Annotated in this window: 57 protein-coding genes (1 of these 57 running past the window's edge); 43 read left to right on the forward strand and 14 right to left on the reverse strand. The window is 35.0% G+C overall.

The genetic code is table 11. The features are described 5' to 3' along the window. Positions 1–208 precede the first annotated feature (208 nt). The 40 genes from OH814_RS16890 (at position 209) to OH814_RS17080 (ending at position 34,403) form a co-directional block, all read left to right on the forward strand. On the forward strand, positions 209–751 hold the full coding sequence (locus tag OH814_RS16890) for a peptidoglycan-binding protein LysM (protein WP_115619918.1): 543 nt from the start codon (positions 209–211) through the stop codon (positions 749–751). Positions 752–1,106: 355 nt separating this feature from the next. Beyond that, a complete protein-coding gene (locus OH814_RS16895; protein ID WP_308828962.1) occupies positions 1,107–1,652 on the forward strand; it encodes a peptidoglycan-binding protein LysM in 546 nt (181 codons plus the stop codon). A gap of 98 nt (positions 1,653–1,750) precedes the next feature. Next, positions 1,751–2,050 (forward strand): hypothetical protein, encoded by a 300-nt coding sequence (locus OH814_RS16900; protein ID WP_076561716.1) that lies wholly within the window; start codon positions 1,751–1,753, stop codon positions 2,048–2,050. A gap of 362 nt (positions 2,051–2,412) precedes the next feature. After that, positions 2,413–2,958, forward strand: a complete 546-nt coding sequence (locus OH814_RS16905) for a peptidoglycan-binding protein LysM (protein WP_308828963.1) — start codon at positions 2,413–2,415, stop codon at positions 2,956–2,958. 353 nt (positions 2,959–3,311) lie between these two features. After that, positions 3,312–3,857, forward strand: coding sequence for a peptidoglycan-binding protein LysM (locus OH814_RS16910; protein WP_123885159.1), 546 nt, complete (start codon positions 3,312–3,314; stop codon positions 3,855–3,857). Positions 3,858–4,257: 400 nt separating this feature from the next. After that, entirely contained in the window at positions 4,258–4,803 is a 546-nt protein-coding gene (locus OH814_RS16915; protein ID WP_308828964.1) for a peptidoglycan-binding protein LysM, read from the forward strand. Between the two features lie 399 nt (positions 4,804–5,202). After that, entirely contained in the window at positions 5,203–5,748 is a 546-nt protein-coding gene (locus OH814_RS16920) for a peptidoglycan-binding protein LysM (protein WP_308828965.1), read from the forward strand. Positions 5,749–5,896: 148 nt separating this feature from the next. Further along, complete coding sequence (locus OH814_RS16925) at positions 5,897–6,196, forward strand: hypothetical protein (protein WP_308828966.1); 300 nt, start codon at positions 5,897–5,899, stop codon at positions 6,194–6,196. Between the two features lie 360 nt (positions 6,197–6,556). After that, on the forward strand, positions 6,557–7,102 hold the full coding sequence (locus OH814_RS16930; protein ID WP_308828967.1) for a peptidoglycan-binding protein LysM: 546 nt from the start codon (positions 6,557–6,559) through the stop codon (positions 7,100–7,102). A gap of 147 nt (positions 7,103–7,249) precedes the next feature. Then, positions 7,250–7,549, forward strand: coding sequence for a hypothetical protein (locus OH814_RS16935; RefSeq protein WP_308828968.1), 300 nt, complete (start codon positions 7,250–7,252; stop codon positions 7,547–7,549). A gap of 362 nt (positions 7,550–7,911) precedes the next feature. Continuing rightward, entirely contained in the window at positions 7,912–8,457 is a 546-nt protein-coding gene (locus tag OH814_RS16940) for a peptidoglycan-binding protein LysM (RefSeq protein WP_308828967.1), read from the forward strand. Positions 8,458–8,537: 80 nt separating this feature from the next. Further along, positions 8,538–9,338, forward strand: coding sequence for an Fn3-like domain-containing protein (locus OH814_RS16945; RefSeq protein ID WP_308828969.1), 801 nt, complete (start codon positions 8,538–8,540; stop codon positions 9,336–9,338). 9 nt (positions 9,339–9,347) lie between these two features. Beyond that, on the forward strand, positions 9,348–12,152 hold the full coding sequence (locus OH814_RS16950) for a hypothetical protein (protein ID WP_308828970.1): 2,805 nt from the start codon (positions 9,348–9,350) through the stop codon (positions 12,150–12,152). 10 nt (positions 12,153–12,162) lie between these two features. Then, a complete protein-coding gene (locus OH814_RS16955; RefSeq protein ID WP_308828971.1) occupies positions 12,163–13,590 on the forward strand; it encodes a hypothetical protein in 1,428 nt (475 codons plus the stop codon). Between the two features lie 27 nt (positions 13,591–13,617). Continuing rightward, entirely contained in the window at positions 13,618–15,663 is a 2,046-nt protein-coding gene (locus tag OH814_RS16960) for a response regulator (protein WP_308828972.1), read from the forward strand. A gap of 62 nt (positions 15,664–15,725) precedes the next feature. Next, complete coding sequence (locus OH814_RS16965) at positions 15,726–16,460, forward strand: sensor histidine kinase KdpD (protein WP_279195009.1); 735 nt, start codon at positions 15,726–15,728, stop codon at positions 16,458–16,460. A 56-nt stretch (positions 16,461–16,516) separates the two neighbouring features. Next, positions 16,517–17,104: a response regulator transcription factor gene (locus tag OH814_RS16970; RefSeq protein ID WP_262696634.1), complete on the forward strand. Its 588-nt coding sequence runs from the start codon at positions 16,517–16,519 to the stop codon at positions 17,102–17,104. Between the two features lie 1,118 nt (positions 17,105–18,222). Continuing rightward, positions 18,223–19,176 carry an aldo/keto reductase gene (locus tag OH814_RS16975; protein WP_308828973.1) on the forward strand — a complete coding sequence of 318 codons (954 nt, stop codon included), beginning with the start codon at positions 18,223–18,225 and terminating at the stop codon, positions 19,174–19,176. Between the two features lie 22 nt (positions 19,177–19,198). Next, positions 19,199–19,861 (forward strand): peptide-methionine (S)-S-oxide reductase, encoded by a 663-nt coding sequence (locus tag OH814_RS16980; protein ID WP_308828974.1) that lies wholly within the window; start codon positions 19,199–19,201, stop codon positions 19,859–19,861. Between the two features lie 156 nt (positions 19,862–20,017). Next, a complete protein-coding gene (locus OH814_RS16985) occupies positions 20,018–20,395 on the forward strand; it encodes a GxxExxY protein (protein WP_308828975.1) in 378 nt (125 codons plus the stop codon). Positions 20,396–20,470: 75 nt separating this feature from the next. Continuing rightward, a complete protein-coding gene (locus OH814_RS16990; RefSeq protein WP_308828976.1) occupies positions 20,471–21,694 on the forward strand; it encodes an alpha/beta fold hydrolase in 1,224 nt (407 codons plus the stop codon). Between the two features lie 26 nt (positions 21,695–21,720). Continuing rightward, positions 21,721–22,119 carry a heme-binding protein gene (locus OH814_RS16995; RefSeq protein WP_308829067.1) on the forward strand — a complete coding sequence of 133 codons (399 nt, stop codon included), beginning with the start codon at positions 21,721–21,723 and terminating at the stop codon, positions 22,117–22,119. Positions 22,120–22,224: 105 nt separating this feature from the next. Continuing rightward, positions 22,225–23,034, forward strand: coding sequence for an SDR family oxidoreductase (locus OH814_RS17000; protein WP_308828977.1), 810 nt, complete (start codon positions 22,225–22,227; stop codon positions 23,032–23,034). Between the two features lie 54 nt (positions 23,035–23,088). Continuing rightward, positions 23,089–23,568: a hypothetical protein gene (locus OH814_RS17005; protein ID WP_279195001.1), complete on the forward strand. Its 480-nt coding sequence runs from the start codon at positions 23,089–23,091 to the stop codon at positions 23,566–23,568. A 237-nt stretch (positions 23,569–23,805) separates the two neighbouring features. Next, a complete protein-coding gene (locus OH814_RS17010) occupies positions 23,806–24,168 on the forward strand; it encodes a DUF417 family protein (RefSeq protein WP_308828978.1) in 363 nt (120 codons plus the stop codon). A gap of 116 nt (positions 24,169–24,284) precedes the next feature. Continuing rightward, positions 24,285–24,620 carry a cupin domain-containing protein gene (locus OH814_RS17015; protein ID WP_308828979.1) on the forward strand — a complete coding sequence of 112 codons (336 nt, stop codon included), beginning with the start codon at positions 24,285–24,287 and terminating at the stop codon, positions 24,618–24,620. 17 nt (positions 24,621–24,637) lie between these two features. Then, positions 24,638–25,225, forward strand: a complete 588-nt coding sequence (locus OH814_RS17020) for a carboxymuconolactone decarboxylase family protein (protein ID WP_308828980.1) — start codon at positions 24,638–24,640, stop codon at positions 25,223–25,225. A 10-nt stretch (positions 25,226–25,235) separates the two neighbouring features. Beyond that, entirely contained in the window at positions 25,236–25,736 is a 501-nt protein-coding gene (locus tag OH814_RS17025) for a redoxin domain-containing protein (protein ID WP_308828981.1), read from the forward strand. 44 nt (positions 25,737–25,780) lie between these two features. Then, complete coding sequence (locus tag OH814_RS17030; RefSeq protein ID WP_308828982.1) at positions 25,781–26,305, forward strand: peptide-methionine (S)-S-oxide reductase; 525 nt, start codon at positions 25,781–25,783, stop codon at positions 26,303–26,305. Positions 26,306–26,325: 20 nt separating this feature from the next. Beyond that, the gene (locus OH814_RS17035) at positions 26,326–26,865 is read left to right on the forward strand and encodes a hypothetical protein (RefSeq protein WP_308828983.1); all 540 of its coding nucleotides are present in this window, start codon (positions 26,326–26,328) and stop codon (positions 26,863–26,865) included. A gap of 64 nt (positions 26,866–26,929) precedes the next feature. Continuing rightward, the gene (locus OH814_RS17040) at positions 26,930–27,211 is read left to right on the forward strand and encodes a DUF427 domain-containing protein (RefSeq protein WP_308828984.1); all 282 of its coding nucleotides are present in this window, start codon (positions 26,930–26,932) and stop codon (positions 27,209–27,211) included. A 94-nt stretch (positions 27,212–27,305) separates the two neighbouring features. After that, entirely contained in the window at positions 27,306–28,673 is a 1,368-nt protein-coding gene (locus tag OH814_RS17045; protein ID WP_308828985.1) for a mercuric reductase, read from the forward strand. A 16-nt stretch (positions 28,674–28,689) separates the two neighbouring features. Further along, a complete protein-coding gene (locus OH814_RS17050) occupies positions 28,690–30,183 on the forward strand; it encodes a BCCT family transporter (protein WP_308828986.1) in 1,494 nt (497 codons plus the stop codon). 46 nt (positions 30,184–30,229) lie between these two features. After that, positions 30,230–30,847 carry a hypothetical protein gene (locus OH814_RS17055; protein ID WP_308828987.1) on the forward strand — a complete coding sequence of 206 codons (618 nt, stop codon included), beginning with the start codon at positions 30,230–30,232 and terminating at the stop codon, positions 30,845–30,847. After that, positions 30,792–31,061 carry a helix-turn-helix domain-containing protein gene (locus OH814_RS20685; protein WP_374990585.1) on the forward strand — a complete coding sequence of 90 codons (270 nt, stop codon included), beginning with the start codon at positions 30,792–30,794 and terminating at the stop codon, positions 31,059–31,061. The genes OH814_RS17055 and OH814_RS20685 overlap by 56 nt, the downstream gene beginning before the upstream one ends. Before the next feature lie 273 nt (positions 31,062–31,334). Next, positions 31,335–31,559: a hypothetical protein gene (locus tag OH814_RS17060; protein ID WP_308828988.1), complete on the forward strand. Its 225-nt coding sequence runs from the start codon at positions 31,335–31,337 to the stop codon at positions 31,557–31,559. 108 nt (positions 31,560–31,667) lie between these two features. After that, positions 31,668–32,126: a peptide-methionine (R)-S-oxide reductase MsrB gene (gene msrB, locus OH814_RS17065; protein ID WP_308828989.1), complete on the forward strand. Its 459-nt coding sequence runs from the start codon at positions 31,668–31,670 to the stop codon at positions 32,124–32,126. An 86-nt stretch (positions 32,127–32,212) separates the two neighbouring features. Next, on the forward strand, positions 32,213–32,695 hold the full coding sequence (locus OH814_RS17070) for a TlpA disulfide reductase family protein (protein ID WP_308828990.1): 483 nt from the start codon (positions 32,213–32,215) through the stop codon (positions 32,693–32,695). 67 nt (positions 32,696–32,762) lie between these two features. Continuing rightward, a complete protein-coding gene (gene msrA, locus OH814_RS17075) occupies positions 32,763–33,260 on the forward strand; it encodes a peptide-methionine (S)-S-oxide reductase MsrA (protein ID WP_308828991.1) in 498 nt (165 codons plus the stop codon). A 183-nt stretch (positions 33,261–33,443) separates the two neighbouring features. After that, positions 33,444–34,403: a CorA family divalent cation transporter gene (locus OH814_RS17080; RefSeq protein ID WP_308828992.1), complete on the forward strand. Its 960-nt coding sequence runs from the start codon at positions 33,444–33,446 to the stop codon at positions 34,401–34,403. A gap of 524 nt (positions 34,404–34,927) precedes the next feature. Here the strand turns inward: OH814_RS17080 and OH814_RS17085 are convergent. The 9 genes from OH814_RS17085 to OH814_RS17125 all read right to left on the reverse strand — a co-directional run bounded on the left by OH814_RS17085 (position 34,928) and on the right by OH814_RS17125 (position 51,834). Next, positions 34,928–35,269: a hypothetical protein gene (locus OH814_RS17085; protein WP_308828993.1), complete on the reverse strand. Its 342-nt coding sequence runs from the start codon at positions 35,267–35,269 to the stop codon at positions 34,928–34,930. A gap of 354 nt (positions 35,270–35,623) precedes the next feature. Further along, positions 35,624–36,295 carry a hypothetical protein gene (locus OH814_RS17090; RefSeq protein ID WP_308828994.1) on the reverse strand — a complete coding sequence of 224 codons (672 nt, stop codon included), beginning with the start codon at positions 36,293–36,295 and terminating at the stop codon, positions 35,624–35,626. Continuing rightward, a complete protein-coding gene (locus tag OH814_RS17095) occupies positions 36,262–42,945 on the reverse strand; it encodes an RHS repeat-associated core domain-containing protein (RefSeq protein WP_308828995.1) in 6,684 nt (2,227 codons plus the stop codon). The genes OH814_RS17090 and OH814_RS17095 overlap by 34 nt, the downstream gene beginning before the upstream one ends. Before the next feature lie 34 nt (positions 42,946–42,979). Beyond that, positions 42,980–43,465 (reverse strand): hypothetical protein, encoded by a 486-nt coding sequence (locus OH814_RS17100; RefSeq protein ID WP_308828996.1) that lies wholly within the window; start codon positions 43,463–43,465, stop codon positions 42,980–42,982. 7 nt (positions 43,466–43,472) lie between these two features. Further along, complete coding sequence (locus OH814_RS17105; RefSeq protein WP_308828997.1) at positions 43,473–44,420, reverse strand: cell wall anchor protein; 948 nt, start codon at positions 44,418–44,420, stop codon at positions 43,473–43,475. A 718-nt stretch (positions 44,421–45,138) separates the two neighbouring features. After that, the gene (locus OH814_RS17110) at positions 45,139–46,035 is read right to left on the reverse strand and encodes a leucine-rich repeat domain-containing protein (protein ID WP_308828998.1); all 897 of its coding nucleotides are present in this window, start codon (positions 46,033–46,035) and stop codon (positions 45,139–45,141) included. A 54-nt stretch (positions 46,036–46,089) separates the two neighbouring features. Then, positions 46,090–48,237 carry an alkaline phosphatase PhoX gene (locus OH814_RS17115; protein WP_308828999.1) on the reverse strand — a complete coding sequence of 716 codons (2,148 nt, stop codon included), beginning with the start codon at positions 48,235–48,237 and terminating at the stop codon, positions 46,090–46,092. A 160-nt stretch (positions 48,238–48,397) separates the two neighbouring features. Further along, entirely contained in the window at positions 48,398–50,188 is a 1,791-nt protein-coding gene (locus OH814_RS17120) for a cytochrome c peroxidase (RefSeq protein WP_308829000.1), read from the reverse strand. Between the two features lie 206 nt (positions 50,189–50,394). Further along, on the reverse strand, positions 50,395–51,834 hold the full coding sequence (locus OH814_RS17125; protein ID WP_308829001.1) for a PLP-dependent aminotransferase family protein: 1,440 nt from the start codon (positions 51,832–51,834) through the stop codon (positions 50,395–50,397). Positions 51,835–51,948: 114 nt separating this feature from the next. On the opposite strand from OH814_RS17125, the gene OH814_RS17130 reads away from it, so the two are divergent. Then, positions 51,949–52,467 carry a hypothetical protein gene (locus tag OH814_RS17130; protein WP_308829002.1) on the forward strand — a complete coding sequence of 173 codons (519 nt, stop codon included), beginning with the start codon at positions 51,949–51,951 and terminating at the stop codon, positions 52,465–52,467. A gap of 180 nt (positions 52,468–52,647) precedes the next feature. On the opposite strand, the gene OH814_RS17135 is transcribed toward OH814_RS17130, so the two are convergent. From OH814_RS17135 to queG, 3 genes are all read right to left on the reverse strand, one after another. Further along, on the reverse strand, positions 52,648–53,304 hold the full coding sequence (locus OH814_RS17135) for a murein L,D-transpeptidase catalytic domain-containing protein (RefSeq protein WP_308829003.1): 657 nt from the start codon (positions 53,302–53,304) through the stop codon (positions 52,648–52,650). Between the two features lie 5 nt (positions 53,305–53,309). Continuing rightward, positions 53,310–53,993, reverse strand: coding sequence for a TIGR02117 family protein (locus tag OH814_RS17140; RefSeq protein ID WP_308829004.1), 684 nt, complete (start codon positions 53,991–53,993; stop codon positions 53,310–53,312). A 365-nt stretch (positions 53,994–54,358) separates the two neighbouring features. Next, on the reverse strand, positions 54,359–55,303 hold the full coding sequence (queG, locus tag OH814_RS17145; RefSeq protein WP_308829005.1) for a tRNA epoxyqueuosine(34) reductase QueG: 945 nt from the start codon (positions 55,301–55,303) through the stop codon (positions 54,359–54,361). A gap of 109 nt (positions 55,304–55,412) precedes the next feature. Between queG and OH814_RS17150 the strand changes: the two genes are divergently transcribed. Continuing rightward, a complete protein-coding gene (locus tag OH814_RS17150) occupies positions 55,413–55,691 on the forward strand; it encodes a rhodanese-like domain-containing protein (RefSeq protein WP_076561751.1) in 279 nt (92 codons plus the stop codon). A gap of 56 nt (positions 55,692–55,747) precedes the next feature. After that, positions 55,748–56,365 carry a hypothetical protein gene (locus OH814_RS17155; protein WP_308829006.1) on the forward strand — a complete coding sequence of 206 codons (618 nt, stop codon included), beginning with the start codon at positions 55,748–55,750 and terminating at the stop codon, positions 56,363–56,365. A gap of 81 nt (positions 56,366–56,446) precedes the next feature. Here the strand turns inward: OH814_RS17155 and OH814_RS17160 are convergent, their stop codons facing one another. Both OH814_RS17160 and OH814_RS17165 read right to left on the reverse strand, forming a co-directional pair. Then, positions 56,447–57,220, reverse strand: coding sequence for an alpha/beta hydrolase (locus OH814_RS17160; protein ID WP_308829007.1), 774 nt, complete (start codon positions 57,218–57,220; stop codon positions 56,447–56,449). Positions 57,221–57,223: 3 nt separating this feature from the next. Further along, positions 57,224–57,671, reverse strand: the 3' end of a protein-coding gene (locus tag OH814_RS17165; protein ID WP_308829008.1) for a nitronate monooxygenase. Its footprint extends 497 nt past the window's final position; only the last 448 of its 945 coding nucleotides appear in the window; the start codon falls outside the window, past its right edge; it ends in the stop codon at positions 57,224–57,226.

The following is a 57,671-nucleotide window of genomic DNA, read 5'->3' on the forward strand; positions in this document are numbered from 1 at the left end:
AATCCATGCTTTTGCAGAAAAATTTACATCTATCCCATTTGTGAATGAAAGATCATAGTAAAATAACTTACAATTATTTAATCAATAACAATAAAGGTTTTTGGTCATGTCAGATAATGTTATTAGATTTGATTTGTGAAAACATTTGTTAGTATAATTAATTTTAATTAACAATATTTATTACAGCACCATTAATTTATCCAAAATCATGAAAAAACAAATCGCAATCGCAGCATTGACTATTGGAGCAGTCGTTTTAGGAACCGATCAGGTTCTGGCACAAAATTCTGAGCAGGCTAGTACATCAGTAAATATTATTTTAGCAGATGTTATTGCAATGGACATAGGAACTGTTGCTTCAGAAGGCACTGTAGATTTTAATTATGGGACTACGAAAGATTATAATTCCTCCAAAAATGTGACGGTTCCAAATAGTTTAGTCATTATTTCCTCCAAAAATTTTGATGTAAAGGTAAAATCTGAAGGTGCAAACTTTGTAAGCGGAGCAAACGCAATTCCAGTGGATATATTACAAGTAAAAGCAGTACCTGGCGGAAGTTTAGTAGGAACTATGAATGAGGTCACTTTATCAACAAATGATCAGGTTTTGGTAAGTAATGCAAGTTTGGGTTCCAAACAATCTTTGAATATCGCCTACTCTATTTCGGCGGAAAAAGCATCGAAAGTACTCCTGGGAAAACCAAGGGGAACTTACACGCAAAAAATAACTTATACTGCGACTGCTTTATAATAAGGTAAGCAACAATTTTTATAAAAAGCCCTCAACACTTTCTAAGTGTTGGGGGCTTTTTTATTATGATTATCCATAATCTGTTATTATTGAAAATACTTTGTATTTCGTTGCTAAGTTTACGCCTTTGTATAACCTAAAAACAATTAGTATTTAAAATTCTTTGTTTGTCATTGCGTTAATGGAGGACAGCAGACATTCAATTTCTATTTTAAACCAAATGAATAATCCGTGTAGTTATTTTACTACATCAACTTCCATTTTCAACTACAAAGAAAATTTTAGCGCCGCCGTAGATTTGTAGTGTTCAAAAGAGAACAATTAAACAAAGAATAAAAATAAAATACTTACTATCATGACAAAACTAATCGTAATCACAGCATTAACTATCGGAGCAACTATATTAGGAACTAACAATCTTCAGGCTCAAAATACAACTGCAACAACAACAGTAAACATAACCCTGAACGATGTGATCTCAATCGACGCCGGAAGTACTGCAATCGGTAATACCGTTGACTTCAACTATGCTACTGCAGCAGACTATAACTCTGATCAGACGATTACTAAAGCAAACTCTTTAAAGGTTACTTCAACCAAGAACTTTAACGTTAAAGTAAAAGCAGGAGGTGCGAATTTCATGAATGGAACCAACTTAATCCCTGTAAATGTTTTGACAATCAAAGCTGCTGCATCTGCCGGAACAATGGGTGGTACAAAAAACGCTGTCGTTTTATCTGCAACTGATCAAAACTTAGTGACAAATGCACCACTTGGAAGCGCATTAACACTGAATTTGGATTACACAATTCCTGCAGCGAAATCATCTTCTGCTGATATTTTAGGTAAACCGGCGGGAACTTACACGCAAACAGTAACTTATACTGCAACAGCTTTATAATAAGACATTAGTTATATCATTAAGAAATTAATGTTAAAATGGTCTATTTTAATATGATAAGTAAAATTAAGGTAATAATTAAATAATTACAAAATAATATGCCGAATCTAATAAAAAAGCTATTGTTTTTACTTGAAATTGGTAATCATCAATTTGATAGTATCCTTTGGAAAACCCGTCCAGAAAAAAGAAAAACTCTTGTTAATGATATTTTCAAATTTAAAATTCCTATTGGGAAAAGCAAAAAAGAAATACGTGAACTTTTTGGACATGAACCACATATTTATACTTCCATGACATGGTCTTATCCTGTAGAATCAGATCAATTTGGAAACACCCTTTTATCATTATCACTATATTTTAAAGACGAAATTGTAACAAGCATAATGTTGAAATAAGTGAGTAATATAAAAAAACAGCAATTATATATATACCCTCAAAACTTTCTAAGTGTTGGGGGCTTTTTTTATTATGATTATCCGTAATCTGTTATCATTGAAAATACTTTGTATTTCGTTGCTAAGTTTACGCCTTTGTATAACCTAAAAACAATTTAGTATTTAAAATTCTTTGTTTCTCCTTGCGTTAATGGAAGACAGAAGACATTCAATTTCTATTTACACCAAATGAATAACTCATGTAGTTATTTTACTACATCAACTTCCATTTTCAACTACAAAGAAAATTTTAGCGCCGCCGTAGATTTGTAGTGTTCAAAAGAGAACAATTAAACAAGAATAAAAATAAAATACTTACTATCATGACAAAACTAATCGTAATCACAGCATTAACTATCGGAGCAACTATATTAGGAACTAACAATGTTCAGGCTCAAAATACAACCGCAACAACTACAGTAAACATTACCCTGAACGATGTGATCTCAATCGACGCCGGAAGTACTGCAATCGGAAATACGGTTGACTTCAACTATGCTACTGCAGCAGATTATAACTCTGATCAAACGATTACTAAAGCAAACTCTTTAAAGGTTACTTCAACCAAGAACTTTAACGTTAAAGTAAAAGCTGGAGGTGCGAATTTCATGAATGGAACCAACTTAATCCCTGTAAATGTTTTGACAATCAAAGCTGCTGCAGCTGCCGGAACAATGGGTGGTACAAAAAACGCTGTCGTTCTATCTGCTACTGATCAAAATTTAGTGTCAAACGCTCCGCTTGGAAGTGCATTAACACTGAACTTGGATTACACAATTCCTGCAGCGAAATCATCTTCTGCTGACATCTTAGGTAAACCAGCGGGAACTTACACGCAAACAGTAACTTATACTGCTACTGCTTTATAATAAGGTAAGCAACAATTTTTATAAAAAGCCCTCAACACTTTCTAAGTGTTGGGGGCTTTTTTATTATGATTATCCATAATCTGTTATTATTGAATACTTTGTATTTCGTTGCTAAGTTTACGCCTTTGTATAACCTAAAAACAATTTAGTATTTAAAATTCTTTGTTTCTCCTTGCGTTAATGGAAGACAGCAGACATTCAATTTCTATTTACCCAAAATGAATAACTCGTGTAGTTATTTTACTACATCAACTTCCATTTTCAACTACAAAGAAAATTTTAGCGACGTCGTAGATTTGTAGTGTTCAAAAGAGAACAATTAAACAAAGAATAAAAATAAAATACTTACTATCATGACAAAACTAATCGTAATCGCAGCATTAACTATCGGAGCAACTATATTAGGGACTAACAATGTTCAGGCTCAAAATACAACTGCAACAACTACAGTAAACATTACCCTGAACGATGTGATCTCAATCGACGCCGGAAGTACTGCAATCGGAAATACAGTTGACTTCAACTATGCTACTGCAGCAGACTATAACTCTGATCAGACGATTACTAAAGCAAACTCTTTAAAGGTTACTTCAACCAAGAACTTTAACGTTAAGGTAAAAGCAGGAGGTGCGAATTTCATGAATGGAACCAACTTAATCCCTGTAAATGTCTTGACAATCAAAGCTGCAGCAGCTGCCGGAACAATGGGCGGAACAAAAAATGCTGTCGTTTTATCTGCAACTGATCAAAATTTAGTGACAAATGCTCCACTTGGAAGCGCATTAACACTGAATTTGGATTACACGATTCCTGCAGCGAAATCATCTTCTGCTGATATTTTAGGTAAACCAGCGGGAACTTATACGCAAACAGTAACTTATACTGCAACTGCTTTATAAGTAAATTTTTTTCATATTAATATTTTGTGATTTGGTGTTCGAAGGCTTCCTACAGGAGGCCTTTGATTTTGTATGTATTGATACCGATATAGAGAAATTGGCTTTTTATTATGATTAGCCATAATCTGTTATCATTGAAAATACTTTGTATTTCATTGTTAAGTTTACGCCTTTGTATAACCTAAAAACAATTTAGTATTTAAAATTCTTTGTTTCTCCTTGCGTTAATGGAAGACAGCAGACATTCAATTTCTATTTACCCCAAATGAATAACTCGTGTAGTTATTTTACTACATCAACTTCCATTTTCAACTACAAAGAAAATTTTAGCGCCGTCGTAGATTTGTAGTGTTCAAAAGAGAACAATTAAACAAAGAATAAAAATAAAATACTTACTATCATGACAAAACTAATCGTAATCGCAGCATTAACTATCGGAGCAACTATATTAGGGACTAACAATGTTCAGGCTCAAAATACAACTGCAACAACTACAGTAAACATTACCCTGAACGATGTGATCTCAATCGACGCCGGAAGTACTGCAATCGGAAATACAGTTGACTTCAACTATGCTACTGCAGCAGACTATAACTCTGATCAGACGATTACTAAAGCAAACTCTTTAAAGGTTACTTCAACCAAGAACTTTAACGTTAAGGTAAAAGCAGGAGGTGCAAATTTCATGAATGGAACCAACTTAATTCCTGTAAATGTTTTGACAATCAAAGCTGCTGCAGCTGCCGGAACAATGGGCGGAACAAAAAATGCTGTCCTTTTATCTGCAACTGATCAAAATTTAGTGACAAATGCACCATTAGGAAGCGCATTAACACTGAATTTGGATTACACAATTCCTGCAGCAAAATCATCTTCTGCTGATATTTTAGGTAAACCGGCGGGAACTTACACGCAAACAGTAACTTATACTGCAACTGCTTTATAAGTAAATTTTTTTCATATTAATATTTTGTGATTTGGTGTTCGAAGGCTTCCTACAGGAGGCCTTTGATTTTGTATTTATTGATACCGATATAGAGAAATTGGCTTTTATATTATGATTATTCGTAATCTGTTATCATTGAATACTTTGTATTTCATTGTTAAGTTTACGCCTTTGTATAACCTAAAAACCAGTTAGTATTTTAAATTCTTTGTTTCTCCTAGCGTTAATGAAAGACAGCGGAAATTCAATTTCTATTTACCCCAAATGAATAACTCATGTAGTTATTTTACTACATCAACTTCCATTTTCAACTACAAAGAAAATTTTAGCGCCGCCGTAGATTTGTAGTGTTCAAAAGAGAACAATTAAACAAAGAATAAAAATAAAATACTTACTATCATGACAAAACTAATCGTAATCGCAGCATTAACTATCGGAGCAACTATATTAGGAACTAACAATCTTCAGGCTCAAAATACAACTGCAACAACTACAGTAAACATTACCCTGAACGATGTGATCTCAATCGACGCCGGAAGTACTGCAATCGGTAATACGGTTGACTTCAACTATGCTACTGCGGCAGACTATAACTCTGATCAAACGATTACTAAAGCAAACTCTTTAAAGGTTACTTCAACCAAGAACTTTAACGTTAAGGTAAAAGCAGGAGGTGCAAATTTCATGAATGGAACCAACTTAATTCCTGTAAATGTTTTGACAATCAAAGCTGCCGCATCTGCCGGAACAATGGGTGGTACAAAAAACGCTGTCATTTTATCTGCAACTGATCAAAACTTAGTTACAAATGCACCACTTGGAAGCGCTTTGACACTGAATCTGGATTACACGATTCCTGCAGCGAAATCATCTTCTGCTGATATCTTAGGTAAACCAGCGGGAACTTACACGCAAACAGTAACTTATACCGCAACAGCTTTATAATAAGACATTATTTATATCATTACGAAATTAATTTTTAATGAATTTAAAAGTGATATAACTCTGAAAGATCTTATAAATTAATGTTAAGATGATCTGTTTTAATATGATAAGTGAAATCAAGGTAATAATTAAATAATTACAAAATAATATGCCGAATCTGATAAAAAAGCTATTGTTTTTACTTGAAATTGGTAATTATCAATTTGATAGTATCCTTTGGAAAACTCGTCCAGAAAAAAGAAAAACTCTTGTTAATGATATTTTCAAATTTAAAATTCCTATTGGGAAAAGCAAAAAAGAAATACGTGAACTTTTTGGACATGAGCCACATATTTATACTTCTATGACATGGTCTTATCCTGTAGAATCAGATCAATTTGGAAACACCCTTTTATCATTATCATTATATTTTAAAGACGAAATTGTAACAAGCATAATGTTGAAATAAGTTAGTAATATATAAAACACAGCAACTATATATAAGCCCTCAACACCTATAAAGTGTTGAGGGCTTTTTTATTATGATTATCCATAATCTGTTATCATTATAAATACTTTGTATTTCGTTGCCAAGTTTATGCCTTTGTATAACCTAAAAACAATTAGTATTAAAATTCTTTGTTTGTCATTGCGTTAATGGAAGACAGCGGAAATTAAATTTTTATTTAATCCAAATGAATAATCCGTGTAGTTATTTTACTACATCAACTTCCATTTTCAACTACAAAGAAAATTTTAGCGCCGCCGTAGATTTGTAGTGTTCAAAAGAGAACAATTAAACAAAGAATAAAAATAAAATAATACTATTATGACAAAACTAATCGTAATCACAGCCTTAACTATCGGAGCAACTATATTAGGAACTAACAATCTTCAGGCTCAAAATACAACCGCAACAACTACAGTAAACATTACCCTGAACGATGTGATCTCAATCGACGCAGGAAGTACGGCAATTGGCAATACAGTTGACTTCAACTATGCTACTGCAGCAGACTATAACTCTGATCAAACGATTACTAAAGCAAACTCTTTAAAGGTTACTTCAACCAAGAATTTTAACGTTAAAGTAAAAGCAGGAGGTGCGAATTTCATGAATGGAACCAACTTAATCCCTGTAAATGTTTTGACAATCAAAGCTGCTGCAGCTGCCGGAACAATGGGTGGTACAAAAAACGCTGTCGTTTTATCTGCAACTGATCAAAATTTAGTGACAAATGCACCACTTGGAAGCGCATTAACACTGAATTTGGATTACACGATTCCTGCAGCGAAATCATCTTCTGCTGATATCTTAGGTAAACCAGCCGGAACTTATACTCAAACAGTAACTTATACTGCAACTGCTTTATAATAAAACATTATTTATATCATTACGAAATAATTTTTAATGAATTTAAAAGTGATATAACTCTGAAAGATCTTATAAATTAATGTTAAGATGATCTATTTTAATATGATTAGTAAAATTAAGGTAATAATTAAATAATTACAAAATAATATGCCGAATCTAATAAAAAAGCTATTGTTTTTACTTGAAATTGGTAATCATCAATTTGATAGTATCCTTTGGAAAACCCGTCCAGAAAAAAGAAAAACTCTTGTTAATGATATTTTCAAATTTAAAATCCCTATTGGGAAAAGCAAAAAAGAAATATGTGAACTTTTTGGACATGAACCACATATTTACACTTCCATGACATGGTCTTATCCTGTAGAATCAGATCAATTTGGAAACACCCTTTTATCATTATCATTATATTTTAAAGACGAAATTGTAACAAGCATAATGTTGAAATAAGTGAGTAATATATAAAACACAGCAACTATATATAAGCCCTCAACACTTTCTAAGTGTTGAGGGCTTTTTTTATTATGATTATCCGTAATCTGTTATCATTGAAAATACTTTGTAGTTCGTTGCTAAGTTTACGCCTTTGTATAACCTAAAAACAATTAGTATTTAAAATTCTTTGTTTGTCATTGCGTTAATGAAAGACAGCAGACATTCAATTTCTATTTACCCCAAATGAATAACTCATGTAGTTATTTTACTACATCAACTTCCATTTTCAACTACAAAGAAAATTTTAGAGCCGCCGTAGATTTGTAGTGTTCAAAAGAGAACAGTTAAACAAGGAATAAAAATAAAATAATACTATTATGACAAAACTAATCGTAATCACAGCCTTAACTATCGGAGCAACTATATTAGGAACTAACAATCTTCAGGCTCAAAATACAACCGCAACAACTACAGTAAACATTACCCTGAACGATGTGATCTCAATCGACGCAGGAAGTACGGCAATTGGCAATACAGTTGACTTCAACTATGCTACTGCAGCAGACTATAACTCTGATCAGACGATTACTAAAGCAAACTCTCTAAAGGTTACTTCAACGAAGAATTTTAATGTTAAAGTAAAAGCTGGAGGTGCTAATTTCATGAATGGAACCAACTTAATCCCTGTAAATGTTTTGACAATCAAAGCTGCTGCAGCTGCCGGAACAATGGGCGGAACAAAAAATGCTGTCGTTTTATCTGCAACTGATCAAAATTTAGTGACAAATGCTCCACTTGGAAGCGCATTAACACTGAATTTGGATTACACGATTCCTGCAGCGAAATCATCTTCTGCTGATATTTTAGGTAAACCAGCGGGAACTTACACGCAAACAGTAACTTATACTGCAACTGCTTTATAATAAAAATTTTCAGCTTTAAAGATTCCTTTAGCTACGTTTTCAGTAATTTTGGGAATCTTTATTTTTAAACAATTTACACCATGCGCAAGTTAATTCACCTTTTCATTTTCTTAATTCTTACAGGGTCTTCTTCAATTCTGGCACAAAGTATCTCTATGTCGCCTACGCGATTGTTTTTTACCGGTAATCCAGGAGAAAAAGTAACACAAACAGTTACGCTTCAAAACAGCTCGGATAAGGATTATGTATTTAATCTCAACTATAAAGATTGGGTTAGAGAAGAAGACGGAAATAAAGTTTATCTTGAAGCAGGCAGTTCAAAAACTTCTAATGCCGCTTGGCTGTCTACCTTGGAAAACGCTGTAACAGTTCCCGCAAAAAGTACAAAGGAAATTGTAGTAACCATGCAGATTCCGGCAAACGCATCAAAGTCTACCGTAACCAACAGCATGTTGTTTTTTACTCAACTTCCTCAGCAGGCAGATCAGGCACGTATTCAGAACGGGATTGGTATTATTACCTTATTTGAGGTTGGACTTCACATCTTCTATACACCGCCTGGGAACCAGAAAAAAAGTTTAGACATTACCAATATAGCAGAGGTAAGTAATGAGAGTGCAGCAAACAAAAAAGTCGCAGTAAGCATCCATAACGATGGAAATACCATCAATGATGCCACCGTTGAGTTTGAACTTACCAATACCGACAATGGTAAAGAAATAAAATTACCCGCAATTTCAATCTCTATGCTTCCCAATACCGATCAGGTCGTTCAATTTTCTTTACCGGAGAACATTTCAGGGAACTTTCTTGGCGTGGCTATTATCAAAATGGCAGGATCCAATGATTTACGCGTAGGCGAAAAAAACTTTAAATTTTAAAATTAAGTCTTGAAACCACAAAATGGAACACCGACATCAGTCCGAAGAAGAACAATATTATTTTTTGTACTTTTTCTTCTGCAATTTTCATTTGCCTTTGGGCAGGAAAAGAAGGATATAGAAATTCATTTTGAAAATAACCGTGTAGCTGTTGAGAAGGGTTCTACTTTCACTAATTTCTTGGTTATTGAGAATAAAAGTTCTGAAGAAATTACTATTCAGAATATCATACCTCAGGAAAAATATCCGGGTTTACTTTTCTATCCCAAAAATGACTTTACCTTAGGAGCTGGTCAATCCAAAAACCTTCCTGTGAAACTGATCGCCAACTTGGATTTTATGAAAATGATATCCAATGAGATCAAATTCCAGATTTCGTATACCACCCCAACGGTCACCAGAACTGAAAGCGCCTCGTTCTTCGCTGACAAAGAAGAGAATAAAAATATCGCAATTTATACGGCTACATACGAAAATTTCATTAATCCTGCTGCACCCGAATCCTCAATTATGCTGATTGTAGAAAACCAGGGTTATAGCAAAAGAACCGTTAAGATTGATTTGCAATCTATTCCTGATGGTTTGGAAATGATGCCAAAACAACATACTGTATCTCTGGAAGGTTTAGAAAAACAAACGATTGAGATCAAAATTGCGGTCAGAAAACAGAATACGCTTTTCCCGGAATTTAATATTAATGCAACTGCCACAGACCTGCTTAATAATGAAATCGTGGGAAGTAACACGCTATACTTAGTCATTTTATCAAACAACAGACAAGTTGCCCGTGGAAACGAGGGGGTGAGTGGAACTAATTTTGCGGAAATTTTCTATAACGAAAACAGTTCAGGTTTTAATTTTATTCAATTGAGAGGAAACACAGCATTTCGAGTGACTGAAGATTTGAAATCTCGTTTCAATATAGGTGCAGATTATTATCATGAAGACGGCCGCTATAATCTATATGATACCTGGCTGGAGCTGGAAAGAAAAAATACAGTACTACGACTTGGAAATGTTAATAGTAACGATTACGACTACCCGGTTTTCGGGAGAGGTGGGAAAGCTTCTACCAAATTTGGTAAAAATAATCAGATTGAAATTCTTGCATTGGAAAATAATTATAACCTTGCTGGTACTTATTTCCAACAAATAGAAGGATCTACCATAGTGGGTGCAAAATATGGTTTCGGAAATGATAAATCTTTTAATGGGAAAGTATCCTATATATTTGACCATGACCCACGCTTTAACGTAGATACGCAATTGGCAAACGCAGTAACCTCTTTTTTGGTTAACGATAAACACACGATCCGCACGGAGGTGGGTCTCAGCCACGAAAAAGGTCTCGTAAACAGAGATGAAAACGAAGGAGCTTCAATGGGAGCCAATTACGAAGGGAAAATCGGGAAATGGGATATACAATCTATTAATTCTTTTGCCACCAAAAGTTATGCAGGGATCAAAAGAGGATCTTTTTTCTCAAATCAGCGAATAGGCCTACAATTATCTGCTTCTCAGCGTGCTTTTATGCAATATCAGAATTCACAGGTAGACCCAGAGTTTCTGAGTTTCCAAAATACGCCAATCCAGACTGCGAATACCGCTAATTTGCGTTATTATTTCAACAGTACAGAAGCTTTCGGAACAGGCTACCAACTTTCTTTAAAGAAGTGGAATTTCTTACTATCTCCAAAGGTCGAAAGGCAAAAAACAGCCAATTTTTATTCATCGCAGGAACTTTTTTCTTACAGAATGGAGGCCAACATAAGTACTACATTAGGAGCTCACGGATTAAACTGGACGGCGGAATATTCTTATTCAAAAGAGAACAATAAGGACGATTGGTTCAACAGCCTGAAAACAACCTTGTCTTACAGGTATAAAGCTTTTTCCCTAAACGGGACAGCCCAGTGGAACGCAACCACTGTTTTTGATTTAAATTCTTATTACGATGTAGACCGTAATTTCGCTAACTATAATGTATATGCCTCGTATAATTTCCAGATGCTTAGTAATAATCTGATTGGATCTCTTTCAGCCGGAACTTCCTATTCGGAACTTTATAAAAATTTAAACAGCAATATGAGTGGTAATCTGGAATATAAAATTTCACCTTCCTGGTCATCCACAGGTTATTTTAATTTTTCAGGTTATAAATCTACGGCTGCTTATGCAAGCAGTGGCAGTTATTACCAGTTCAGAGTCGGGATTAAAAAATATTTTACCGCAGCTACGGCTCTTGGAAATCATAAAGTGACATTCCAGTTATTTGATGATAAAAATTTCAACGGACTTCTGGAAACAGGTGAAGTGGTTCTTGCAAATGAAATAGTGAAACTGGACAATTTTGTTGCACTGACAGATAAGAACGGAAAAGTAGTTTTTCAGAATGTGCCTGAAGGTATTTACACACTGAAGGTAAACGAAAGTGCAGGTGCACGATTAATGATGGATCCTGTGATTATGGTCGATAAAAATATCAACCGCAAAGTGGGTCTTGTAAAAAACATCAGAGTAAGTGGGAAATTAACAGAAATCAAACAAGCCTACGATGTTTTGGAAACGGATGTAACAGGAATAGTAGTGTACGCAAAAAGTGAAGATGGAGCGATCTACACTGCCGTGGTTAACCAAAAAAATGAGTTTGAGTTTTTCCTGAAAGATGGAAAATACGACCTTTACATTGAAAATGACAAGTACAGCTATACTCAACCCAACCAAACTATTCAGGTGACTAAAGAAGGTTACTCAGAAACCGTAGTATTTGAATATAAGAAGAAAGATACCACCATAAAGGTGAAAAAGTTTTAAATTTAGACATATGAAAACGATGAGAGCTTTTATAATAGGAATTTTTACCGTGTGCTGCGGATCAACAGCCACGAAAGCTCAGGATGTTTACCTTTCTATTCCTGAAAATAATATTTTTAACAGGAGTGAATTTACTTCATTACCAACGAGGGTAATGAATACCAACAGAACAAACTGGGATTATAATTTTTTCGGATTTGCACCAACAGCTCCTACATTTAACTCTACGTCTGGGCCAACCTTTACGCACTCTTCTTCCTCATCTTCTTTACCCAGTTCCGTTTTACTGTGGCAGCTAGAAAGTATGGGCGGGCAGTTACCGTCTACTGGATATTTTGGTTATTTACCAGGTTTTCAGTCGTTCAGTACAAGCGCTGTAAAATGGTTTGAACCGTCAGTGTCAACTCTTGGCGGTGGATTCAATCGGGGAAATATCAATTTCACTTTTAAAATTCCTGCCGCACAGTTTGCTGCCAATATATTCAGAGCAGGAAATTACTCCATGGATATCACTCAAAATTATAATGATTTCACGCCACGTAATTTTAAAACAATTTTAGTGATTCCGTCATCCATCAGATGGCTCACAACATCTTTAACAAAATACATAGAAATATCTTCTCTGAATAACTATCGGACTACAGGCACGCAGGTATTCAATTTAGAAAATACGGAAATCGCGCATACGATTGATTTTAATTTTTGGGCGAAAGCTTCCGCAAATATTCAGTTCACTTCGTCGAAAGGTGTTCCGGGAACCAGAAATATAGCAAGCATTAAATTGGGTAGTAATGGATCTACACTCACGACCAAAGCTTTATCTGCCAATTTTCAGAATTTTTCCCCTGCTAATCTCAGTGTTGTAGCAGGAAACAGAAACAGCTTTACCCCCGAGCTTTATGTGTCTGCGGACGATTTTAAGAACAATTTTTTTGAAGCCGGAACTTATACTTTTGAATTGAACTTTAATGCCATAAGTATAGATAATTCAATTAACAGTTTGCAAAATACAGCTGTTCAGCTAAAGGTGCTTCCTCGGTCGGAGATCACCATCCCCAGTTCCGGGCGAAATGTAAACTTTAATTTTAATACAGCTGCTCAATACACCAATGGTCAGTCACAAATGATTCCAAACCAAATTATTTTGTCCAATAATGAGAGTTTTGAACTGTATGTAAAATCTGACGAAAATTATTTCAAGAAAGGCGGCCTGCAAACCGACATTAATTCCAACATATTACAAATTGGCATTGATGGAAGTTCTGTAAATGCTCCCTTATCCAAAACACCCCAAAAAATACTCTTTAACGGAACACCTGCTTTGGATCGCGAACTGAACGTACGATACACCATACCATCTGCCGGTGCCCAAAGTTTGGTCGGGAAAGAAAATACGACCTACTCTATCAATGTTTATTATAGCTTTACGGCAATTTAACAATATCTTATAAAAAGACTCTTCTCTATGGACCACTTTAATAGCAATAATCAATCGCCGGATCAGCAGTATAGTGACAAATTAAATGCATTGAAAAAAAAATATTCCAATGTTTTTGATTTTTTAGTGTTCGCAGCTGCTCAGATGGCTAATATGGAGATTTGTACCATGAGTATTGCCTCGGAAGGACAAGTTTATGTTCTCGCTTCCAGTGATGGGTCCCCCAATCAGATATATCCTCAGAATCCTCAATTTCTTTTTGATAATCAAACTTCGGTTTATGAGTTTGAGAAATCGAAATTTAAATTTCATAGAAGTTATGCTATACCGGGTCTTGAGGACAATCTTATCGCTCATTTAAATTTATTTGACAGGGAAGCGAAAAATTTAGATAAAGCAGAGGAAGATTTCGTCAATAAAATAGTGAACCAAGCGTCGAAATGGTTTTTGGTAAATGAAGTTGACATCACCGAAAGAAAAAACGTGGAGAATAAAATCTTGCAAGCAAAAGAGCTAGCAGAAAAGGCCTATGTTTTAAAGTCGGAGTTTGTGGCCAATATGAGTCATGAGATCAGAACCCCGTTAAATGGTATAATCGGCTTTACAGAACTCCTTTTGGATACCAATCTGGACGAAACACAGAGACAGTATTTGGAAATTATCAATCAATCGGGAGTTTCTTTACACAGCATCATCAATGATATTTTAGACTTCTCAAAATTAGAAAAGCAAAAACTTAAGTTAAACCTCGACAAAGTAGAGGTCGAGGAAATGGTTTCAGAAGCCTTCAATATTGTTGCGTACAGTAATACTAATAAGCAATTAGAAATGCTCATCGATATTGACGACACCATTCCTAGATATATATGGACTGATGAGATGCGTTTAAAACAGGTTTTCGTCAATCTTTTGAGCAATGCTATAAAATTTACCGAGGAAGGTGAGATTACTTTATATGCTAAGGTTTTAGATGATTTAGAAGAAGAAAAAAAACAAATCCGGTTTGGAGTTCGCGATACAGGTATCGGAATTAACAGTGAAAAACAAGCTGAGATTTTCAATGCTTTTTCACAGGAAGATGGCAGTATTACTAAAAGATATGGTGGTACTGGTTTGGGACTCACCATTTCCAACCAAATCTTGGCACTTGCCGGCAGTGTTTTACAAGTCGAAAGCGATCAGGGAAAAGGCAGTGATTTTTTCTTTGATATTCAGTTTGATACAGAGCAAGAAGAACATGATGTAAACTTCACTGATATTAAGAGAGTTTTGATTGTTGACGATAATGAAAACAACCGAAAAATCCTGAAAAGAATGCTGGAACGAAAAAATATCGAAGTAACGGAATGCGATAGCGGGCTGAAGGCTTTGCTACTGATCATGGAGAAGTCTGAATTCGATGTGATCATTATGGATTATCACATGCCTATTATGGATGGCATTGAAACCATTAGGAAAATGAAGGATATCATTCCCGACGCCACCCATGCAGCGCCGTATTTTGTCTTGTGCAGTTCTTCCGATGATACTAATTTACAGGAAGCATGTGACGAATTAGAAATAGAAAACCGACTCGTAAAACCGATTCGTATGAAACAGATGTACCAGCTTTTATCCACCTTAAAGAGTTCTAAAAAGAAAGAACCGGAGAAAATAAAAACTGTAGCAAGTGAAGTGAGTAAGCGCGAAATAAAAATTTTAATTGCTGAAGATAATGCTATCAATTTACTTCTTACCAAAACTTTTTTGAAGGATATTATTCCTCAAGCTTTGATCATCGAGGCAAAAGATGGCAATGAAGCGGTTGAAAAATACCTAAAAGAGAATCCTGATCTTATTTTAATGGATATTCAGATGCCTCATCTCAATGGCATTGAAGCAACTCAGAAAATAAGAGCCTTGGAAAAAAATACAGAAATACCTATTATTGCACTAACGGCAGGAAGTTTTCCCGGTGAGAAAGAAAAGTGCCTGCAAGCAGGAATGTCAGACTTCTTAACCAAACCTTTATTAAAACAAATTCTGTCTGATATGATTCAAAAATGGTTTGGTATAGAAATCGAAAAAAAATAAGTAATAAACCACGCCAAAAAAAATACCGAAGCCTATTTTTTTAAAGTATTGATACTGAATTTATGAATAACCTTGTCAACGAACTACAATTAAAAATCGAAAAACTGGAAAACGAAATCAGTTTTAAGAACGGACTCATCTCGATATTGTCTCATGATTCAAAAGAACTGTTTGGAAATTTTCTGTGGCTTATAGAAGCGTTGGAGCAAAAAACTATAAGTGAGGAAGATTTTTTTAAATTGTTGCCGCAGGTAAAAAATGATGCCCGGAAGAATCTGCAAAGCGTTCAAGACAGCACCGCCTGGCTAAAAACACAATACGGGGAATTTAAGATTAAACCCGTAAAAATTATGGTGATGAATCTTTTTTACCATTTAGAAGAAAAATACGCTGCTCAATTAAAAGAAAAAAGCATCAAATTTTATTTTAAAGGAGATCCCGCTGCATTTATTACAACCGATCACTTGCTGCTCGAATATGTTGTAGACAAAATTTTCAACAATGCGATTAAATACTCTTTGCCGGGGCAAGATATTTATTTACAAGAGGTTACATCAGGTGATCAGGTCATACTTAATGTGATCGACTTCGGAACGGGAATGGATGAAAAATATTTATCTACAATCTTCAGCTATGATAACCCCGTATTTCAAGGTACTGCTGGCGAGAAAGGAGCCGGATTAAGTTTGAAAATCGTTAAAAATTTCATATCCTTGCTGCATGGAAACATCCAAATCATTTCCGCCGCAAATAAAGGCACTACAGTTTCCCTTTTTTTACATAAATTTATAGAATAATGGGCTTAAAAGTAAACGTTCGTATTATTGTAGCAGACGATCACGGTATTGTGAGGATGGGTTTAATACAAACTATCAAACGCCTCTTACCTGATGCTATAATCTCTGAAGTGGAGGATTTTAAATCACTGTACAAAGCAATTTTGAAGGAAGAATTGGATCTGGCCATTATGGATGTCAATATGCCTAATGGTTCTATTCAGGAAGCGATAGATTACATCAAAAACCACAAACCCCAATTAAAAATTCTCATCTTTTCTTCGCAAGATGAAGAGTTGTACGCAATGCGTTATCTAAAGATGGGTGCAGGTGGCTATCTTAGCAAACAAAGCTCCAGTGCAGTAATTGAAACTGCTCTGACGGCGATGCTTAGTACTGGCCGATATGCAAGTGAAGACGTAAAAGAAGCGATGTTTTTAGAATCATTAAATGGCGCAACAAAAAACTCACCCTTTGAAGCTCTATCCGACCGTGAATTGCAAATTGCCAATAAGCTTGCAGAAGGTCTTCCCCTCAAAGAAATTTCTAATCAACTTAATTTGCATTCATCGACGATCAGCACTTACAAAAACAGGCTTTTTGAGAAGCTGAAAATACGATCTGTACCCGAATTGGTGGAGATTCTCAGGCTGTATAATCAGTGAAAATTCTATTATTTTCCACTTTATCATTGCAAGAAATCTTTTAAAATACAATAAAACTTACCTATTACATTACAAGTAAAATGAAGATATAGAATTTTTCGGATCACATTTAACTGAAGAGTTTTTCTCATAATTCCTAGGTTGGCCTCCAAAGAGTTTGCAAGAATAATAGGATCTTGCAGCGTCGTTCGGCTTTTCTACAATTGGTCCTTTTGCGCCAGTTGTTTTATCTTTTCCTTATCTTTACTGAAGGCTAGTCTGTCGTATATCGCTGAATTGTACTGTCTGGTAAGTTCTCTGACGCTTCAATTGTTTTGAATGACCTCTATTTAGTAAAAATTTCTCTCATTTTCATTTCACGATCTGAATGCAATAGGATCAGGACAATGCAACTTAAGCGAAGTTTCTCCCATTCTTCTTATTTTTCATTCACTATATTTATAACTTCCACAATTTCAGATCGTAGTTTTCTCATATAGTCTTACAGGTTTTAGTTTTAAAGTCTAACCATATTCCTGTGAACTTCCTCTCACCCGCCAGCAAATTGAAAGATTGATCGGTTTAAGAATTGAAATCTTCATAAGATCAGTTAGAAAAACGGAAAAGGATATTATAGTGAAAGTAAAAACCGTAAATATTGTACTGATACCAGTCTAGCATCAGTAAATTCTCTAAAATAAAAGCAAAGTTGATAATTTAACATAACATTACTCTATTAAAATATTGATAAAAAATTATTGAATTTTTAATCTATTTATAATTAATTCACTAACTTCAAAGAAAATAAGTTGATAAAAAAAGTTAATTTCAACTCATTTCAACAATATATATTACTTTTAATAATATTACTTAGTAAAAAGGAGTGATCATCCAACCACTTACAATTTTAGTTAATGGATACAAATGATATTCATAAAAACCATTTAGCGAATTCTGCTATTTCACAAAAACTAATATACTAACTCAGGACTAAAATTGCAATCAAGTTAAGCAACCATCCTTGTATCTATAATATTGATCACCATATTATTAATTGTCATAGATTTCTTTTCAGTATTAGTGTTCCCACTTAAAATTAAACGGAATCTAATTTAAATAAATTCTAAAACAACGACCAAATGAAAAGCACAAACCAAATAGGATTGGGTACTGCAGCCATTGGGCGGCCACAGTACATCAATATTAAGCAAACCGATATGGAGGTTTCCTTTTCCGCAGATAAATTCATCGAAAAAGGAAATCAGGTGCTTGATGAGGCCTACAACCGGGGCGTCCGCTTTTTTGATACCTCGCCGGGATACGGACTTGCCGAAGAACTTTTGGCGAGCTGGCTTCAAAAGAAAAACGACCCCAAAATTGTAGTTTCCACCAAGTGGGGCTATACCTATGTGGCCAATTTTGACCCCAATGCCAAAGTACACGAGGTAAAGGAACATTCGCTGGAAAAACTGAACCAACAATGGACATTTTCCCAAACGTTGCTGCCCAATCTGAAAATTTATCAGATACACTCGGCAACACTCGACACGGGCGTGCTCGACAATCATGCAATTTTGCACCGTTTGCATCAACTCAAAAAAGAGCACAGCCTCCTTATCGGGCTAACTACAACGGGCAGCAACCAACTGGAGGTTTTACAAAAGGCAATTGAAATTACTGTTGACGGCGAAGCCTTGTTCGGCTCCTACCAATCGACCTTTAATATTTTGGATACCTCGGTACTGAAAATAAAAGACCAATTGCAACAGCCGCAGCTCATCATAAAAGAAGCGTTGGCTAACGGGCGCCTCATACCAAATGGACACTATCCCCGATATGAAAACCTGTATGCTCTTTTGATGGTGCTGGCCAAAAAATATAACGTAGGAACAGATGCCATTGCCATGCGTTTTTGTATGGATCATTTTCCCAACGCCCAGGTGTTGAGCGGTGCAAACAACAAGGCTCATTTACAGGCCAACTTACGGGCAAATGATTTTAAATTAACTACAGAAGAAATCGATCAGTTATACCAACACAGCATTGCCGCAACAGATTATTGGAACGAAAGAAAAAAACTGGAGTGGAATTAAACTAATAAAAAAAAGGACAAAAATGACAGATAATAAAACGAAAGCGGATGACCTTATTGAAGACTATAAGTTTGTAACTCCTAAAGAAATCGAAGAAGCAGTAAAAACTGGAAAATTAAATCAAACGATTTTCGGAATGAGTTGCTTTTGGGGTCCTGATTCTAATTTTGGAAGTATGCCCGGGGTGGTGCAAACCCGTGTTGGCTACGCAGGCGCACCAACGTTGGAGCCAAATTATCACGACATAAAAGGGCACGCGGAAGTTGTAAAAGTCATCTACGATAAAGACAAGATCAGCTATAAAGAATTGCTGGGTGATCCCGAGACTTGGTCTTTTCCCGGCAACAAACAAGGACAATACCGCCCTTTACTTTTTGTTTTTGATGAAGAGCAGCGGCAAGTTGTAGAAAACCTGGTTAAAGAAATTGGAAAGGAGAACGCTCCTGAAGTGATTGAGGCCGGAGACCCAAAAAGTCATTTCTGGCCTGCCGAAGACTATCACCAAAAACATCGCCTCCGCAGGAACGAAAAGTTTGTGAAACTTGCCAGGTTAGAATTTGGAACCCGATGGGATGAGCATCTGTATTTTACGAAGCTCAATGGCGAAGGAAAGAAAGGTTTCAATGCTTCGCAATGGCTTAAAAATTTACCCCAGGAATTGCAAAAAGCATACAGAACAGGTTAATGTCTCCCGCAGATGACGCAGGACAAACGCAGAAATGATAGTCAGCGGAAATCAGCGAAATCAGCGGGAAATAAAAAAAACATCTCCCGCAGATAACACAGATAAACGCAGAAAATAAAATCAGCGAAATCCGCGGGAAATTAAAAGACTAAAACAATGACTGAAAACGATATTTCCTACAAAATAAGAGGAGCCATATTTGATATTTATAATGAGTTGGGTGCTGGTTTGCTCGAAAGCGTTTATGTGGCTGCTTTGGAATGGGAACTTCTAAACCACGGACTACAAGTAAAACGTGAGGTACCCGTGCCTGTTCATTATAAAGAAGTTAAAATGGACTTGGGGTTTAGGTTAGATTTATTAGTAGAAAATAAAGTAATTATTGAAGTCAAATCCGTAGAAAACCTCGCAGAAGTACATCATAAACAAGTGTTGACTTATTTGAAAATAACGAAGTTAAAACTGGGCATTTTAGTAAATTTTAATGTAGCAACTATTAAGGATGGCATATTTAGGAAAGTAAACGGATTATAATAGTCTCCCGCAGATAACGCAGAAATAGAAATCAGCGAAAATCAGCGAAATCTGCGGGAAACAAAAAGATAAAACATGAATAAAACGAGACTTGAAATCATTAACAAACGAGGTAATAAGCTTTGCGCTTACTTGGAACTTCCCGCCAACCAGAAGCCCCATTCCTACGCCATTTTTGCCCATTGCTTTACCTGCAACAGCACTTTAGCCCCGGTGCGAAACATTAGCAGAACCCTTACCAATTACGGTTTTGGCGTGGTTCGGTTCGATTTTATGGGATTGGGCTACAGCGAGGGCGAATTTGCAGAAAGTCATTTTTCGGGCAATATAGAAGATCTTGTTTCGGTAAGTGATTACCTCGGCGAGCACTTTAAGGCACCCTCACTTTTAGTAGGACATTCTTTGGGCGGTGCAGCAGCCATTGTGGCGGCATCCCAATTGGAAAACATTAAAGCAGTAGCCACCATTGGTGCGCCTGCTTCAGTATCGCATGCGAAACGCCTGTTTTCCGAACAAGTAGATTTGGAAAGCAAAGCGCCTGTTGAAGTGAAAATTGAAGGTCGCCCCTTTAAGATTAATGCCCAATTTGTAAAAGATTTTGACAAAACGGATTTATTAGCGATTGTAAAATCACTTCGCAAACCCTTACTTATCATGCACGCTCCTCACGACAACAGCGTAGGTATCGAAAATGCCCGTGAGTTGTACCACGCTGCTTTTCACCCTAAAAACTTCATCAGTTTAGACGGTGCCGATCATTTATTGACCAGTAGCAAAGACAGTCAATATGCGGGGGATATGATTGGTACATGGGCAAAGCGTTATTTTGGAGAAGCAGAAAACGAAATGCTCGACACCAAGGGCGAACAACTGGTGGCGCATATAAACGTAAAGGAAGACAAATTCACTACCTTGATGCAAACCCGCAAGCACAGCCTTATTGCCGATGAGCCAGAAAGCTTTGGAGGTAACGATTTGGGGCCAGTGCCTTACGATTTTCTAAGTGCGGCTTTGGCCTCTTGCTCGGTGCTGACCGTAAAATTGTATGCCGAAAGAAAAGGATGGGACTTGCAGGAAGTGTATGCCTACATCACCTATTCTAAAAAGCACAGCGACGACCTGATGATTGATGTTGAAAAGCCGGGAAACATAGACCATCTTTCGAAAAAATTGAAGCTTATCGGAAACCTAACCGAAGAACAACGCATCCGATTAACCGAAATAGCCGCTAAATGCCCGGTACACAAAACCTTAACCGGAAACGTGGTGATCGAAACAGAAAGAATAGAAGCCGAATAATCTTATCACTTTTAAAAAATATAAAAATGGACATTACATTAGAACAAGCAGAAAAAATAGTAGCCGCTGCTAAAACAAAGGCTAAAGAAATGGATACATTAATGAATATTGCAGTAGTAGATCGCGGTGCGCACCTCGTGGCATTTGCAAGGATGGATGGTGCATGGCTGGGCTCTTTGGATATCGCCATAAAAAAAGCAAAAACGGCCAGGTTATTCGATATAAATACGGGCGATATCGGAGCATTATCGCAACCGGGAGCCTCCCTGTACAATATCGAACTTTCCAATGGAGGGCTCATTACCTTTCCCGGAGGTGTGCCCCTTAAAAATGCTTCGGGAGAAATTATCGGCGCAATAGGCGTAAGCGGAAGTTCGGTAGAAAACGACCATGCAGTTGCCGAAGCCGGATCTTTAGCTTTGTAAGATTACCTTGTAATTCAGAGATGATGTTGGTGAATTTAGAAATGAAGTAAATCATCCATCAAAACAATATTTAAAACAGATAAACAAATAATAAAAACATAAATTATGCAAAAAATTAATTTCGCTGATAAATCGCTACACGAATTATACTCTTTAAAAGGCAGAAACGCCGTAGTAACAGGTGCTGCACAAGGAATTGGTCTGGCCATTGCAAAACGGCTGGCAGAAGCAGGCGCCAATGTAATACTTACCGACTTACAGGAAGATGTGGTTAAAAAGGCAGCCGCCGATCTTGCAAAAGCATACGGAGTAAAAACAATAGGCATTGCCTACAACGTCGCCGACACGGCAAAAGCCACCGAAATTGCCGCACTTGCACAAAAAGAATGGGGCAGCCTCGACATCTGGGTAAACAATGCAGGCGTATTTCCCGTAATGAGCGCCCTGGATATTGGCGATAAGGAATACGACTTTTTAATGAATATCAACTTGCGTGGAGCCTTTGCCGGCGCAAGAGAGGCCGCAAAACTGATGCAGTACAACACCGATGGCGGTGTAATTATCAATATGAATTCTATTTCGGGTCTTAAAGCGGCTACCAACTCAGCACATTATGTAGCATCCAAACACGCCATTTACGGCTTTACCAAAGCCTTCGCACGTGACCTTGCCAAATTCAACATCCGTGTGTTGGCCGTGGCGCCCACACTGGTGCAAACCCCTGCTGTTGAACATTTAGAGCACGACAGTAAAAGTGCTGAAGAAGCCCTGGAACACATCAGGCTAAATATCCCGTTAGGAAGGGCTGCCGAGCCGGATGATATTGCAAGGGTGGTACTGTTTGCCGCATCGGATATGGCTGCTTTTATGACAGGTAGTATGTTGGTGGTTGATGGCGGCGATATGGTGCTGTAAAGATGCCATGAGCAATTATATACTTGAAATAATTGGACAGATCAAAACGATAATATGAGAAAAATAGTTCTATTTTTAATTATGTTGAGCCTCCCGCTTACAGGATTTTCACAACAAGAAAAAAATGGAGGATTCGAAAAAGGTGTTTGGGAATTCAGTCCATCTATAATATACAGTTACGCCCCCTCTCTGTCGGAAGGCTTGCTCAAAACAGAGTTTCACGTTACGTATTGGGTTAATGAAGAATGGGGCGGTGGGCTTTCTTACACGCATAAATTTATCAACTCGGCAGAAGTTAATGATGATTTAGCCTTGATTGGCTCATGGAATGCCAATCGTTTTCTCACACTTCATTTAGGACTGAATTACACTATTCCCAAAAAAGAAGGAGAGAATGGTTTTTTCGGTATTTATAATGAAGCTGAAATTAATTTCAGACCCAAAAAGTGGTTTTCTTTTGGTCCCGTTGTCGGTTCAGTCCTTTCTAAAAGAACAGAACTGTATGGCGGACTGCACTTGGCGTTTGAGTTTTAACTGAAGTGGTTATCAATAAATAGCACTTTTAAGAATAAATAAATTATTATTTATCATGATAACAACAATTATATTTTTTTTCCTGCAAACAACAAAACGAAACAGGAAACATCAACCACTGAAAATAAGCCCTCGACTCAAACTATGTTGAATATCAATTGATAAATTCGCCGGTTTGCTTCCTGATGTGGAGTAAGCCAATAGTATAATAAAAAATCAACTAAAAAAAATAAAGCTATGAATGGAACTTTACAATCAAAAATATATAAAGTTGGATATTACATCTCACTTTTAGGAACGGTAGCGATTTTGCTTTGGATAGCACTTTTAAAATTTACGCCCCCGGAAGCAAATGGCATTAAGGTGTTGGTAGAAAACAGTCCGTTCACTTCGTGGATGTATGATATATGGTCTGTTTCAACAACAGCTAAAATTATCGGTGTTTCGGAAATCATAATCGTTGCCTTAATTATTTTAAGTATCTGGTTTTCAAAACTTAGAATTTATGCTACACTTGGTATGACGGCTATGTTTCTGGTAACGATTAGTTTTTGGTTTACCACCCCTGCTCCTGGTGGGTTGGTGGGTGGCTACAAATAGTTGACGGATTGCCTATGCCTAATGCCAATAGGCTTAAAGACATTATGTTTTTAGGTTTTGGACTGATGCTGATTAATTTTCCTAAAAATAAACAATCAATTTAAAATAAATAAGCAATGGAAAAACAATATAAAAAGTACAAACTAAACGAATTTGTAACACTACAAGTGCTTTCGTACACAGACGAAATGATGGTGGCCAAATTATGGTTCAGTGGCAAAGGCTTTGACGGTACGCACCACCACAGCAATCAAGAAGTGAACATCGTAACTGCCGGAGAGTTTGAAGCCACAAACGGCAGTCAAAAAACACAAGTACATTCCGGACAAGCAGTAACCGTACCTTCCAACTTTGAACACAATATGGAGTGCCTGTCGCCCACCGGCGAAATGATTACGGTATGGACACCGGCAAGACAGGATATTATCGAGAAATACACAGGAGAAGAATAATCTAAAGCAAACAAACAATGAATAAATTAATACTATTTACGCTAATTTTTATGGCTTTAAACATCACTACAAAAGCACAAAATGATATGAACGAGAAAAACAAAACCGAGAAGAAAAACATCGTCAACCAGTCCTTTGGTAAAATCGATTTTAAGAAAAAACTTTATGACGGAAACGTAACCAATTATCTGGACCTGCCTACGCAAATTGCCAAAAAATACGGCTCGTTCAGCTATGCCGATTTGCCGCTCGATCGTCAAATTGCAGAGCAGGTTCGCCTTTGGGCTTCCATTCGCTACAAGTGCAGTTATTGCACGGTTTTTCACACTAATGATGCAAGAAATACGGGAATAGATACTCATAAAGTTGATAATATCATGGCGTATAACCAAAGTGATCTTTTTTCAGCAAAAGAAAAAGCAGCGCTGAATTATGCTTCCGCCATTTCGTATGTGGATTATGAAAAACTGCCTGCCGCAACTGCCGAAGTAAAGAAATATTTTAACGAAGCCGAAATTGAAACTATTATTATGTGTACGCTTTTAATGGATATTTGGGCAAGAATATTTGCGGTACAGGGCAACACACCTTATTACACGCAATAAAAGGATAGTGATGGAAAATAATTCAGACCTAAATCAAATCAGTATTGGAGAACCACTTCCCGATTGGACGTTGGAAAGTATTTTTGGAGATGCTGTTCCCGATAAAGAAGATTTCAAAGGAAAGCCCTTATTGATTTTGATATTCAGCTTCGGTTGTCCGGGATGTGTGGGCAGAGCCATTCCTTTTGCCAATCGCAATGTGTATGAAAAGGGCGAAAAGCTAGATGTATTGGGCATTCACAGCAATTTTGAAGGCGTAGATTTTCCGGCAGAACAATTCCAAAAACACAAGGAAGAACTGTTTATTCGCTTTCCGTTTTATAAGGATTTTAAGTTTAATACTACATTTTTAGAATATGGTGCGGGCGGAACACCACATTGGGTAGTAGTTAATAAAAACGGCATTGTGGAGTATTCAATTTTTGGCTCTGACCCTAATAATGCACTGCTCCGTTTGGGGTATTTGATAGATGAATTAACAGAAGAGGATCCATCTGAGAAGAAGCAATAAGAAAAGCACAATTAAAAAATTGAAGTAAATTGATTAACAAAAAAATGGAAAAACCAGACGAAAAAATAGCATTTGGAGGAAGCTGTCACTGGTGTACAGAAGCCATTTTTCAATCGTTGATTGGGGTAAAAGTGGTAGAACAAGGTTTTGTAGCGACCAATACTGGTTTGGAAGATTTTTCCGAAGCGGTAATTGTGCATTTCAACCCGGAGGAAATTTCACTTAAAGTTCTCATTGAAATACATTTAAGAACGCATAGCAGCACCGTTATGCACGGCAGGAGATACCTTTACCGATCGGCTGTTTATACCTTTTCTGCAAATCAAGAATTGGAAGCGAAAGCTATTCTGAAAAAATTACAAAGTGAGTTTGCAGAACAAATCATTACCCAAGTGTTTCCGTTCGGAGCCTTTAAACGCTCTCGTCAGGAGATACTTGATTATTATTACTCCAATCCCCAAAAGCCATTTTGTAAAAACAATATTGACCCGAAGCTGAAGTTTCTGCTAAAAGAATTTGCTGATGTAACAGATAAGGAAAGGCTGCAACATTTGAACGAAAATTATTAATTCAATAAAAAAAGAGAATGATGAACAATCCAAAAGATTTAGTAAGCACCATTGCCGATTTAAACAGGCAAGGCTATACACACGAGTTTAGAATTAAAAACAAGCAATTGTTTTCTGACCAACTAAATAAAGGATTTGGGATGGAAGCCTTTAGCATTGACGATTTGTACACATTTAGCACAGATGTAGAAAACGATGGAAGTGAACTCTTGTTTGCTATCACACTTACGGGCGAAAACATCAAAGGATTTTTGGTAGATGCCTATTCTGCCCTCGAAACTGTAGAAGCAAGCGAAGTACGAGAAAAGTTTAATGCCAACAATGCACATATTCATCATTTAAGTGATGCGGAAACCAAATACGGCCTGCCTCGTGTGAAAAAAGAAGTATTCAATAAGTCACCTGATCGGTATATATTCCGCATCGGTTTTCCCGATTTTCCGACCTGTCCATTTGGCAATAAATTTGAGGCACTTGGTTGGGATACAAAAGATGAGAAGTATGTATGGCTGGTTTCAAGCATTATAAAGGACAATAGATTGGTACGAAAGCAGTATTAAACTTGATTCTTTTAAAAAAACAATGTGGTTGAAAGCATCATCAAAATAATTAAAAAACAGCATTGTGAAAGCAGTATTCAACAACGTAATTATCGCAGAAAGCGACGAAACTATTGTAGTAGAGGGCAACCACTATTTTCCGCCACAAAGCTTGAAAATGGAATATTTTACAGCATCCGAACACCAAAGCGCCTGCCCCTGGAAAGGATTAGCTTCTTATTACTCGGTAAATGTAGATGGCAAAACAGATGCTAATGCCGCCTGGTATTATAAATCGCCATCAGAAGCCGCAAAGCAAATAAAAGACCACGTTGCTTTTTGGAAAGGCGTAAAAGTGAGCGAGTAAAACTTAAAAATATAGAAATTTTAAACACATAGAGACATAGGCTACACCGGAAAAAAACTATGTCCCTATGTGGTTAAAGTGTAAAAAACAAAAAATGATTCAATACGATTACATTATCATAGGTTCCGGTCAGGCCGGTACACCGTTGGCTTTCAGTCTAGCCAAAAGCGGACGTGTTGCCATTATTGAGAAAGGTCAATTGGGTGGAAATTGTGTCAACAACGGCTGTATTCCTACAAAAACATATATAGCAAGTGCTCGAAAAATGTGGGACATATCGCACGCCAATGATTACGGGATAGACCTTCCGCAGTCCGGAAAGGCGAATATGCGAAAAATAAAAGAACGCAAAGAAGCCATTATCGGAGCAGACCGCAACGGCATAGAAAAAGGGTTTCAGGACGATAAAAACATCACGCTTTACAGAGGCGAAGCACATTTTGTAAACGATTATGAAATAGCTGTAAACGGCGAAACATTAACCGCCAAAAACATTTTTATCAATGTAGGCAGCCGACCGCGTGTACCGGAAATGTATCAGCATACGCCTTATTTCACCAACGAAAATATTTTGCAAACCACCGAACTGCCCGAGCATTTAGTCATTATTGGCGGCAGCTTTATTGGTGTTGAATTTGCACAAATGTTTAAACGCTTTGGTAGTAAAGTAAGCATTGTAGAGCGTGGACCCCGATTGATAAAAGTTGAAGATAAAGATGTAAGTCAGGCGGTTGCCGATATTTTAAAATCAGACGGTATTGATATTATTTTTAACGCTGACAATATACAAACTTCGCTGAATAAGGACGGCTCCATTATCGTCAATGCCACTAAAGACAAATCGGTTTCGGTAACAGGATCACATATTTTACTTGCCATTGGTCGTATGCCCAACACCGACACTTTGCAATTGCAAAACACCAATATAAAAGTAAATGAAAGAGGCTTTGTTGAAGTAGATGATTATGGTCAAACCAATGTAGTGGGCGTTTTCGCTATGGGCGATTGCAATGGCAAAGGCGCTTTTACACATACCTCGTACCATGATTTTCAGGTAGTAGAGAATTTTTTATCCGGAGCAAAAACAAGAAAAATCAGCGACAGAATTACCACCTATGGTTTGTTTACCGATCCGCCACTGGGCAGGGTTGGAATGACAAAAGAAGAAGCATTACAAAAAGGGCATAAAGTTTTGCTGGCACACCGACCAATGACCAAAATAAACAGGGCTAAGGCAAAAGGAGAAACAAAGGGATTTATGCAAGCGATTATAGATGCCGACACCCAACTCTTTTTAGGTGCTTGCGTGTTGGGCGTTGGCGGCGATGAAATTATCAGTGCCCTCACCAACTTGATGTATGCCAAGCAGCCTTACACCATTTTGCGGGATGCCGTACACATTCATCCCACCGTAAGCGAATTGCTGCCCACTACGCTGGAAGATTTAACACCATTGAATTAAACAATAACAATATATTTTGATAAAAAGAACATTCTATCGGCTGCTGAAAAACAAAATCCTGTTTTACGGAATACTATTCGGGCTATTTTTCCTAATCGCCGGTATGGTCAATTCAGAAGCGTTAATTCATTTTTTAAATACCGGAAATAACAGCTTGCTGTCCGTATTCAGCAATTATTATTTGTTCGTTGGGGCTTTTATTGTAGTCGTATCACTTGTTATTTTATTTCTGCCGCTTGGCAAAAAAAGACTGGGCAATAAAAAACCCGAATACTCTTATTTTAGCTGGATAGCCTTGTTGTACAGTACCGGTATGGGATCTGGCTTGTTGTTAAGAGCCGTACAGGAGCCTGTGTATTATTTAAACAATCCGCCTGTTGCCACTGCCAATGCAGAAGTGCTGGCGCTGCAATACACTTTTTTCCATTGGGGTTTTACACCTTGGGCAATGTACAGTTTATTCGGGTTGATTGTAGCCTACAACCTTTATGTCAGAAAAGTACCCAATTTGCTGCACGCCCTTGTTCCCGCATCCAACAGCAATTATTTAAAAAACACAACCATTGTATTTATTGTATTGATTACCATAACCGGTGTCATAGCCTCGTTGGGGCTAGGTTCTGCACAACTTGTCGGCGGACTCAACCACACTTTCAATATAGAACTGGGCAACTACACACTGCTGGCAACGGTGCTGCTTATCGGTCTTATAGCTACCTTTTCAGCATTGACGGGCATCCAAAAAGTCATCAAATATTTAGCTGATTTTGACTTTGGTTTTTCTATTCTGCTGATGTTGTTCATTGCCTTGTTTTTAGATTTTGCCCCATTTTTTTCGCAGCTATTTACCGCAATGTATCAATACATCATTCATTTTTTTGAAATGAGTTTGTCTATTGGCGGTTATGAAACAAGTGAAAGTTTTACTAAAGAATGGACGGTTTTTTATTGGGCATTTTGGCTGGCGTGGGTTCCCTTTACAGGCATATTTATCGCCCGTATCTCAAAAGGAAGAACGGTAAGAGAATTTATAATTGCCACCATTTTGGTGCCCACTTTTGCTACGCTCATTTGGTTTTCGGTTTTTGCCAACAACGCCTTTGATGTATTGAGCCAAAGCAACACCGGGCAATTTGACAATTTATACACTTCGCTGTTTGTGTTTTTGGAAAATTACCCATTCTATCAGCTCACTTTTGTTATCGCCATATTATTGGTGCTCATTTCCATTATCAACTCGGTTGACTCTGCTGTTTTTGTATTGGGAATGTTGAGCGACAATGGAAATGAAAACCCTTCAAAAAACCACAAACTCATCTGGGGTGGAATTATTACCGCCACCGCCTTTGGTATTTCGGCATCCGGCACGAGCGATTTGTTAAACGCCATTAGCAACCTGCTGATTATTATGGCGCTGCCATTCAGCCTGCTATATCTGTATATTATTTGTAGATTTTTCACAACAATAGTAAATGAAAACAGCGAAGAACAATATGAAGATAAAGACTAGAATAATTCTCACTATTTTTAATTAAAAATTAAATCTTTAGTAAACTATGTTTACACAAAATATAAACGTCATCGACAGACTGCAAACCCCTTTTACACTTATGCCAAATGATCTGGATGAGGAATTGACCATTATATGGAATATAAGAGCGGTAAGCAATGTAAAAGTGGATGGCCACGAAATTGAAATAGGCAAAAACTGTATATTATTTGTTTCAGAATTTTATATGAAGCTCGAGGCTCTATCAGGAACATTTCGGGTAATTAAGTTCAATAAAACATTTATCAATCCTATCGACTCGCTCAAAAATACGGGGGAATATTTAATGATTTTTTATGGACTTCACACAGTGGATCATTTGCCAAAAATTATGTTAAACGAAAAAGAAGTTATTATTTTTGAAACACTGTGGCAGGATTTACTTTTAGAGATAACAAATATAAACAATCCTATCTCAGAAGCGTTGACGAGAAATTCTTTTCAGCGTTTCCTGTTACTCAGTCAAAAAAATCACGCAGTAACCGAATTTGATATCCCCATCGATTTTAAAGATTTGAGGCTGATCCGCGAATTTCAATATTTGGTAAACACTAACTTTAAAAGACCTAATGAAGGTTTCCGATTATGCAAGCATCTTAAAAATTTCTCCAAAAAAAATCGCTGAAGTATTTGGCTGTTGCTACAATAAGAAAGCAAGCGAACTAATTGCCGACCGGAGAAACTTATACGCCAAACGCCAATTGATGCACACCGATGAATTGATAAAAAACATCGCTTACGAATTGAATTTTTCAGATTCGCAGGCATTTTCACATTTCTTTAAAAAACAAAACAAAATGACGCCGGATGAATTCCGGACTAATAGCAAAACTGTTTAGTTTTTCTTTAATTTACTGAAAACCAAACACCAATTAGACATTTCCAAACACCCTATTCCGTCTCATTGCTTGTTATCTTTGCGTAATAAAAGAGGAAAAAAAGCTCATATTTCTTTTGAATTCTTTCAAGTGGTATTTCACCTTTTAGTAATACCAAGTTCTTAAAATTGTTTTGTAAATCGTAAAACTAAACACCAATTTCTGAAAGACAAACACCGGAACGATTTTCATTTGAGGTAAATTTGTATAAGTAAGAACTAAACACATAAGTATATGGAAAATCGAAATACTGAAGTAAGATTTGAGAACTTTGATAAACCTACTTCCAACAAATTTTCAGAAGAACTAAAAGCAAAACAAAAAGAAAATAGTGCGTATAAAGCAGATTGCCCAGCAGAAAGCTGTAAAAGATTAATCCCAAAATTCAGGCTTAGCTGGTGCAATGTTAAAACCATTATTATGCTTGGGATCATTATATATCTATGGTTGGCAAATTGATAAGAATTACAAAATTTTCATCAATCAGAAAACAAAACACTACCTGATGAAGGCAATTAAACGGATTCTATTTAAAGTAAATTGTATAATAAATTAAAATAAAAAATTATGATAAACTGGAATAATGTTATAAAATTCGCAACACACGGAAACCCTACACCCGATAGAAGAGTAGAAAAAACAGAGGAAGAATGGAAAAAAATCCTGACTCCGGAACAATTTAGAATTACCCGTCTAAAAGGGACAGAACGAGCCGGAAGTGGCGCTTTTTGTACCTCTCACGAAGCCGGCAAGTACAAATGCATTTGTTGTGAAAATGAACTATTCGACTCTACTATAAAATTTGAGTCGGGAACAGGATGGCCAAGCTTTACGCAACCTATCAGAGAAAATGCAATAAAGTATCACAAAGATAGTTCCTACGGAATGATTCGGGTGGAAGTAATGTGCAATAATTGCGACGGACATTTGGGACACGTTTTCCCGGATGGCCCAGAACCAAGCGGATTGAGGTATTGTATCAATTCAGAATCAATCGATTTGATAAGAACAGTAGCTTCAAACTAAAAATAGACCATTACCAATCGCTGAAACCTTGGTCGTAATGAAAACTATTACTGTTTTCAAAGGTTTAGCATAAAAATACTAAAGCAATGGATAATACACAAAATCAATTAATAAAAGCTCCGGAATTAAGAGTAGAACAATGGATAGATTCGCAAGGTTCCAAACTGGAAAATCCCATCAAATTATCCGATTATGAAGGAAAATATAAAGTTATATATTGTTTCCAGCATTGGTGCCCCGGTTGTCATAGTGTAGGGCTTCCGTCTTTGAAAAAGCTAGTTGATGCATTCGAAAACAGCGATAAGATTGCGTTTCTTGCTGTTCAAACTGTTTTTGAAGGAGCACACGCCAATACGTACGATAAAATTTTGGAAACACAGAAAAAATATGGATTAGAGATTCCGTTCGGGCACGATCCTGGAAAGGGAAGATCTACCATAATGGAAGATTACCACACCGGCGGAACGCCCTGGTTTATTTTTATAGATCAAGAAAACAACGTTGTATTCGCAGATTTTCACATCAATGTGGATGGTACAATAAAGTATTTAAAAGAAGTAACAAAATGATGAGAATCTAACGATAAGGTGGCCAAAAAAGGAAAATAAATTAGATAAACAAGTAAACATTTACAATATGGCAAACAGTAAAAAAGTATATATCGCAGGCGGATGCTTCTGGGGAATGGAAGATCTGTTCAGAACAAGAAAAGGAATTATTGACACCGAAGTAGGCTACATCGGAGGGGAAAACGAAAATCCCACCTATGGCAACCATCCCGGTCACGCAGAAGGCATTGAGATAACATACGACACGGCCGAAACTGATTTTAAAGAAATAGTAGATTATTTTTTCCGTATTCACAATCCTACTACAGTTGACAGACAAGGTAACGATAGAGGCTCGAGCTACCGATCAGCTATTTTTTTCCAAAATGACGAAGAAAAACAAATAGCCGAAGAAGTAATAGCTATCGTCAACAAATCAAACAAATGGGAAGGAAAAGTAGTAACCACACTGGAACCTTACACCAAATTTTGGCCCGCCGAGGATTATCATCAAGATTATCTGGTGAAAAACCCTAACGGATATACCTGCCACTTCGAGCGGTTTGGAACTTTTCTAGAAAAATAATACAAATCACCCTATAAATTTCTATGGGGTGATTTTTTTAGTAGATTTCTGAATAAATCGTAACAATTATATTGACACCAAAAGGTTTTATCCATTTGAAAATCAAAAAACTAACAGCTTTATTTATGATAATTTTACTATATTAGGTAGCATCATACTGCAACATAAAATAACGTTTAACAAATGATTGAAATATTACTTAAAAACAAAGAAATTATTAAGGTAAGTAGCACGAACGAAATTTTACCTGAACAGATGGATTTTTATGCCATTCAATTCATTGATTATACTGATCAGCAAATAAATTGGGCCGGAGAAAACTTCGGGATTAATTGTTCACTTATGAAGCGGTATGAAGATATCGAAATCAGTTCGCATTTTTTAGTAAAAAACAATCAGACGGCATTCCACATCTCTATCCCCTATTATTGTTCAAAAGAAGAAAACAAACTTGTGGAATCGCCAATATTCTTTATAATGAGTGATAGCGGTCTTTTTTTCTTTTCAAACTCTTCCATTGATCGATTTTTTAATTTAAAATACACTTATAAACTCAACGAGTTGCACGAAATATCAGATATGATAGAAATCCTGATGTTTCAGCTTGAATTTATTTCTGACTATTATGCTGATATTACCGAAAGCGAAGCAAAAAAAATAAAAGACCTTGCAAATTCTGTACTACTGAAAAATGAATCTTCTAAAAAAATTACAGATCTGATAACGACTTATAGTTTCAACAGTTTGCTTTTAAAAGAATCTTTAATCGAAACGATAAGAGTTTTTAACCTGTATAAGAAAAATATCCAAGATCAGGATTCACATACAAAAGAGCGCATAGAATCGGAATTAGATGATCTTGCCGTGATTTCTGACTATATTCAGTTCAATTTTGAGCGTTTGGATAATCTGCGGGGAAATATAAAAAACAAAATAGATCTGGAGCAGAATTATATATTTAAGGTACTTACAGTAATCACTTTATGCGTTTCCCTTCCTGCTTTAATTGCCGGAATATACGGAATGAATTTTAAAAATATCCCCGGACTGGATACAATATATGGGTATCCTATAACCGTAATAATAATGGTCGTTTCGGCTATTTTGCCTTATATTTATTTTAAGAAAAAAAAATGGTTGTGAATTATAAAATCACATATCCTAGAACAGATGAGGTTCATGCAGTACTTACAAATAGATAAAACCAACTTAAAATTTTTAATAAAATACTTACTCTCAATTTAAAAACTATTCTAATAAAATGCCGATAATGTAAAACTAAAAATGTGTAGACAAAATCAGAATAGGAGGATTCCTACTCTGATTTAATTATTTGGAATATTGTCAATTTTTTCAGAAGTATTTTATACTAACTCAAAGCCACAGACTTTGCATAGTGGAAGGGTACTATTCCGAATAATTGGTTTTTATTAAAACTAATTTTACTTTATCACTACAAACTCTTTTTAGATAAATATTTTCTTTTTCTAAAAAGCTTTTAATTTTTAGATTTAGACTTTCATTTATACATATTTTTAAAATATAGTATTTATCCTTTTTAAGAATGTATCCTTCTTGTTGTGAAAGATCATAAAAACGAGATTCACCTTCAAAATTAATTTTTGTTGATAATTTTATAGAATCATTTTTTTTATAATTCTAATGTATTATTTTAAAATATCCAATTGTAAGGAATTAGTATCATTCAAATTATTAATCTCAACATATTCATTTTTTATTTTGTCTAAGCTATCTAAAATTTTAGATTTATAATTAACATTTAGTAAGTTAGGCTCCATAGTTTTTTCATTCTCATAAATGGTAATTTTAGGATTAAACCATGTATTAATAATGAGACTATCTTTTTCACGTCTGAAAAAATCAGGATTACATAAGATCCTTATGTCTTTATTCGTCCTGTTTACAATATAATAATCTACAATATCAGTATTGTAAATTATTATATTATTTTTCACGCTTATATAAACCTTATTTATACTTCCAGCCATATTTCAAATATAATTGTTGTAACGCATCTCTTGTACCAAAAGTTAAAATTGCTCTAATAAAAACTTAGTAAAACCAGGTTTGCATGTTATCTACTGACCTTGTACAAGCAAGATCCTCGCGCCAGCTTAGAGAATTGGGTGTTTTGGATGCTTGAATTTTATATTGAAAACTCGCTTTTTTGTTATGGTTGAGATTTTTATTTCATTATGAATATACTCATAAGTAACTGCTTCCATATTGAAAACTGAATTCTTTTATTACATAAAAGCCTCACATTATGTGAGGCTTTATTTGGATTATTAGCTCAAAGTCGGGAGACTTTGCGCAGCGGGATATTTTTTGTGAACTTCAATCTAATAAATGTTATTATCATTAATGAGATTAGTAGAAGCCTTTAAATAACCATCATTAAATAGTTTAAGGTACAAGTTGCATTTTTCAGAAGAATGTTCTTTATTTTCGGTTGTATCAGAAGTATGGTAAACATTAATTTGAAAAATGTAGTTGGATAATCTTTTCGTTTTAACAGACTCACTATCAAAGCCGGAACTATAACTAGAATGAGCCAAAAACATTGAATTAATTTTATCTTTTACCTCATTGGCTATATACAAATTTGAATTTTTTCCTAAATCAGATTCTAATATTAAATATTGCTTGATATTATTAGTCTGAAAATATCCTATAATATATAGTGGAATAGAACCTTCTAAATTTCTATTATTAAAGAATTCTCTTCGTGGTAAAAAAATTATTTTATTTTGTTTCATTTCTTCAAAACCTACTCCATTTTCTAAATAAAAATTAAATGATTTATCATCTATTCTTTTAATATTAGGAATATGTTTTATTTCATTTAATACTGACAAACTATCATAATTATTATATGTTAGATAATCTGTTGTACAACTTATAATTTTTGATGCCGATACATTTAGACAACTAAAATTAATGCAAATAAAAAATATAAAAAAAGTATATCTCATAGTTATTAATATTTTAATTTCATTCCTGTCTTTTCCCATGACCACCCTTTTGTATTTATATTGTCCATTGCTTTTGGATATCTATTTAAGAGACTATTTAATGGTCCATTCGATTGTTCAAACATCCAACCATCTGAAATTCCCCATGCTCTAAGTTGTTTTACCTGCCAATCTAAAATAGTTACATGCTGATATGCTGCATTTACTTTAGGAAACAAAAGGTCAAATGAGTAATGCATTAGTTCATGGCCAGTGACTAAATAGAGCCATTGCATTCCCTGATTATATGTATGCTGAGAAATGTAAAGTGTATTTCCATCTTGGACTCCCCATTCATGTATTGTAAAGTTACCATATGAATCTTTTCCATATATTTTCCCTTCCTTATAAATCCTTCCCTTAGGTGCTTTATTTGTTTTGACCTTTACATCAGATGCTCCTTCAACTCCTTTAAAAGTTTCTCTTGCCCATTTAGTTAAAGATTTATTATTGTACTCAGTCGATTTAGGTTTATGAGCTAAATAATTAAAGGCAGTAACAATTAACCCTTGCCCAGCACCCATCCAGAAGTTCCCGCCTCCCAGAACAGAACCAACACCACCACTTACAGCTCCGTTAAATAAAGCAAAGCCGTCACTCCTTAATATGTTATTAGCTCCTACTTTAGTTACAGCTAATCCCAGCAAATCATTTGAAACACTGGCAAATGAGCCACTTAGTGCGCCGCCCAAGAATTTACCTCCCTGCATATAAGATATAGTACCTTGTGTAATGGCGTGAGCTCCGGCTTTGGCTACTATAGTCCATGTTTCACCTATAGCTGATGCAATTTTTGTAGGCCCCCCCGCCGCTGTGGCGAATATGGAGCCCACTCCAAAAGAAACAGCAGCCGACATCGTAGCCATCATAACAGATTGGAACATTTCACCCACATTGATAGGTCTGTTCAAATAATAATCTGTAGCTATTGAAGTAAATATTGCAACTGCAGCAGCAATGATTATCGATTCACCTAAGCCATAAGCCTCTCCGCTTGGATCATTAAACATTAAAGGATTATTTAATACATACCCGTACTTGTTATAATTCTGAGTATTGAAAGGATCCTGAATATTTTCATCCGCATTTAAGAATCTTCTTAATAAAGGGTCATATAATCTACCGTTCATGTGGATGATACCAACTTCTAAGAAATGCTCGTGGTTGGTGTATCCTCTATCAACAATAAGATCCTTAGACGAGTTCATAATGACGTTCTGATCGGTGATAATAGCCCCACTTCCTATCTGTAAGTGCGTGAAATTACCCCATGCATCAAAATGTCTTTGCTCCAATTTATTTCCTGCTTCATCGCTAATGGCTAAAATGCTTCCAATATAATCTTTATGCAAAAATTTAAAAGAACCGTTACTCTCATTAAAGTTTTTTAAATATACAATATTACTTTCATAAGGACTTCCACCGATGTAAAGAATATGTTTTTCTTTGCCTGTTATATTGTCTTTAACGATTTCAAAGCTTCCGTCTTCACTGTAGAATTTGGTGTATTTACCATCTCCGTCTGCTGTGAAGTTTCCGCCATAGGTTACCCTTTGTCTCATACTTGTTAAACCATACTGGAAGGCAACATCTCCTTTCATCCCATCAATGAATACAGGATCATTATTTTCATTATAAACAATCGTTTGAATTAAATCATTGTTATAATTTTGTTCTCCTGTTGCATTTAAGGTCATTCCTGTGGGTTGATAGATCTTAGAAGAATTTTCATACTTCATTTTACCTATCTGATCGTTCTCAGTTATTCTCCCTTTAATATCATAAACATTCCTGTTGCTTTGGGGTTTTACGCCCGTAACAGGATTTGTCCAATTTACTACACGATTATTATCATCATAATCAAATGTTTCAGTAATATTAAAATCACCACCTGTTGTTCTGTTTCTTAATTCATTTTTAATAGCATCAAATGAATATGAAACTTGTAAAAGACTAGGTTTAACTATAGAAGAATGATTTATGTTGGTTAAGAAACCATTAGTACCATATATATTGCTAATATTGGCTAATCCTAGTTGAGCATTTAATATTTGACCTTTCGAATTCGCTTCTTTTAATTCCCAAAGAATTTTTCCTGAGTTTTTGTCTTTGACTTGATACAGTACTCCACTCCAGGAACTATAAACATTTTCAATGTTTACTTTGGTCATTATACCGGAAGAATACAACTGTTTTTCATATGAAATTATCCTTCCTTTATCATCATAAGTCAGTCCTTTTTGTATAAAATACTTTCCATTGCTATTTTCTGATGAAGAAATCACCCTTCCTTGTGGGTCGTATGAAACATTTGAGCTATAAGCTTTACCTTTAGATGTTCCTTCTTTAGAAGTTAATCTTCCTTTATTGTCGTACGTATACGAAATAATTTTATTGGTAGCTTGCCCTGCATCTGTAGATAATTCTTTTTGAGAAATTATTTGGCCCAAGTTATTATAAAAATATTCTTTAGTTCCCTTTGGGCTGATGATTTTTTTTGATTGTCCAAATCCGTCATATTCATATTTGTATAAACCATTAGATGGATCGTTAAATTCAGATTTTCTTCCCCAAGCATCATATTTTGTCGTTACAACATTCTCTGCATATTTGGCTTGAATTTGTTCTCCTGCAGCGTTATATGAAAAATTAATTGTACCTCCTTTGTCTGTTGATGAAATGATATTATCTAATGCATCAGTGATTTTGGTTGTTGTTCTTCCATATCCGTTAACTTCTTTTTCGGTTGTTAAAGATCCAATAACTGTAGTTTCTATTTGTTTTCCATTAAAAGAAGTTACAGTTACTTTTGCCGGGAAAACAGAGTCATCAAAAGCAATGGTATTCCATTGGCTTGCATTCTGACCTTCAAAATATGGTTCGCTTTCATTTATTTTTCTTCCCAACTCATCGTATTGGGTATCTATAGATATAAATTGTCCTTGTCCGAATGCCTTAGTTGAAGTTTTAAATACTTGACCTAATAAGTTGGTATAAGTAATATTCTGATTACCATTGGGTGAATATGCAGTCACTTTCGTTCCCCATATTGGTGAAGGAGCAGGAGGTACTGAAAAACCATAAATCAAATCGTAAGTGTAGGTCGTTGTTCCTGCTAGATTATTTTTTGTTTTCAGTAATTTCCCCCACGCATCATATGTATTGGTAACGGTATTACCTAAAGGATCCGTCTGAGTGAGAACTTGCCCCCAATTGTTATAGGTAATATTAGTTTCCAAACCAAGATTATCTGTATTCTTGATAGAAAATCTTCCTTTACCTTCGAATTCTGATGTTGTTGTTTGGGTTTGAGAATCTACGCTGTTAGTAATAATTTTTTGTGTGATATTTCCAAAACCATCATAATGATAAGTTTCCTGAAGATATCCGGTATTATCTCTATTCCATGTTTTTAGATTTTTTATTAAATTATTTTCATAAACATATTCTTCTTTAAGAGATTTTGTATCTCCATAAGCCTGTATAGTTGATATTTTTATTTTAGGTTTTCCAATATTGTAATTGTTACCAGGTGTAATATCAGAAGGATAATACTCTAAATTTGTAGTTGAAATTTCGTACCCATCGTTTATATTCTCTACAGATTTGGTCGGAAGATAAAGATTATTATAAGCTTCTACAGTATGAACGGTCTTTATATTCCTTAGAAAATCTTTGCTTGTTGTAATATATGGGTTTATTGCTGTGACAATTTTAGGTTTGTCCGCCTCAGCAACAGTTGTGACAACTGCTCCATTCAATAGTTTATCTATTTTAAAATCATATTGCTTGAATGATAATAATTGAGTATTGTTTATTGAGAGATTGTCTGGGAAAATTTTAGACTCATCTGTGGTTCTTATAGACCAATCTTTATAAGCAAGTCCTTCATTTGTTGGATTTATTTCTGAACCGCTCCAAATTTTTGTATTTTCTAAACCATTTGCTATGAAAGTTGATCTTGCTGTTTGCCTGAAGCCAATGACCCCCCTTCCATTTAGGTTTCCAATGAAATCTCTATATCTGAATTCCTGCCATCTTCCTCCTTGAGTAAGTTTAGAAACTACACTATAGTTAATATTTTCTAAGATATTTGAATAAGGATATGAAACAGGGTTTGTATTGTAATATGATTTATAAACATTACCGTTTACCAAATTTGAATATTCAATAATAGTATTAACTCCACCTTGAGTAACAGACTGAACTTTTGATGCGACATTTAGTTTTCCTCCTAAATCCCAGGTAATGAGTTTTGTTTTGTGAATAATTGCAAACTCAGTATTCATTTGAGCAATACGATAAGATCCAAATAACGGAATATAATGCTCTCCATACATTGAATAATTGATAGTTTCCCCATCCCAATCTAATTCAACTGGAGCAATATTATAAGCATTGCTAAAGATTGGCTTACCATCATTATCAACACCATCGTTTCTCAGGTAATTGAATCCATAGCTTGAGTCTGGGTTATTCCAATCAAGCACACCGTCTCTAAACCATTTCTGTGATTCAAAAATTATCAAATCACTTTTCCCATCTTTATTTAAGTCTGATGCAGAATAAGTTCTGATAGTACTTCTGTTTTTTCTTGGACGACCTTGTTCACTTGGTTTGTAAAGATATAAATTAGAGTAATAAAATTCTTTGAATCCTTTACCTGTGGAAATATACATTCTCCAATCTGGAGAATCAATTCCAACCGGAGCTAAGATATCCATTTTACCATCTCCGTTAAAATCACCAAACTTCCTTCCTTCGTAAGCAATTTGAATAGAAGATTGTATTTTTAATTCAAAATCTTTTGTGACTTCATTAAATGAGTAAATATTACTTCCGCCACTAAGATCTATCAAGTCAGACTTTCCATCACTATCAAAGTCTCCAACATTAAATAAAGTATAATCAGTTGAAACAACTTTAGTGAAATTATTTTTAGTATCAACATAGACATAAGCTTCCGGAGTGTTTATTGTATTATCTGACTGATTAGAACCATAATAATCTTCACAACGACAATTGGTACTTCCCCCAATATTTAATACTAGTTCTGAAATACCGTCACCGTTGAAGTCTCCTTCTTTTGCAGACATACTTACACTAAAACCTGAATTACAATAATTTTGATTATAAGCAGGATAACAAGGTGATTCTGTAAAAACAGCAGAAGGAATGCCATTTAATATAAATGAATTGTATTTTTCAAGAACATTACTAGAATTAAGCGCATAATAATTTATGGTAATCTTTTGATTCACATAATCATAAACATACGTAGCAAATGATTGCCTATCTAAAAAAATGTTATTTTTGGGAGTATTTATTACAGACAAGAAATCTCCCTCATAAGAAACATTAATAAAATTATTATTTCCATCTAATCTTCCAAGCATTAATGTATTTCCTTTTAGGAAATCAAGCTTACCATCTCCGTTAAAATCTCCGGTTACAATATTATTTCCGTAGATATCATCATACCTCGTATTTGAATTAAATATGTTTGTTCCTGCAGGACTATATTCATTATTGAAAACAACAGGGTTAGCTGGGAGATCTTGGGAATTATATTCCGTAATTTTTTTTACAAACTGATATTTTGTTCCATTATTGTCATAGTCTATACTATATCTCTTAAACTGACTTCCGTTTGTTTTTACAATAACATCTTTTAATAATTTGTTTTGAACGAAACGGAAACCGGCTGTATAAGAATCTTCTACAAGATCTCTATTGATGTAAGTAAAATCAATTCTGTTAAAATGAGGTTTATTTAATGTTTCATTCCCTCCCCATTGTATAAAAGATATCCTGCTTACACCGCCTTGCATCTTGCCTGTAGTATATTCGTAAGAATAACTGATATAATTTCCCTGAACATCTTTCCACTTTACAATATTATAATCGATTGATGTTCTTCCATTATAGGTATTAAGTTCGGAATTATCAGATTGAGTATCCCCATACCAAGCTTGGGAACCATCTTCAAAAGTTACTACGAAAAACATAGGCTGTGGTGTAGCAGTCTGTGCAGTTCCTACTGATTTTATTTTGACATTAGAATATTTTTCTGTTATGTATTCGGCTCCGTCTTTTCCATATTCTCCTGATTTAAGAATCAACCTCTGTCCATTGAAGCTATAAAAATCTGAGTAGTCCAATTTAACTCCTTCAACTTTACCATCATTTTCGATGTTTTTTCCGATTCTTGATATAGAAGTTATTCCGGTAAGTCCCCATCCGTAACCCGCAATTCCATTCCCAAGACCACCGGAATACATAAGATTCATTTGTGGAGCTACGCTTTTTATTCCCGGAGGTAAAGCGATTGGCAAAGTATATTGAAGTTGTCCTGAACCTGAAACATCGACATTTCCTTTGGTATCATGAAATGCATCGGCGGCTCCCGAAGGATTATTAGCTCCTGCCTGAGAATCTGCAGGCCCACCCCCTGGATTTTCTGTTGCAGGACCACCAATTTTCGCTATAAAAGGATTAGAAATACCTGATGTTGCACGAAATCCTTGACCAAGAACCACCATTTGTGGATCCTGAACAGTTCTTGTTGTATTTTCTTGTTGATGTAATATCGTTTGAGAATATCCCAGTACCGACAGTAAGGATATGATTAGTGAATAGAATAATCTCATATTCTTGAAATAAGGTGTTAATTAAATAATTTTTCTATCGTTTTGTGATGTTCCTGCTGAATACTCTTCCATCTTTCAATTTGACATGGAGTACATATACCCCCCATTCGTAACCAGTCATGTTTATCTTCAACTGCCTGTTAAGATTAGGAAGGTTTTGCTGCTGGAATTTCCAGTGAACTGTACTATGCTGATATAAAGAAACTGTAGCGATAAGTTCATCCAACTCATCTGTCCAATCTATAGTTAAAATATCATTTATCGGCACAGGATAGATCCGCATCTGCTTCCAGAACGCTTTATCGTCGAGCTTAACAATTTGATCCTCTTGTTTTTCAACTTTTGCCGTATCTATTTTAGCTTCCTGATTAATTATATCTTTTGGGGCAGATTTACCGTTGATATTAGGCCCGCGATATCTTTGATTCCCTGCTTCATCATATTTAAAATAAACTTCTGTCTGAGAATATCCAAAGAAGCCGATAAATAAAGACAAAATTGAGAGTAACTTTTTTTTCATCATCTATTTATTTGTGGTTTGAAATAAGCAGTTGAACCTGTCTTTTAAGTTCATTAATTTCTTCAGACTGTGACTGTAATCGCTTGTTCTGGTCAATTGAGTACAAAGTCAATTCTTCTATTTTTTCAAGAAGTTTAGCGTCCATTTCGGCAACATTAATTCCTTTTTCAATTACTTCACCAGCCGAAGGTATATTAGGTAAATGTCCTTTTTCCGCAATATGCTTTTCAACTTCTTCCAAAGTTTTAAGCTTATAATCTTTTTTAAAAACGTAATCTGCCCATACATTTGCTTTTACCTCAACTTCCTTTGCAAATATTTTTCCGTTGAATCTTGCTGTGGCATTATTGAAGAATTTTGCCCAAACTCCGTTATGGTTATCTTCAAAACCAACATATGATCCGCCGTCATTCCCATTATTTGGAATTGAAAACAATAAATTCTGTGAAGCTCCCGACCCGCTAGACAAAGTTCTAAAAACCGTATCGCCGGTACGCGCCCCAACCGCCCAACATTCATTACAACCCGATCTCGCAATTTGAAAAGTACCTAAAGAATTAGCAATTTCCACAAAAGTGCCATCTGTCTTAAATATTCTAAGACTGGCTTCAGAGTTTGCAGGATCGTTTTTTCCAATTTTCACATTACCAGCAGAATTTTCTAAAATAGCTCTCATCCATGGCTGAGAGCCATCATTATTTGTTTTTCTAAAGTATAAATCCTGATTAAAAAAACTTCCGGCAAATTGCATTCCGTAGTTATTAGTAGAATTGCCATGTCTTACATCCAAAAGATGCCACCAATCACTTGCACCCGCTGGATAATTTACCGGACTACTGGCTTCATAGAAACCACTTGTAGTAGTTGGAGCGCCTGCGTCATTTCTTGTTAGGGTATTTTGTGAAAATGCAATTGAACTAGATATTAGTCCTGCCAAAAATAAAACTTTCTTCATCTTAAAATAATTATATTAGTGTAATGTTTAAACTTTTTTTTAATGTCTAATTATAAGAAACCTAAAATTCTTTATAATTAAAAACTTTCGCGAAATTAACCTTTTTCAACTATTACTCACATCTCCTTAATGAGATTTAATATGACTCTTATCATATCAATGTGACAAATTTACATCTGAGAAACGTCAAAACTCGTCGCAAAAAATTAAAGTGAAAAAAATATGTAAGAAATAGAGATTCTAAATCAATCTCTCTAGTAAAAAATAGGACTTTAGTAATTTTTTAGAGAGAAAATTTCTCCATATTAGAATGCAGTTAAACTTAATAACAGTTCTGCTAAAAACTTTTTTTTCATTTATATAATTGTGTTTTTTAGTATATTTTTAAACTGTAATTAAATCATAGACTTGGTATCCTATTGCTCTAATTTTCAGTTGAAAACTATTTACAAACTTAACATTTTTTTTCTAACTAAAAAATATTATTCACATAAATTAAGTTTATCTTTCTACAATTACTTAACAATTATTAAAAATCGTTGTGTTTTCAAAATATAACCTGATAAATTTGGACGTTGAAATTAAATGTCTCAAAATGACAATTTCAATAATCGAAAAAATGCGATTATTGTAAGTTACAATACATTCCAAAACTTTATAAGCGTATCTCTATTGTCTTTATAATTAAGTTTATCTTTTTTTATGCTTAAGAATGTCATCAAAAATAAATCTGAGTCTCAGGCATTTTTTTTCTGAGATCTTCAACTTCTGTAATATTGATAGGATTTCCTGTGAGAATAAGTGTTTTCAAATGTTTTAAATCAGCAATTTCTTTTGGTAATGATTGTAGCTGATTATTGGCCAGATTAAGACTGACGATGTTCTTTAGATTCTTTATTTGAGGCGAAATCTCAGATATTTTATTCTCACCTACGTTAAGGAACTCCAGATTTTTTAAAGCTAAAATGTTTTTGGAGAGCGTAATCAACATATTTTTTTGCAGTTCAAGATATTTGAGCTTACTTGGAAAACTTGTTTCATTAAGATCATTAATCTGATTAGATGAGAGATTCAGAAACTTAAGACTTTTTATTTTTTCAACATGAGAAACCATACTGATTTGATTGCTGTGTAAATTAATTTCTTCGAGTCCCGAAATTTCTGTCAGAGCTTTTGGAAAAACGCTGAGGTTATTGGCATCGAGTTGTACAACTTTAAGCTTTTGAAGTTTGGCAAACTCAGGATTAAGATCCGTCAAATGATTAAGATTCATAGAAAAAGTAGTGAGCTTTTTCAGCTTATTGATTTCATCAGGAATATATTTTATGCTGTTCTCGTTAATATTAAGAATCTGAAGTTCTGAAAGTGAAAAGAGTGCATCATCTAGCTTTTCAAGATTATTTCCCATAATGTTCAGAAAAAAAACAGAATTCATTTTCGTAATATCAGGAGGCAGATTAAACAGACCTTTATCTCTGAAACTTAAGCTATAAACAGTTTCTTTCGACATCAAAGCAGCCTCCATATCTGTATAAGTCGGATATTTTACAGGATCAATCTGGGCATTTATTCTGGCAATACACAGTAAACAAAAAAGGCAAATGTATTTTTTCATAAAACAAAAAAAGGTCGCCGGAAAAAATCCGACGACCGTTATAAAGTATTAAAATTATTTTTTGAAAATCTTAGCTGTTTTCTGGAATCCGTCTGCTTCAATATTTAATATTAAAACTCTTGAAACCTGAAGCTGGCTTGTGAAATCTAAGTCGAGACTAGTTGTAGATCCGTTTACTTTCTTTTTATAGACAACTTTCCCGTCAATGCTGTACGCAGTAACTTCAAGATTTTTCAGTGCTTTTGGCGAATTGATTTTCACAATACCAGAAGTAGGATTAGGAGCTACCGTTACATCATTTTCATTAACAACTTCTACTGTTCCCAAACTTCCTGTTGTCCCTAAAAACTGTTGTAAAGCAACTACAATTGTAGCCGACTTTCCTCTGTAATCTATTGTATTACCCGTAGCATCTACATCAGTAGAAATCGTAGAATTCGGATGCTGAATAGAGAAGAAACCAAATTTCTTATCCGGTGTGAATGTAAGACCTGTAGGCTCTGATCCTGCAGGCATTGATGCAAATAATCTTACATTAGGATTTGCCTGTGTATGATCGGGACCAATAACCCAGATGTAGTTTTTACCACCGTCCTGCAGTACCCAAAGATTACCAAGTTCATCAAAAGTAAGGTTATCGTTTCCGTCCCCCCAAGATTCAGTTTTCATTCCCTGCGCGGTGTTGAATGTATAAGCTGTTGATGCTCCGCCTACGAAAGTTTCTACGTTTGAAAGCGTCATTCCGTTATCTGTCATTCTGTATACTTTATCTAATCCTTTTGCCGTAAAATAAACTTTACCGTCAAGTGGACTTATTTCTATATCTTCTACTCCATTGAAGGAAGTACCGCCTAATGACAAAGCTAAAGCAGCCGTATTATTTTGATCAGCCTGAAGTTTATTTGGCACCTGAATCCACTGTCCGGTTGTTGCTACCGGATTTCCACCACTTAATCCCTGGTCAAGCTTCAAAACATATAAATTCCCTGAAGCCAGATTGTTTGGAGTATCCATCACATATTTATAAACCATATGAGTTCCGCCATCTTCGCCATAATAAGCTGTTGTTCCTGCATCGTTAATCACTACATTTTCATGATTCATGATTCCCATCTGCCAAAGCTTATCTTTAGTTCCTGCCTGGTTATGAGACATCACCTGCGCTGTTACAGGATCAATTTCTACCAGCCATCCATAATCTTTGTACCCATCGGCATTAATATCGTTTGACGTAACAGATTCTTCAGCCGTTACCACCGTTCCCCAAGGTGTAATACCTCCCGAGCAGTTTCTGATCGTCTGCACAAGGCTCGGTGCCGAAAAACTCACCGCTCTTGATTTTGTTAACTGCCAAAGTTTGGTTGAAGTATTATAATTAATTTCTGCCATGGTAACACCTCCGGGGTTTGTTTCATGGTTTACAGAAAGATATCCGTCCATACTGCTGTTATTTTTAGCAACATAGGCGGTAAAATCATTAAGGCCACCAACCAATCCGCCGCCTTCTGTATAGTTATCACCTTCTTTTAGGATCAACTGATATTTATGTTCAGCAGGGATAATCAATTTTGCAGTCTGTGTTGTAGGAACAATTGATGTAAAACAGCTGATATGTGTACCGGTACAGTTGGAAACCGGTGGAGTTACCGTTGTTGTTGTTTTAAGATATGCGTCTATTGTTAAATCTGAGCTTGTAGCACTTCTATTATGCAGCTCAATTGAAATTCTGTTAGTTCCCTGTACAAATTTGTTTTTGGGAATAGAGAATATGTTAATAGCCGTTTCTGCAGCCCCATCAACAATTGTACTCGAAAAAGTACCATGAGTAATGGCTCCGGATGGCATATTATCTCTTATCACCTCTTCACCGTTTAGATAAACAATGATTCCGTCATCTCTCCTCACGCCAAATTCCATCGTATTCGAAAGATCTGCCAGATTTACTGTGAAATCTTTGATAAGATAAGCAGTATCTACACCAGAGATAAAAGAAGTCGTAACAGGGTCACCGTAACCTAACGGACCATTTCCTACAGCCCAGTTTGAAACATCATAATTGGAACTTTTCCAGGTTGCGGGCAATGCCACATCTGCGTCGTTATACTTCCATGCACTCTGCAATGCAAAAATTGTCGTCTGTGCCTGGATCATCGATGTCGTCATCAATGCCAAAGCTGCGATACTAAGTAGTTTTCTTTTCACTTTTATTAAAATTTCATTTACCATGCAAAACTATTTTTTTCGCTTCGGCATTGCGTTACGCTATCTTTAATTAAACCTCGATGAATATTAATAAAACTGAAAGTAAATGTTACGAATTTTAACTTATTATTAAATTTGAAATTTATGTAAAACTGAAGCTTTATTTCGCTAATTTCTTAGCCTTACTGATGTCTGTCAAAGTATTTAGAAAAGCGATAAGTTGTTTTTTTTCAATTTCCGTAAGATCAAGCTTATCTGCAGGAAGCGTCTGATTTTTCATGGGTAAACCTAAACCTTCTCCTCCACCTTCATTATAAAAATCAATCACTTCTTCAAGCGTATTAAAAGCTCCGTTATGGAAATAGGGTTTTGTTAACGCAATATTTCTCACCGTCATGGTTTTGAAAGAATTCTCATAAATCCATGAATTTTCTTTTTTCACATTAGAATTTATTCTTCCTCTGTCACCGTCAAGTTCTATCGGTAAATTTGTGATTGGTTTTTTGGTCACTCCTAAAACTTCAGATTCATTTTCATTAAAGAAAGGCGGCACAAGTCCTGAAAAATGCGGTGCAAAGTGACAAGTTGCACAATTGGCTTTCCCCATGAATAGATTGTAACCTTTTTTAGCATCTTCAGAAATTTCTTTTTCATTTCTCATAAAACGGTCAAAATCACTTTCAAACGAATAAAGAGAGGCTACAAAAGAACTTAGCGCTTTGGAAAAATTCTGTTTACTGATTTTTCCGTCTTTAAAAACCTTTTTGAATTCTTTTTTATACTCTTTATTGCCATTCAGCTTTTGTACAATTTTTTGATAATCGGTATTAAATTCATCCTGATTATAAATCACGTGTTCCGCCTGTTGTTCAAGATAAAAAGCTCTCATATCATAAAAAAATCTTTTTGCAAAAACGGCATTATAAAGAGAAGGAGAATTTCTCAAGACGGTTTTTCCCTCTACATTACTTGCAGATTTCTGTTTTAGATCGGTATACGCATTTTCTGGAAGGTGACAGCTGGCGCAACTCATCGCTCCATTAGCACTGAAGTTTTGATCATAGAAAATCTTTTCACCTAAATTTTTCAGTTCTTCAGAATCTTCAGAAGGTTTTAAAATCGTATAAAAATAAGGGTCAAGAAAATCTGCTTTAAAGAAATCTTTATTCGAAACATTCCAGCCCGAAAAATTTTTGAGATCATCAGGATTACCATCCCATCTGCCCAATTCTTCGTATAAAGGCTGAACAAATTGTTTATAAAACTCTATTCTGTCAAAAGACTCAAAATCGGTATTCTTCCCAAGATAAGTAATTGCCTGTTGAATAAGTAAATTAGCTTTTTCTGTTTTAAAATTTTTAAAATAAGCTTCATCGTTGATGTATTCCCTCATCCCCATTAAAGCATGAGCAGCTTCCTCAGAAATATTGAGAGAACCCGGAGTATCAAAACCTGTCACACCCAAACTGTAAATTCTAATAAGTTCTATTCGCAAAGGCAAAGTTTTATTATTTCCTGAGCTCAAGCCGTTATTCAAAGTACTTAAATAAAAGTTTGCATAACTGTTGTACAGGAAATTGGTAATTGTACTTATTTCTTCTTTTTTTTCATTGGCTTCGTCAGAAAAAATAAGTTCATCCAAAACCTGCAAACCTTCGGGAGGCAAAGTATAGGCTGAAGTTCCCGCTGCTTCAATATGAAAAAGCGGCGCTGCATTAAGATGGGTTTTGGTAAATTCAGGATAATGATAAGCGACGAAAAACTCTATTTCTTTAAAGGAATTCCTTGTACTTCTTAGGGTTTGCTGAAGTTTTTCTAAAGAAATTTTTTCTTGAGAATAAAGTTCTACATCATTTTTCAGATATTCTAACTCAATTTTAAAATCACGTAAGCCTCTGTTTATAAATTTATTATCACTTTTTACACCTTTATTAACAGGGTTAAAAGACATTGCAGAAAAAATGAAGACGCATGGAATAAGCAGTAAAAGATAATATCTCACAGTTTTAATCGCAAAAGTAGCCTGATTAGATTACAGAAATTTTACGCATAGATTAAATAATGTTTACCATTTGCCCGACAAACAGCACCTTTTTTAATATTGTAAATACAAACAGTTAAAAAAGGAAGACTATTTTGCAAAATGAATTTCTGATTTTACAGATTTTCATTTATTTTTTCATCTAAAATACTTTGCACTTTTTCTCCAATTATTTTCAGCCTCACAATACTTTCAGAGGTGATTCTGTCTGCAAATATAATTCTGAAATGATGTCTGTATGCGTCGGTGTAAGAAAATGTATCTCCGGGTGTAAAAGCGATTTTTTGACTTTCACAAAATTTATAGAAATCAGGCATATTCACTTCTTTAGGAAGTTTTCCCCAAATGCTGTAACCGCCTTGAGGTCTGTGAAAATAACAATCTTTTGGAAAATATAATCTTAATGTATTAAGTAATTCTACACATTGTATTTCAAGCTGTTTTCGGAAGAAACGAAGATGCCGTTCATAAGAATTTTCTTCTAATAATTGTATCATTAATTCCTGAAAAATAGGTGATACAGATCTTCCCAAAGAAAACTTAATTCTTTCAGCCTGCTCAAAAAATCGACCTGTATTCAGCCATCCCAGACGAATTCCCGGTGCCAAAGTTTTTGAAAATGACGAATAGGTCATTACCCAACCTTCCGTATCAAAATTACAAATCGTTGAAGGTCTTTCACCATCAAAATAAAGATCACCATAAATGTCATTTTCAATAATCGGAATCTCTTTACTTTGCGCAATCGAAGCAAGTTCTTTCTTTGTTTCGTGTGACATTAAAATTCCTGTGGGATTATGAAAATTGGATGTTACCACAACAGCACGAATATTATTTTTACTTACTGCATCTTTTAGATAATCAATATCAAATCCGGTTTTGTAGTGTACCGGAATTTCGATTATTTTCAGTTTTAAATTTGAAATCACTTCCAAAACAGAAAAAACACACGGACTTTCTACCGCAATCAAGTCTCCCGATTCCGTTACCGAAGCCAGCGCAATGTAAAGCGCCTGCAAAGCTCCATCTGTGATGATGAGTTGTTCTGAATTTATTTTACAGCCAGATTTTGTTGCCCGTGCAGCAATTTGATTTTTTAAAATTTCTGATCCGTTCGCCGGATAATATCTGAGAATTGATGATCCTTTTTTCCGAATTACTTCTTGCATTTTCCTTAAGATCAATTTTTGAGGAACGAGCAAATCTGTCGGTGCAGCGGTATTAAATGAAATTTGTTCAAAAGACTTACCTGACTTTGAAGTGAGTTTTACCTTTTCATCAAACTCCGGGTTTCGTACAACTGGCAAAAATGTTGGTAAATCTTCAGGAATGTCTTCATTTACTTTTATAGTAACAAAAAATCCTGAGCGAGGACGATTTTCAACACAGCCTTTCATCACAAGATAATCATAACCACTTTGCACGGAAGTAATGCTCAGTTGATACTTTTCTTTAATTTCTCTTATAGAAGGTAACCGCTCGCCTGAAACAAGAATTCCATTTTTGATCTGTTTCTCGATGACCGAAGTAAATATTTGATATTTAAAATTCTGCATAATCCCAATCTGTTCTGCACAAATTTACAAAATTTTAAATTGTACCGTTTTATTAGCTTAAAACTGTACCGATATTATCATTCATAAATAACTTAGCTTTGAAAAAAAATAAGAATGGAGATTGTTTCAAAATTTGTAGTAGGTTCAGACCAGGGAGTTGATGAATTTTTTGATGTTAAAAAAGCTTTTATTAAAAATTCGTATCAAGAGACTATTGCACCCGAAATTATAGACAACTACATTAAAGAATATTTTGATCATAGAAAAATGATCAATATTTTAAATGATTTTTCTAATCAATTAATTATGGTGTTTGCAGATCAACAACCTGTAGGATATTGCTTTTTTCAAACAGGAAACTTTTATCCGGAAGCTGATGAAAATCAAAAAATGACGGCTATCAAAGAATTTTCTCTTCTTCAAAAATATGATCTACCAGAAGTGAGACTTTCTCTTTGGAATAAAGTAAAATCGGCAATTCAATTTGCAGACAGTCTTTGGATTAATATCAGAGAAAACGATTCACAAATTCAGTTTTTTACAGATCAAAAATTCGTTTTTGTGAAAGATACGGTTTCAGAACCTTTCAATCTTCCATCATCCATTTATGAATTAGATTTAAAAAAATTATAAATCTTTCTTTAGTATATGACCGCAAAAGAATCAAAAGACTTTCTATAGTTTAAGTTAAGCAAAAGCTTTCAAAACGATTAACAAACAAGTCTTTGCGTTTTGTAAACTTTTGAATTCTTATTTTTTCAATCTTTTCTTTTGATTCTTTTGCGGTAAAATATTTTTGTCATTACTAAAAAATTATTCATTATAAATCCACATCAGTAAAGGCTTTTCAGTTTTTTGAATGACTGGATCTAATTCTTTCATCGCATTATTGGAAATTGTAGGACAACCCCAACCTTCCGGCGAGCCTTTTGGGTAAACTTCATCATCACTCATCAATTCCCATGAATGAAAAACAATGAATCTTTGTAGCGCATTATTATTTGTTTCTTCTAAACCGTGCATCAAATATTTTACATTAATTCCCCAATCGCTTCTTCCTCTTTCACCTAATTGATATTTCCCCAAAGCCGAAAGATGACTTCCGTCTTCATTACTAAATTGAGGATTGTCTTTTGAATCATCGCTGCTCCAACTATTACCTCCGCAACCATGCCCCACCAAATATTTATTAGATATTCTCTGCTCTTTAAAATTCCAAATTATAAAACGGTTCAATCCGGAATGCAGACTCATATCAATCAAAATACAAAAATCAGTATTCATTTTTTTGCTTTTGCAAAATGCATAGGCTTCTTCAGCTTTCTTTTTTGTTTTATTTAAATCTAATTCGGGCTTTTTGACTTCATTGGATTTTTTATTATCAAAAACATCATTATCAGTAAGCTTTTTCGCCTCATGTTTGCAAGACAAAAAAATGACAACCAGAAAAATTAAATAAAAAATTCTCACAAGATTTATTTATAATGTAAGAAAATCCCATAATCTGTTGGCGTCCACCACGCTGCTTTTTGTCCGGCAGCTTTTAGTGCATCGTTTGCCCAGGTGTTGCAGGTATTCAGAAAACTATAACTTCCTTTCGCATCATAAAACGCATCATTATCGCTGTAAACAGCTTTCGTAGGAATCAATATATAACTACCGTTTGTATCTCTGTCAAATTTAGCATCGATAAACTTCACTAATTCTAAATATTGTTTTTTGCTGATCATTATTTTTTTGCAGTCAGCAGCTTCGGTCATCATTTTGTAAAATGAAGCGTGCATTGCAGATTCACTCATCCAAAATGCAGCTTTTACAGCCGTAGAAAATTTCAAATCTGCCCAAGTTGGTGTATCCAGATAAAAACCTTTATCGCCCCACCCGATTCCTACATAATTGTAATCCGTTTTTTTTGATGTTGTATTTGCAAACGGAATCTTTGCGCTCCAATCGTGCAATTCATTTTTTACAGGCATTACAATATCGGTATGAACACCGTTGGTATAAATGTAAATCGGAATTTCTTTTTGCTCGCCATCATCTTTTGCCGAAACTTCGATAAAAGGAAGCAGATAACCTACAATAGCGTACAGCACAATGATTCCAAGGATGATTCCGAGAGTTTTCAGGAAATAGATCAGTATAATTTTCACACTCATGTTTTCAGATATTGAAGTTTAATAAAATTTAATCTAAATTTTTTCTAAAAGTATTTATTTTAATTCAAAAATTAATTAAATTTAACTAACAAACATTCACAAATATGCTTAAAAACGCGAAATCTCAAAAAAGATTTAAAGTAAGAGTAAAAACAGCTCCTAAAAGAACCCAGAAAAAACGTTGATTTCTTAAAGATATTCTCTTTTTGAAAGTCAATTTTTCTTTTGTAGGAAAGGCTTTTTTAATTTTTATGAATTGGAATCTTTTATTTCTTTAGAACTAAAGTTTTAAGGAATGGTACAATACCCATATTATTTTTGGAAACTATAATTTCCGAACAGGTTTTTTCACCTTTTATATTTTGCTATAATTTCTCTGAAGATTGATTCAAAAACTCAATATTTCTTTTCAAACCGGCAAATTTTGTACGTTTTACAGGTGATTTCCTGAATATTTCCGAGAATATTTCGTGAGTCAATTCTTTCCACTCTCCTTTTTTGAAATTTTTCAACGCTTCATTAGGTTTAAATTTAGCCTGAAGATTCGGCGCCGAAAAACGGTTCCAAGGACAGACATCCTGACAGATGTCGCAGCCAAACATCCAGTCTTCCATTTTATCTTTAAAGTAATCGGGAATTTCAGTTTTCAATTCAATGGTTGCATAGGAAATACATTTGCTTCCGTCAACAATTTTCTCCGAAACAATCGCATCAGTTGGACAAGCATCGATACATTTTCTGCAACTTCCGCAATGATCGGTTGTTTCATGATCAGGAATTAAATCTAAATCACAAATAATTTCAGCTAAAAAATAAAAAGAACCACTTTGTTTGGTGATTAAATTGGCATTTTTTCCAACCCAGCCAATTCCTGATTTTTTTGCCCAGCTTCTTTCCAAAACCGGAGCTGAATCTACGAAAACACGGAATCCGAAATTTCCGATTTCTTCTTGTAATTCAGCAACCAAATCACGAAGAATTTCTTTTACTACTTCATGGTAATCTTCGGCATACGCGTATTTTGAGATTTTAAAATTCTCTAATGCAGAAATTTTCTCTTCAGGAAAATAGTTATAGGAAAGAGAAATCACAGATTTGGAACCTTCTACCAATAATCTCGGATCTAATCTTTTGTCGAAATGATTTTCCATGTATTTCATTTCACCATGGAAGTTATTTTTAAGCCATTTTTCTAAATGACGCGCATCTTCCTCCAGAAAATCTGCTTTCGAAATTCCACAATTCTGAAACCCAAAACTTTTAGCTTTAGATTTGATTAATTGGGAATATTTTTCAGCAGTTGAATTCATAGATTTCGCATTGCAAAACTAAGATTATTTTATAAATTTGTTGAAGTTTGGATGTGTGAAAATACTTCATACATTTATTTTGTAATTTAACTCAAAAAAATTAAATATTATGTCATTAGCAGATGTATTACAATCAGGAAATTATGCATTAATCGACGTTCGTGAGCCAATGGAGCTTGAAATGGACGGAAATATAGAAGGAGCAGTCAATATTCCTTTGGGAGAAGTTGAAGACAGAAAAGACGAAATCTTATCTATCGAAAAGCCTGTTGTTTTGTTCTGCAGAAGCGGAAACAGAAGTGGAAAAGCATTAGAATATCTGAATTCTCAAGGCTTACAAGATGGCTACAACGGCGGTGGCTGGGCTGACTTGAAAGCAAGCTTATAACAAAACAGAAGGAACTTTTTTTAAGTTCCTTTTTTTATTTAACTCAAACGATATGTATGATTTTAAAAGATAGATTTGAATCGCTTTGTCTAAACTTTACAGAAGATAAAATTTTAATTGAAAAATTTTGGATCGAAATTGAGAAAAACTATTCAGGGAAAAACAGGCATTATCACAATCTTCAACATTTAGAAACTCTATTTGAAGAAATTGAACATGTAAAAGATAAAATCAAAAATTTCAATACTATTTCATTTTCTATTTTTTATCATGATTTAATTTATGATGCAACTTCAAAACTAAATGAAGAAAAAAGTGCAGATCTTGCAAAAGAAAACCTTGGAATTGTAGGTTTGAATAATGAAGATATACAACAAATTTACGAGCAGATTTTAGCTACAAAATCACACAAAAAATCGAATGATGAAGACATTAATTTTCTTTTAGATGCAGATTTATCGATTCTTGGGAAAAGCTCGCAAGTTTATTTAGAGTATACAAAACAGATCAGAAAAGAATATTCTATTTATCCGGATTTCCTTTATAAACCGGGAAGGAAAAAGGTTTTACAACATTTTCTGGCACTGGAAAATATTTTTAAAACTGAGTATTTTAAAAATAAATATGAATCTCAAGCGAGGGAGAATATTGAATATGAATTGAAAAGTTTGTAGGTTTTTTTCATTTTATTAACCACCCCGTCAAAAATTCTTTGAATTTTCGCCACCCCTCCAGAGGAGGGGAATTGTAGCGAATTAATTTATTACGGAGTTTATAAATTCAATTGATTTATTTAAAACTATTTCCGGAGATTCTTTGTGCGGTGTATGTCCAACATTTGGGATGATGAATTTCTCCGATCTTCCTGTAACCTGCGAAACCGTTCTTTCAACTTGATCTAAAGTTCCGTATTCATCAGCTTCTCCTTGAATAAACAAAAGAGGACTTTTAATATTTTTCAATAAATACTCAATATTCCAGCTTCTGAATTTTTCATTAAGCCAAATTTCAGTCCATGCTTTGACAATTGTTTCTACTTTATCGCCGTGATATTTTTCCAGACGTTGAGGTAGATTTGTGGTATTGTAAGCATTTAATGCCTCTTCCACTCCTTTTACTGTAATATCTTCCACAAAAATATGTCCGGCTTCACAGATTACAGCTATTACTTTTTCAGGATATTTTGATGCGGCAATTAAGGCAATCGTTCCGCCATCGCTGTGACCGAAAAGAATTGCATTGTTTATATTTAATTCAGAAAGTAAATCATTCAATATATCTGCTTCCAGTTCCATGTAATTGTTTTCTCTTTCATGGGTAATCATAGGAAAAGATTTTCCGTATCCTAAACGATCATACACTAAAACATTACATTGTGTCGCTTTCGCCAATTTTTCAGGGAAATCCCTCCAAAGCTGAACCGAACCTAAAGAATCATGCAGAAAAACAATTGTTGGTTTATTTTCGAATGAATTATTAAATTTTATAAATAAGTTTTGCCCTTTTACATCAATTACCTCTTCAATCATTATTTATAAGCTCGGATTTTTTGTTTCATTAAATTCTTTTAAAAGGTTAGCAAAAACCGTTTCCACAGGAAGAACTTCGTCAATCAAAGCTGAAACCTGACCGATTTCCAATTCACCTTCTTCCATATCACCTTCAAACATTCCTTTTTTAGCTCTCGCTCTCCCTAAAGAAGCGACCAAAGCTTCGGCATTTCTTCCTACATTGTATATTTCCTCAAGCTCGTTGAAAAATTTGTTTTTAACCATTCTTACGGGCGCCAGTTCTTTTAAAGTAAGAATCGTATCGCCTTCATTCAGTTCTGTAATTTTCTTTTTCCAGTTTTCGTGAGCACTTGCTTCCTGTGTTGCCGCAAAACGGCTTCCGATCTGAACTCCGTCTGCGCCCAAAATCATTGCTGCTTTCATTTGAGAACCCAAAGCAATTCCTCCTGCAGCAATCAATGGTTTTGAA

This window comes from Chryseobacterium sp. CFS15 (assembly GCF_031118795.1).
GTDB classification, from domain to species: domain Bacteria; phylum Bacteroidota; class Bacteroidia; order Flavobacteriales; family Weeksellaceae; genus Chryseobacterium; species Chryseobacterium indoltheticum.

Coding starts and splice junctions, on each gene's coding strand:
- OH814_RS16890 (WP_115619918.1), top strand. CDS start 209: ATGAAAAAACAAATCGCAATCGCAGCATTGACTATTGGAGCAGTCGTT.
- OH814_RS16895 (WP_308828962.1), top strand. CDS start 1,107: ATGACAAAACTAATCGTAATCACAGCATTAACTATCGGAGCAACTATA.
- OH814_RS16900 (WP_076561716.1), top strand. CDS start 1,751: ATGCCGAATCTAATAAAAAAGCTATTGTTTTTACTTGAAATTGGTAAT.
- OH814_RS16905 (WP_308828963.1), top strand. CDS start 2,413: ATGACAAAACTAATCGTAATCACAGCATTAACTATCGGAGCAACTATA.
- OH814_RS16910 (WP_123885159.1), top strand. CDS start 3,312: ATGACAAAACTAATCGTAATCGCAGCATTAACTATCGGAGCAACTATA.
- OH814_RS16915 (WP_308828964.1), top strand. CDS start 4,258: ATGACAAAACTAATCGTAATCGCAGCATTAACTATCGGAGCAACTATA.
- OH814_RS16920 (WP_308828965.1), top strand. CDS start 5,203: ATGACAAAACTAATCGTAATCGCAGCATTAACTATCGGAGCAACTATA.
- OH814_RS16925 (WP_308828966.1), top strand. CDS start 5,897: ATGCCGAATCTGATAAAAAAGCTATTGTTTTTACTTGAAATTGGTAAT.
- OH814_RS16930 (WP_308828967.1), top strand. CDS start 6,557: ATGACAAAACTAATCGTAATCACAGCCTTAACTATCGGAGCAACTATA.
- OH814_RS16935 (WP_308828968.1), top strand. CDS start 7,250: ATGCCGAATCTAATAAAAAAGCTATTGTTTTTACTTGAAATTGGTAAT.
- OH814_RS16940 (WP_308828967.1), top strand. CDS start 7,912: ATGACAAAACTAATCGTAATCACAGCCTTAACTATCGGAGCAACTATA.
- OH814_RS16945 (WP_308828969.1), top strand. CDS start 8,538: ATGCGCAAGTTAATTCACCTTTTCATTTTCTTAATTCTTACAGGGTCT.
- OH814_RS16955 (WP_308828971.1), top strand. CDS start 12,163: ATGAAAACGATGAGAGCTTTTATAATAGGAATTTTTACCGTGTGCTGC.
- OH814_RS16960 (WP_308828972.1), top strand. CDS start 13,618: ATGGACCACTTTAATAGCAATAATCAATCGCCGGATCAGCAGTATAGT.
- OH814_RS16965 (WP_279195009.1), top strand. CDS start 15,726: ATGAATAACCTTGTCAACGAACTACAATTAAAAATCGAAAAACTGGAA.
- OH814_RS16970 (WP_262696634.1), top strand. CDS start 16,517: ATGGGTTTAATACAAACTATCAAACGCCTCTTACCTGATGCTATAATC.
- OH814_RS16975 (WP_308828973.1), top strand. CDS start 18,223: ATGAAAAGCACAAACCAAATAGGATTGGGTACTGCAGCCATTGGGCGG.
- OH814_RS16980 (WP_308828974.1), top strand. CDS start 19,199: ATGACAGATAATAAAACGAAAGCGGATGACCTTATTGAAGACTATAAG.
- OH814_RS16985 (WP_308828975.1), top strand. CDS start 20,018: ATGACTGAAAACGATATTTCCTACAAAATAAGAGGAGCCATATTTGAT.
- OH814_RS16990 (WP_308828976.1), top strand. CDS start 20,471: ATGAATAAAACGAGACTTGAAATCATTAACAAACGAGGTAATAAGCTT.
- OH814_RS16995 (WP_308829067.1), top strand. CDS start 21,721: ATGGACATTACATTAGAACAAGCAGAAAAAATAGTAGCCGCTGCTAAA.
- OH814_RS17000 (WP_308828977.1), top strand. CDS start 22,225: ATGCAAAAAATTAATTTCGCTGATAAATCGCTACACGAATTATACTCT.
- OH814_RS17005 (WP_279195001.1), top strand. CDS start 23,089: ATGAGAAAAATAGTTCTATTTTTAATTATGTTGAGCCTCCCGCTTACA.
- OH814_RS17010 (WP_308828978.1), top strand. CDS start 23,806: ATGAATGGAACTTTACAATCAAAAATATATAAAGTTGGATATTACATC.
- OH814_RS17015 (WP_308828979.1), top strand. CDS start 24,285: ATGGAAAAACAATATAAAAAGTACAAACTAAACGAATTTGTAACACTA.
- OH814_RS17020 (WP_308828980.1), top strand. CDS start 24,638: ATGAATAAATTAATACTATTTACGCTAATTTTTATGGCTTTAAACATC.
- OH814_RS17025 (WP_308828981.1), top strand. CDS start 25,236: ATGGAAAATAATTCAGACCTAAATCAAATCAGTATTGGAGAACCACTT.
- OH814_RS17030 (WP_308828982.1), top strand. CDS start 25,781: ATGGAAAAACCAGACGAAAAAATAGCATTTGGAGGAAGCTGTCACTGG.
- OH814_RS17035 (WP_308828983.1), top strand. CDS start 26,326: ATGAACAATCCAAAAGATTTAGTAAGCACCATTGCCGATTTAAACAGG.
- OH814_RS17045 (WP_308828985.1), top strand. CDS start 27,306: ATGATTCAATACGATTACATTATCATAGGTTCCGGTCAGGCCGGTACA.
- OH814_RS17055 (WP_308828987.1), top strand. CDS start 30,230: ATGTTTACACAAAATATAAACGTCATCGACAGACTGCAAACCCCTTTT.
- OH814_RS20685 (WP_374990585.1), top strand. CDS start 30,792: ATGAAGGTTTCCGATTATGCAAGCATCTTAAAAATTTCTCCAAAAAAA.
- OH814_RS17060 (WP_308828988.1), top strand. CDS start 31,335: ATGGAAAATCGAAATACTGAAGTAAGATTTGAGAACTTTGATAAACCT.
- msrB (WP_308828989.1), top strand. CDS start 31,668: ATGATAAACTGGAATAATGTTATAAAATTCGCAACACACGGAAACCCT.
- OH814_RS17070 (WP_308828990.1), top strand. CDS start 32,213: ATGGATAATACACAAAATCAATTAATAAAAGCTCCGGAATTAAGAGTA.
- msrA (WP_308828991.1), top strand. CDS start 32,763: ATGGCAAACAGTAAAAAAGTATATATCGCAGGCGGATGCTTCTGGGGA.
- OH814_RS17080 (WP_308828992.1), top strand. CDS start 33,444: ATGATTGAAATATTACTTAAAAACAAAGAAATTATTAAGGTAAGTAGC.
- OH814_RS17085 (WP_308828993.1), bottom strand. CDS start 35,269: ATGGCTGGAAGTATAAATAAGGTTTATATAAGCGTGAAAAATAATATA.
- OH814_RS17090 (WP_308828994.1), bottom strand. CDS start 36,295: ATGGGAAAAGACAGGAATGAAATTAAAATATTAATAACTATGAGATAT.
- OH814_RS17095 (WP_308828995.1), bottom strand. CDS start 42,945: ATGAGATTATTCTATTCACTAATCATATCCTTACTGTCGGTACTGGGA.
- OH814_RS17100 (WP_308828996.1), bottom strand. CDS start 43,465: ATGAAAAAAAAGTTACTCTCAATTTTGTCTTTATTTATCGGCTTCTTT.
- OH814_RS17105 (WP_308828997.1), bottom strand. CDS start 44,420: ATGAAGAAAGTTTTATTTTTGGCAGGACTAATATCTAGTTCAATTGCA.
- OH814_RS17110 (WP_308828998.1), bottom strand. CDS start 46,035: ATGAAAAAATACATTTGCCTTTTTTGTTTACTGTGTATTGCCAGAATA.
- OH814_RS17120 (WP_308829000.1), bottom strand. CDS start 50,188: ATGTCTTTTAACCCTGTTAATAAAGGTGTAAAAAGTGATAATAAATTT.
- OH814_RS17125 (WP_308829001.1), bottom strand. CDS start 51,834: ATGCAGAATTTTAAATATCAAATATTTACTTCGGTCATCGAGAAACAG.
- OH814_RS17130 (WP_308829002.1), top strand. CDS start 51,949: ATGGAGATTGTTTCAAAATTTGTAGTAGGTTCAGACCAGGGAGTTGAT.
- OH814_RS17140 (WP_308829004.1), bottom strand. CDS start 53,993: ATGAGTGTGAAAATTATACTGATCTATTTCCTGAAAACTCTCGGAATC.
- queG (WP_308829005.1), bottom strand. CDS start 55,303: ATGAATTCAACTGCTGAAAAATATTCCCAATTAATCAAATCTAAAGCT.
- OH814_RS17150 (WP_076561751.1), top strand. CDS start 55,413: ATGTCATTAGCAGATGTATTACAATCAGGAAATTATGCATTAATCGAC.
- OH814_RS17155 (WP_308829006.1), top strand. CDS start 55,748: ATGATTTTAAAAGATAGATTTGAATCGCTTTGTCTAAACTTTACAGAA.
- OH814_RS17160 (WP_308829007.1), bottom strand. CDS start 57,220: ATGATTGAAGAGGTAATTGATGTAAAAGGGCAAAACTTATTTATAAAA.